The following is a 57,671-nucleotide window of genomic DNA, read 5'->3' on the forward strand; positions in this document are numbered from 1 at the left end:
ATCCTTCAAAATTCCAAAACCTCCTATTGTTCAGTCCTTCCCACGCTAACGCGTATTACGTGGTACTATGACCTCTGCTGACTTCTGATAGTTCAGCCATACATCACTGCATGGGTTGTTATTTCTAAATTCATATCCATAACTTATCTATCAGACCTCCCCGGGTAAGAACGTAATCTTTCACTCCATATATCTGCTACATTTACACCGCCTGTTTGGGATAGTCTTTGGGCTTTGTTTTGTAATGCAAACTCACCCACAAGCATATGCCTTATATGTAGTTTCTGTTCGTCAGACCAGAGCTTTGCCGCCGACTTCCTTCAGATTCCACCTCACGGTGGACACCCTTGTCTTAAGCTAACGGTTGGTACTATCAACCCCCGTATCGGACTTTCACCGACAAGATTACGCCCATGCCGGGCGCACATTAAAACCACAAGTTCTTAGAACTTGTGGTTTATTGTTTTTTGATGGTGTATATTAAGCTGCATCTTTTGGATTAACATTTTTTTTGTAGTTTTCATATTCAGAAAGAAGCTTGTCTAATTGTTGGCTGCAGTCTACTACTGATTTATCAGTAAGCTGTTTATTACTGTTTATTAAATTGTATAATAATATTCTTAATTTTTCTATTTTCTCAGTTAGTATCTGCAAATTTACTTCCATAAATATTACCTCATTTGATTAATATTCTTTGTATTTATATTTTATCAGATTTTAGATAGATTGGAATACAATTTATAAGCCAATATAATTCAAAAATTTACATAAAAAACTATCGTTGTGGTAATTATTAGAATATATACAAAGGTTTTACAATTGAAAATTAGGAAGAGTGTTGAAAATTAGGGGTTTGGTAATATATGTAAATGACGAAAAAAGTCTACTTTTTAGATATTATTTATTCACCTTTAAAAGTTTTATTAGTGCTTACGGATGAATAAAAAGGTAATTTCTTTACATAAAGCATTAGATATCTAGCTGTTATACCTATGAAAAAACCTGTTCCTATTCCAGCTGCAGAAAGAACAGGAAGATAAATAATTATATTTATGTTTTGTATTATTATTGCAGAAACAAAAATTTGACCTAAATTATGAAAAAAAGCTCCAGTTATACTTACACCAATTATACTTATATATTCTTTACCTAATCTTTTAATTAAGTACATTGCTATAAGGCTAAAAATGCCTCCAATAATACTGTATAGCAAGCTTGATACAGAACCCCCAAATATGGTAGAAAGTAAAATTCTTAAAATTAGAACTATAAAAGTATCTTTTAAATTAAAAAGGTACAAACAAATTAATGTAATAATGTTTGAAAGTCCAAGTTTTGCACCAGGAGCTATAAATGGTACTGGAAGCAAATTTTCAACTATGTAAAGTACAAGAGCCTGTGCAACAAGAAGAGCTATAAAGGTTAGTTTATGAGTCTTTTTCATGAGAACCTCCATTAAAACGATAAATCATCAGTTTCTATATTTTGTCCCTTAATCTGAACTACCACTTTATGAGGCAGACATACAAGTATCTGACCAGGTTTATCTATTGAACCATCTTTAATACATATCTTATCTGGACAGTCTGCATCCAGTATTTTCACTTTGCCATTTGATATATCTACTATATTTTTTCCAAGATCCGTTTGTATATTAATTCTCTCATTGTGGTTATTATCCAAGAGAAACTTTTTATAAAGCTTACCGTCAACTTCAATTTCAACATATTTGGCATTATAGGTTTTATAAGAGTTGATAAATGGAATGGCAGAGAAAACTAAAGCTATCACAATTAATACTATTATAACTACAATATCTAATGGTTTCAGTTTCATGAAAATTCCTCATTTCTCTATATTAATTAATTTCTATATTATCATGTTTAATATTAAGGTAAGTTTTTATTAATTTTAAGATATGGTATTACATAATAATGTAGTTTTAAAATCTTCACCTTCTATTTTATACAAAAAATACTATAAGTGTATAGCTGGATATGAACTATTTTTTTTAAAATAAATAATAGGGAAAAAATATCTTAAATACTACTAAATAAAATGTTTGTTTTTAAATAAATAGTAACACATTGATAATGTAAGAGAATGTTGTTAATTAATATGTTAACAAAATATATAGGAAATAGTATAAATGTGGTTATAACATTTTCATTGAGGTTTAACTTTTTTGTGATATAATAATAAATATTATTTATTATGGTTCTAATATCTTTTTATTATGGAGGAATTATAATGAAAATTATAAATAAAAAAAATATCTTTTTTTTATTATCTGTTATTATAACCTCATTTTCTGTTTTATTTGGATGTCAAAAAAATACTCAGCCTGTATCTAAGACACAGATTATTTTAGGTACTTCTTGTACTATAAAGTTATATGATAATATATCTGACGAAACCTTTGAAAAAGTATTTAACAGATTGAAAGAAATTGAAGACAAGATGAGTATTAATAAGGATAAAAGTGAAGTTATAGATATAAATAGTGCTGCTGGTAAAGATTATGTTAAGGTTTCAGATGATACCTTTGAAGTAATTAAAAAAGGTATTTATTATAGTTCCTTATATAATAAGTTTGATATTACAATAGGGCCTCTTGTAAAATTATGGAATATAAGTTTTGATAATGCGGTTAATGCAAGAATTCCAGAAGATAAGGAAATAAAAGATAGATTGCCATTAGTAGACTATAATAAGGTGCTGCTTAATGAAAGTGAAAGTAAAATCATGCTGAAGGAAAAGGGAATGATGATAGATTTAGGAGGTATTGCAAAAGGTTATGCTGCTGATGAAGCTGTTAGAATTTTAAAAGAGAGAGGAGTTCAGCATGCTATAGTAAATTTGGGCGGAAATGTAATGACACTAGGTGGAAGACCTGATGGCAGCTCGTGGACTATTGGAGTTCAGCATCCTTTCGATGATAGGGGAAATTACGTAGGAACTGTAAGAGTATCTGATAAAACCGTTGTAACATCTGGAATTTATGAAAGATATATTAAAGTAAATGATAAAATTTATCATCACATATTGGATAAAAATACAGGATACCCAGTAGATAATGAACTTTTAAGCGTTACTATTATAACCGATAAGTCTATTGATGGAGATGGACTTTCTAAGATATTTGCTTTAGGTGTTGAAAAAGGTATGGAGCTTATAAAAACTTTAAAAGGTGTAGATGCAATATTTATAACAAAAGATAATAAGATTTATATAAGCCCTTCGTTGAAAGGGAATTTTCAGTTGACAGATAATAGTTTTAAACTTATAGAATAAATAAAAATAGAGCTTAACAAATAGAGCTTGAAACAAAAGGCTCTATTTTTTGCAAGTTTTAATAATATTTACTTTTACTATTGAATTAATAGTTATATAATGTAAAATAAAAAGAAACTAAACTAATGAGGTGAAACTATGAATATTGATGAACTAATAAATAGAATAAATTATCTTTATAAAAAAAGTCAGGAAATAGGACTTACAGATGAAGAGAAAGAGGAACAGAAGATTTTAAGAAGGCAATACATTGATAATGTTAAAAGAAATTTCAGAGCGCAGCTGGAAACTATAGAAAGAAAAACTGACAGGAAGAGATTAAATTGAAAGGAGATAATTTAAATGGCTGTTACTATTGAAAATTTAATTGAAGATTTAAAACTTGAAATAATTGTTCAAGGAAAGGAGAATAGAGAAATAACTTTAAGTGATTTAAATAGACCTGGTCTTCAATTTTCAGGATTTTATAATTATTTTGCTAATGAAAGAGTGCAAATAGTCGGAATGGCAGAATGGAGTTTTTTGGATGCAATGCAGCCAGAGCTTAGAAAAAAAAGGTTAAAAAAATTCTTTCAATTTGAAACCCCTTGTATTGTAGTAAGCAGAGGATTAGAGCCGCATGATGAGTTTATTGAGGCTGCTAAGGAAAATAATAGGTGGGTGCTTAGAACAACTAGTATTACAACTCGTTTTATAAGTAAGCTTACCACTTACCTTGATGACAAGCTTGCGCCTGAAACTAGAATGCATGGTGTTCTGGTAGATGTATATGGAATAGGCATACTTATAACAGGAGAAAGTGGAATTGGTAAAAGTGAAACTGCTTTAGAGCTTATAAAAAGAGGTCATAGATTAGTAGCAGATGATGCTGTTGATATAAAAGAAATAGATGGTATTTTAAGAGGAAGAGCGCCTTATATAACTTCTGGAATGATGGAAGTTAGAGGTATGGGAATAATTGATGTGCCTGCCTTATATGGATTAAGTTCTGTGCTTACTGAAAAAACAATTCATATGGTGATTTATCTTGAACAATGGAAAGATGATGAGAATTATGATAGACTAGGTACGGATAATGTATATATTGAAATATTAAATGTACCTGTTAAGAAAATGACCTTGCCTATTAGACCAGGAAGAAATCTTGCCGTTATTATTGAGGCAGCTGCTGCTAATTATAGGTACAGTTTAAATTCTAAGATTACACCGGTAGATACAATAAATAGCAGAATTGGTTTAGGATAATAAGTATGATGGAAAAAAATCAATTAAGAAACCATATGAAAACTATAAGGGATTTTATTATAGCTGAAGAAAAAGATCAGTACGATAGAGTCATTTTTAATAAGGTTATTAACAGTGAATATTATAATAAATCTAGTATTATTTTTGTATATGTAAGCTTTAATTCTGAAGTAGATACGCACAGAATAATTAAACATGCTTTGGAAAATAATAAAATTATATGTGTACCTAAGATAATAAATAAAACTAAAGGCATGAAGGCTGTTAGAATAAATACCATTGAAGAGCTTAAGAGAAATTCTTTTGGTATATTAGAGCCTGAAAATTTTTCAAATATTATAAATCCCGAAGAAATTGAATTAATGATTATTCCAGGCCTTGCTTTTGATAAAAAGGGTGGTAGAGTTGGATATGGTGCAGGATATTATGACAAATATATAAAAGCTGCGAAAAAAAATATCAAAAAGGTTGGATTGGCTTACCGATTTCAGCTTGTATCAGAAGTACCTAAGGAAGAGCACGATGTAGTTATGGACGTTATTATTACAGACTAGCTGTCTTTAACTAAAAAATATAAATCAGGTGAATTTATGCTGATATTTGATATATTAAATAACTTTAAAATTATAGACGAAAAATTAGAGATAGGGAAGAGTCATTACTGGATTGTTTTAAAAGCAGATGAACTGTATAAGATTAAATCAGTTCTGGCACTGGATGAAGAAAGCCTCCAAGAATGTGTTAACTTAGACCAGTTCCCTAAGCTGAATTTTTTTGCAGGATATATGTTTATAGTTTTTAATATATTACAATATAATTTGTCTGAAGTAATTTCTAAAGAGTTAAATATTTTTTTAAGTAAAGATTATATCATAACAGTATATAAAGATGAACTTAGTATTATACAAGATTTAATAAATGATATAGAACAATGCAAAAATATATTCATACTAAAAGAAAAACCTAATGCTTCCATTGTTTTATACTACATACTTGACAGGATAATACTGAGAAACTATGATGTAATATCTTCCTTAGAAGCTCATGCTGATAAAATAGAAATAAATATACTAAGAAGTCCAAGAAGGGAACAAATAGATGAACTTATCCATTTAAGAAGACAAGTTTATAAAATCAGAAAGTATTTAAATCCTTTAAGATATATTGGGGATAGTTTGGTTAGCAATGAAAATTGCATTATAGAAGATGAAAATATAGTTTTTTTTAAAAATCTTAGTGATAAAATTGAAAAACTTATGTTGTCTCTTGAAAGTTTAGTTTCCGATTTAGCCTTGGTTAGAGAAGCTTTTGAATCTGAGATTTCAAATAAGACAAATGAACTCATGAAGGTCTTTACACTGATTGCGAGCATATTTTTACCGCTGAATTTAATAACAAGTATGTATGGAATGAATTTTAGAAATATTCCTTTTGTAGAATTAGAATATGGTTATTATATAGTTACTTTCATGATGATTTTAATTTCTGTAGGTTTATTATTTTTGTTTAAGAAAAAAAGGTGGCTTTAATTTGTGTTTTATATAATAACTTGTTAAATGTACATATAAATATAAAATGAGCTATAGAGAGGAAAATATTTATGGAAAATAATATGAATTTAAGTAAAAAATATGAATATGCCTGGGATAAGTATTCTAAGGAGGATATAGAGAAGGTTTTTGAATTAAGCGATAGATACAAAAGTTTTATGTCTAGATGTAAAACTGAAAGGGAATGTGTTAGTGAGTTTATTTCTATAGCTGAAAAATCTGGTTATAAAAATATAGAAACTCTCATTAAAGAAAATAAAAGACTAAAATCAGGAGATAAAGTGTATGCCAATAATATGAATAAAACTTTGGCTTTATTTGTTATTGGTTCTGAGCCTTTTGAAAAAGGAATGAAAATTCTTGGTGCACATGTTGATTCACCAAGGCTTGACTTAAAGCAAAATCCTCTTTATGAAGATACTGATTTGGCTATGTTTGAAACGCATTATTACGGTGGAATTAAGAAGTATCAATGGGTTACTATACCACTTGCTATTCATGGTGTTGTAGTTAAAAAGGATGGAAAAATAATTAATATAGTTATAGGTGAACATGAAAATGATCCTGTTATAGGTATTTCTGATCTTTTAGTACACTTGTCAGCAGATCAGCTTCAAAAAAAGCTAGATAAAGGAATTGAAGGAGAAGACCTTAATATATTAGTTGGAAGTATCCCAATAGAAGATAAAAATGTTAAAGAAAGAGTTAAAGCTAATATTCTTAAAATATTAAATGATAAATATGGCATGGTTGAAGAAGATTTTGTATCAGCTGAACTTGAAGTAGTTCCAGCAGGTACAGCAAGAGATTACGGCCTTGACAGAAGTATGGTGCTTGCTTATGGTCAAGATGACAGAGTATGTGCGTATACTTCTTTTGAGGCACTTATGAAAATTCAAAATACAGATAAAACTTGTGCAGCAATATTTGTAGATAAAGAAGAAATAGGAAGTGTTGGAGCTACAGGAATGCATTCTAAATTTTTTGAAAATGTTGTTGCCGAGCTTATGGAGCTGTCTGGTGAATACAGCAGCTTAAAGTTAAGGAGAACTCTCTCAAATTCTAAGATGCTTTCTTCTGATGTAAGTGCAGCCTATGATCCTAATTTTCCTTCTGTTATGGAAAGAAAGAATGCAGCTTACTTTGGAAAGGGTATAGTATTTAATAAATATACTGGAGCAAGAGGAAAATCAGGTTGTAATGATGCTAATCCTGAGTTTATAGCTGAACTTAGAGCTATAATGGAAAAGCATGGAGTAGTGTGGCAGACGGCAGAGCTTGGTAAAGTTGATCAAGGTGGTGGAGGTACTATAGCCTATATACTTGCTGAATATAATATGCAGGTTATAGACTGTGGTATTGCACTTCATAATATGCATGCTCCTTGGGAAATTGCAAGTAAAGCAGATATTTATGAAGCTGTAAAGGCATACTACGCATTTTTAAAAGAATCATAAAAATATAAAAATAATAAATAAAAATCTTGCAAATTTTTTTGTGCAAGATTTTTATTTATTTTTTAAAATATATTACTTGTATAAGTATTCACATAAATTAAATAGATTATATAGTGGCTGTATTCCAGTCATGTCTATATAATCCATAGAATAAGTTCCATCCCAGGGATAAACTGATATGTACCTTTCGTTATAAATATTTATTACATATTTATCTTTGTTAAAAGTAAAATATAGCTTATAAGAAGCCTTTTCTGGAAGTTCTTTAGGTTTTTCTATAAAATTAGTCTTTTTTAAAGCTTTTGTAAAATTTTTTATTGTATCAATGTCTTCTTTTGAAAGTTCTTTTTCCTTATAAAAGTTTGTATCTAAAGCATTTACTTTAAAGGTAGTTTCAAAAGTTAAGTTTTTTACAAGATTGTTAGTATAATATAAATTATTAGGCTTTTTTCTTGTTAAAGTAAAGTTATTTATTGTATAACTGCCTATTTTTACAGTACATCCTGTTAAAATAACAGGAATAATTAGAAATATAAAAATATTAAGTAATTTCTTTTTCAATTAATCACCCTATTATTCATACTCTCAAAATAAAAATATGTTTAATAGTTTATGAATATTACAAATATATGTTTTTATTGAAAATAAAATTATAAACAAAATCAATTAATTTCTTAATATAGATACTTTTTACTATGTTTTTTTAATTTTTATAAAGAATAAAACCTATAGGAGTGGAAAATCTAATATATGAAAGGGGAGTTGAATATGCAAAATAAAATGAGATATACTTTTAATAATAAAAAGGAAGATGGAAAATTCAAAAAGAAAAATATTAAACATGATCCTCAAGCAGAGAGCTCAAGAGCAGTATTTGATGACCCTGGTATAAAACATTAAAATGAAAGGGTGGTTGATTTAATGAGTCATATAGAAACTAAAAAGTCAACTAAAAAAGAAAACAAAAAACCATCAAAACCTGAGTTAATACATGAACATGAAATGCAAAAGCATAAGACTCAAGGATTAATAAGAGGAACAGAATAAGAAGGAGTGGCAATGCTATGACTAATAAAAAAAATAACAAGTTTAGTAATAAAGAAAATAAACAGAATGAAGTAAGAAGAGCAGAAGGAAAATTATCTAAAAAGCATAATCCACCTAAATTTGAAAATTACAATGGAGACCCCATAGAATAATTTACATTATAAAGGCGGTGACTCTATGATAAGAACTTCTATGAAAGGAAGAGAGTTAACTTCTGAAGAAATAAAAAGCTACAAGGAGCATAATAACGTAAGTAATATAGCTTATACAAAAGAGCCAACTGTAAATAGACCAACTACTCAGGTTGGATATAATGAAAATTGCAGTATAAAAGAAGTGAATATTAAACCTCATATTTATGAACTTAATAATGTTATAGATACTAAGTATAAGATAAATGTTAAAGGGGGTTTAGAAAATGACTAAAGAAAGCAACAAGCATAAAGCAAAAAATAAAGAGCCTAATAGAGTAGAGATAAAAGATGAAAAAGACAAAAAAGGACCTAGAAGAAGAAGTCTAAACGAAGAATATTAATGTACATTAAATAATTTATAGTGTAGGCAGATTAATATGGATAACTGCCTTTTTTCGCAATAAAAAACACACTTTATAAAAAGTGTGTTTTTTATGGTGCCGATGGTGGGATTTGAACCCACATGGTTTCCCGCTCGATTTTGAGTCGAGTGCGTCTGCCGTTCCGCCACATCGGCAAAAATTACATTTATAATAATAACATATATAAAAGGAAAATGCAATACATATTAACAATATTATTTATAAATGATATAATAGTTCAATATAAGAAAATTAGAATAGAAATAAATATAAGGATAAAATATGAGCTACTATTTGAGGAAGTATTTTTAAACTCTAAATACAGATTGTAAATAGTTGTATCGAGCTGTAGAATTGTAATATATGAGAATTGGAGAGAAATTTATGAGTAAAGAAAAACTGTTAATTTTAGATGGAAATAGTTTAATGAATAGAGCGTTTTATGCACTTCCGCTGTTAACAAATACTGAAGGATTGCATACAAATGCTCTTTACGGTTTTACAAACATGCTGTTTAAGATGAAAGAAGATATAAAACCAGATTATATAGTGTGTACATTTGACAGAAAAGCTCCTACTTTTAGGCATCAAGAATATAAAGAATATAAAGCAGGTCGAAAAAAAATGCCTCAGGAGCTTAATGAACAGTTTCCAGTATTAAAAGAACTTTTAAAGCTTTTGGCTATTGATATTTTTGAAATTGATGGTTTTGAGGCTGATGATTTAATAGGTACATTGGCAGTATTTGCAGAAGATAAGGGAATTGAAGTTTATATAGTAACTGGGGACAGAGATGCTTTGCAGCTTGCTTCAGATAATATAAAAGTAGTAATAACTAAAAAAGGTATTTCGGAAAAAGAAATTTATGATAAAAACAGGATGATAGAAGAGTTTGGAATAACACCAGTTCAATTTATAGATGTTAAGGGGCTTATGGGAGACAGTTCTGACAATATTCCGGGGGTACCTGGTATAGGAGAAAAGACTGCTTATAAGCTTATACAAAAATATGGAAGCATTGAAAATGTGCTGCAAAATGTAGATAATATTGCTGGAAACAAATTGAGACAAAATCTAATGGAATTCAGTGAACAAGCTATATTAAGCAAGAAACTTGCTACTATAATAACCTATGTGCCTATTGAAATAGATTTAAATTCAATAAAATCAAAACAAAATTATGATGTAGAAGGACTTAGACAGATGTTCTTCAGACTTCAATTTAAATCTTTGCTTGATAAGCTTCCAAAAGAAAATTCTAATGATAAGGTATTGGAAAAGAGAAGTGTTGAGGAATTTGAATTTGAGACTGTAGATAATTTAGAAAAACTTAAAGTTATGGTGGAAAATATAAAAAGCCGAATATATATAAGTATCAATGCATTGCATTTAAATGTTTACTCTAAAAGTAAAATAAATAATATATATATATCAACTGAAGATAAAAATTATATTGTTATGTTCCAAAATCTGCTTCAGGAAGATAAGGAAAATGCTTTAAATCTCTTAAAATGTAAGCTTGAAGATGTTTCTGTAGAAAAGATAGGGCATGACAATAAATTGTCTTATCTTTTGTTTAATAAATTAGGCATTAAATTAAAAGGTGTTATATTTGATACTAAACTGGCAGCTTATCTTATAGACTCTTCTAAAGGAAAATATGAACTTAAAACTCTTATTCAGGAATATTTAAAAATAGATATTGATGGAGATGGAGATGAACTTAATATAAAAATGACTTGTTGTCTGAAGGAGCTTTACAAATCTCTTTCACAGAAGATAGTAGAATTTCAAATGGAGCAGCTGTTGTATAAAGTTGAGCAGCCTTTAACTGAGACTCTTGCATTTATGGAAGGTCAAGGATTTAAGGTGAATAGTGAAAAGTTAAATATAATTGGTGAGAAATTTAAAGATGAAATACAGCTTGTTCAAAAAGAAATATTTGAGCTGGCTGGAGAAGAGTTTAATATAAGTTCACCTAAGCAGCTAGGTAAAATTTTATTTGAAAAATTGGATCTTCCTGTAATTAAGAAAACAAAGACAGGATATTCAACAAATGCTGAGGTTCTAGAAGAACTTTCAGACAGACACCCTATCATTGATAAAATTACATATTACAGACAATTGACAAAGCTTTACTCAACTTATGTGGAAGGTTTAAAAAATGTTATAGATGAGGATGGCAAAATTCATTCCAGTTTCAATCAAACTGTTACAACTACAGGAAGATTATCCAGTACTGAGCCTAATCTTCAAAATATACCTATAAAGTACGAAATGGGAAGGGAAATAAGAAAGGTTTTTGTTCCTGATAATGAAAATTGCGTAATATTATCAGCAGATTACTCTCAAATTGAACTTAGAGTACTTGCCCATATAGCTGATGATAAAAATTTGATTGATGCATTTATAAATCACAGTGATATACATACTAAGACTGCTTCAGAAGTTTTTAAAGTTCCCTTAAATGAAGTTACTTCACTTATGAGAAGCAGAGCTAAGGCTGTTAATTTTGGTATAGTTTATGGTATTGGAGATTTTAGTTTGGCTAAAGATTTAAAAATTACAAAAAAGGAAGCTAAAGATTATATTGATACATACTTTGATAGATATCCTAATGTTAAAAAATATATGGATGATATAGTTAGGTATGCAGAAGAACATTCCTATGTTACTACAATTTTAAATAGGAGAAGATACATAACAGAAATAAAGTCCACAAATAGAGTGGTAAAAGCTTTGGGGATAAGATTGGCTATGAATACTCCAATTCAAGGAAGTGCTGCAGATATAATTAAGCTTGCTATGGTTAATGTACATAAAGAACTTAATAAGAGAGGATTAAAAAGTACATTAATACTACAGGTGCATGATGAGCTTATTCTTAATGTTTACAAGGATGAATTAGAACAGGTAAAAGCTATTGTAAAGAAAGAGATGGAGGAAGTTTTAAGCCTAAAAGTTCCGTTAGAGGCAGATGTAAATATTGGGGAAACCTGGTACGAGGCTAAATAATTTTATTTGAATTGTGGTGAGGAGAATGATAAAAGTAGGTCTTACAGGGGGAATAGGTAGCGGAAAGAGTACTGTATCCAAAATTTTCTTGGAATATAATATTCCTGTTATTGATGCAGACAAAATATCTAGAGAAATACTTATAAATTACCCTCAGATACTTATAAATATAAAAAATGAATTTGGGCAGCAATTTTTTGATGCACAGGGCAACTTAAAAAGAAGAGAACTTGGAAACCTTGTTTTTAGAGATAAAACTAAGAAAGAGAAACTTGAAGCTATAACACTTCCATATATAACAAAAGAAATATTTAATAAAGCTCAGCAATATAATAAATCAGGACAGAAAATCTGTGTTGTAGATGCTCCTACTTTAATAGAAAACAATTTGCATAAAGCAATGGATTTTAATGTTTTGGTATGGGTAGATTTAAATTTGCAAATTAAAAGAGTTATAAACAGAGATTTGCTTAGTGAAGAAGATGTAATGTTTAGAATAAAATCACAAATGCCTTTGGATGAGAAGATAAAATATGTGGATTTTGTTATAGATAACAGAGGAAGCATAGAAGAAACAAAAGAACAAGTTAAAAAAGTATTGAGTCGAATTTATGAAGTTTATGAAGCCGAGGTTGAAAGATGAGATTTAAAAGCTTAACAAGTTCTTTTATTTTGGTAATAATTTTGCTTCTGATTATTAATGTTTTTTATATAGTAAAACTTTGTTTTCCATTAAGATATACAGAATGGATACTAAGATATTCTAAGGAATATGATTTGAGTCCATATCTAGTTGCAGCAGTAATTAAGACAGAGAGTAATTTTAAACCTAAGGCAAAATCCAATAAAGGTGCTTATGGACTAATGCAGATAACCTCTTTAACTGGTGAGTGGGCTGCCAAAGAAATGAAGATAGAAAATTATAAAGAAGACATGCTTTTAGAACCAGAGTTTAATATAAAAATGGGTTGTTGGTATATTGATAATTTAAAGAAAGAATTCAAAGGCAATATGGATTTAGTGCTTGCTGCATATAATGGAGGAAGGGGGAATGTACAAAAATGGTTAGCTGATTTAAATAATTCCAAGGACGGTAAGAATTTGCATTATATACCTTTTAAAGAAACGGATCAATATGTAAAAAGGGTTAAAGTAAACTATAATATTTATAAATTTCTATATGGAAAAAAATTAAAAGTTCATAATTAATAACATAGATTTTTTATTGACATTTATAACTTTTATAGTATAATATTATTTGTAATGCAGATGTGGTGGAACGGCAGACACGCTATCTTGAGGGGGTAGTGTCCACAGGGCGTATGGGTTCAAATCCCATCATCTGCACCAGATAGATATTTAAATCCCTTTAATAAGGGATTTTTTTATTTTTTTTGAATTGGTATTTTAAATTGTTAAACAATGTATTTGAATTAATTGCTATATTTGGTATATAATAGTTATAAAATTCATATAAGATGGGGGATACATATGAATAAAAAAGAGTTAAATAAAATGAAAAAAGAATTTAAATTAGATAGTGCTCTATTAAGTATTAAAGAGATATATAACGCTTATATAAAAAAAGATAATGGTAACGTAATATATACTGATTTGAATTATTTTCAAATGCTAGATGCTGAAGCACAAGAGCTTTATTTAAATAACTTTAAAAAGATTGTTGGAGGCACTTTAAATACAAAACTATTTGAGCTGCAGTTTAAAATTACAGATGGGTATAACGAATCGCAGCTGCTGTTAAATGATATGTTAAAAAGTGAGGACAAGGAATCTTATATAGAATATAATAACAAATTTGTAGGTAAAGTTTTAGAAAACTATACATATGATTCAGATGTTGTTGTTACCTTAATAAAAGGTGAATATTGGAGGGCAAGTAATAGCAAAAATAAAAGTGAAATACATGGAGAAGATGATGTTGTACAAGCACTTCCCTTTATAATGGGAACAATTAATAAGGTAGAACCATTTAAAAAGACATTAGTATTTAACTATAAAGAAAGAGAATTTAAGCCAAGCAGCATGTTGGATACTTATATTAATTTAAAATCCCCATTAGATGGATTTATGTTTCCTTCCTTTGAGAATGGGTGTTTAGATATTAATAAAGTACTATTTTATAATTCTAAGCTAAAGGATTTAAATTATAAGTTTATAGATAAGGTGTTAAATTGTAACATGAGACTTACTGCAGAAGAGGAAAAAAACTGCTTTACTAACATTATTAAAAATGTAGTAGGAGAAAGTGTTAAACCAGAAGTAATTGAAAGCATCTATTCAAAAATAAGCGAGATTCAGGATTTTGCTGAGGAAGACGAGGAAGCTACTATAAGTTTAAGTGATATGAAAAATATTTTAAAAGATATTGAAGTTAAGGATATCGAGTTTATAGATAATGTGTTTGAAGATAGTTGTGGAAAAGAATATAAGTTTACCGTTAGCAATATTTTGCCTGATTTTAATTCAAAATCTTTAAAAGTATGGAATGATGATATATCTATATGTATGAATCCTAAAAATTTAAGCGGAATAAGGCAGGTAAAAGGTTCTAATGGTGAAAGATGTTTAGTTATTGAGCTTAATGACGATGTAATAGTTGAAGGGTTTAAACTTACAACAGAAGAGTAGTATAAATGCCCTAGCTTATTTAGGGTGTTTATACTATTTTTTATTTTTTACAGTATTAACCTCTTTTTTATAATATTAAAGAAAATTACTTTTAAAAAAGGAATTTTAATATTGATGTAGAATTAAAGTAATTAAGGGGTGAATTTATGTTTGACATACATATTGATATAGATGATATAAATATTTCCAGTATAGAAAGAGAAGATATAGTTACTATACAAAAGTGGATAAACTATCAGCAGTGTAATTTTAAAGACACTAATAAACCAATGGAACTTAAGGAATTTTATGAGAGATTTCTAGAGTATTATGTTAGTGAAGGTGAGTTTTTTTTAAAAATAAATAAACATAATAATCTTATAGGTATACTTAAGGGAAGAATAGAATTTAAGAATCCAAATGAAGTTTGGTTATGGTATTTTCTTTTAGATAATCTCTACAGAGGCAATGGTATAGGAAGTCAAATAATTAAAAGTTTACAAAATTATTTTTCAAATGGGTTTGGAATTTATAATTTTTATACTGGAGTGTGCGAAAAAGATACAAGAGCACTTAAGTTTTGGAATAAAAATAATTTTAAACTTATAAGAGTTTCAAAGGATTTCTTTAATATAGATGGACGAAATATGGATATGTTTGTTTTAAAAACAGAAGTATAAAATTATAAATACGTAGTAAATTAACAAAAGTTTTCTTATTTTGTAATAAAAATTCCTTTTAGGTGAAATTTATTGACAGGCTTTCATATAATTAAATATAATAAAAATATGCTGAATCCTATTTATAGGTACGGAGGAACCAGTATGTTGGGGTTAATCTGATTATTTATGTCAGTAGGGCACCTTCACCCGCACCCGTCAGCTAACTCCGGAAGCAAGAGGGAGGTAACAAATGAACTGTTTAAAAACTAAATCATTCCTTTTTGTTGCTACTTTAATAGCTTTAGGTGTAATTGCTAAAATTAATTCATATGAGGTTAAAGCAGATGCGGCTATTAAAGGTCAGCTAAGTGTGGCTGTTCGTTCAGCTAGTTTGAGCTCAAATAAAACAATTAAAGTTCCAGCTAAACCTGCATCTAAAACAGTTGTCACAGCGAAAAAGACTGCTGTTAATAGAGGTGGAAGTGGCCTAAATCAAGCAGTGTCAAATGTTTCAGAGAGAAGCAGCAGTGTAGTTTCCTATGCATACAAATTTTTAGGCAAGCCATACATATGGGGGGCTTCAGGACCAAATGCTTTTGATTGCTCAGGGTTTACTTCATATGTTTACAGAGCTTTTGGAGTAAACTTACCACATAACGCTGCTAGTCAGTATGCTGTTGGCAAAGTGGTTGCAAAAGGAGATTTAAATTCAGGAGACTTGGTATTTTTCAATACTTATGGCGGAATATCACATGTAGGTATTTACATCGGTGGTGGAAGATTTATTCATGCATCAAGCTCTAAAACAGGAGTTATAGTAAGCAGCTTGTCAGAAGGTTATTATTCATCCCGATTAGTTGGAGCAAAAAGAATACTTAAATAATTAATGTATCTCGGCAAAGCTGCCGAGTTTTTTATTTTTTATCATAAAACTATTCTTCTATAAATATTATTTAATATGATATAACTTTTAAAGTGAAAATATGGAGGTATAAAATGAAATACACAAGATATGATATGAAAAGAAAAAAAAATAACAGTTTAGCTTTTGTAGTAGTTTTTCTTTCAACTTTGGTCTTTGCAGTTGTTATAGGAACGGTTATTTCGAAACTTTTCTTCAATAATAATTTAAAGGAAGTAATTCCTAAATCTGAAGATAAAATAACAGATGCAGCAAAAAAGGAAGATAAGAAAAAAGTAGTTAGATATATAGTGGTACAATGTGGAGTATTTGGAAAAAATGAAAATGCTGAATCAGTTAAAAAAAATCTAAGTGTTTATGGTAATGCCTTTACTGTATTGGATGAAAAAGGGACAAGAGTTCTTTTAGGAATATATAAAGAGGAACAGGGACTTAAGACTATGAAAATATTAAGCGAGAAGTCTATAGACAACTCTAAAATTACTTTTGAGATAAATATTTTAAATAACAATGCTTGCGATGAACAGGTTGCAGCAATAATAGATGCAGAGCTGGATGTTCTTACATCATTAGCTGATTCAAATACCAAGTCTATAGATACTAAGGAGTTAAAAAAATGGTGTTCTTTAGAAATTAAAGAAGTAGATAAGAAGAGTACAAATATAAATGTTCTTAATGAACTGAAAGCACATATCAGCACCTTACCAGATGAGCTTGGCAAAGATAAAGCTTCAGAGTGTTATATATTTTTATATAACATATTAAAAAAATTAACTGAAAAATAAAACACCTAAATTTCAGGTGTTTTTATTTTTTGGATTTTAATTATCAGTTAATTTATATAAACTGTAAATATAAGATAAAATTCTAAATAATTCTTAAATAATTTTATATATACTTGTGTATGTTTTTATTAAATGTTAAACTATAAACGATATGTAGAAATATAGTTGCAAAATTTTATATAGTTTTGTTTATATATGTCAAGGCAGGGATGGTAATTGAAAGGTTTAGATAAAAGCAAGGGGTTTTTTATATTTACTGTATTTTTAGGTGCTATTGGCGGAAGTTTGCTTGGAGATATGCTTGGTACTAATATAAAATTCCTGCATGCTCTAAAAAGTGTATATTCCATTGGAACTTCAAAGCCTATTACACTAGATTTAAAAGTGTTAAGTCTTTCTTTTGGTTTAAATTATAATGTAAATTTAATGTCTATTTTTGGTATTGTTTTGGCTATAATATTATATAGAAAGGCTTAGAAATTTTAGGAAGTGATAGTTTGGAAATTATTTTAGCTTCAGCTTCACAAAGAAGAGAGGAACTTTTAAGAAGAATTATTAAAGATTTCAGCATTATAGTTAGTGATTTTGATGAAGATTCTGTAATATTTAACGGGAATTGTGAAGATTATGTAAAAACATTAGCATTTGGCAAAGCAATGAATGTTGCAAAAACACTAAAGAATAAGAGTATAGTTATTGGTTGTGATACTGTTGTCTATCATAACAATAAAATTTTAGGGAAGCCCAATGATAAGGAAGAAGCTTATAGTATGATAAGAGCTTTAAGCGGAAATGTACATAAAGTATATTCGGGAATAGCTCTTATTAATACTGTTTCTAATATATCAATTATAGATTATGTATGTACTGATGTGTTTTTTGCAGAAATTTCTGATGATGAAATCAATAAATATATACATAAGAATGAGTGGGCAGATAAGGCAGGAGCCTACGGTATACAAGGAAATGCTGGTATTTTTGTTGAAAAAATTCATGGTTGCTATTATAATGTTGTAGGACTTCCTTTAAATCGTCTTTATAATATGCTTAAGGAGATGGGGGTAAATCTTTAAAAGGGGTTAATTTATGGAAAAAGAACTTAGAATTATGGATTTACCTGAAAGTGAAAGGCCGCGAGAGAAACTTTTAAAATACGGAGCAGAGTCACTTTCAAATGGAGAGTTAATAGCTATAATACTTAGAACTGGAAGTTGTAATGAAAATATTTTAAATTTAAGTAACAGAATTTTAAGAGAAACTGGAGGATTAAATGGACTTCTTACCTCTTGCAGTGAAGATTTCTTAAATTTAAAAGGTATTGGGGCTGCAAAAGCTTCTCAGCTTTTAGCACTTGCTGAAATATCTAAAAGATTTAAATCTTTTAGATCAGGAGAACAATATAAGATTACTCAGCCTAAAGATGCTGCTGAGCTTATTATGGAAAGTATGAGACATTTAAAGCAGGAACATTTAAAGGTAATTATGCTTAATACAAAAAATATAGTTATCAGCGTAAAAGATGTATCTGTTGGCAGCCTTAATTCTTCGATAGTTCATCCAAGGGAAGTATTTTGTGAAGCTATAAAAAAGAGCAGTGCATCTATTATTATAACTCACAACCATCCTTCTGGAGATCCATTGCCAAGCAGCGAAGATATAGCTTTGACAAATAGAATTAAAGAATGTGGTAAACTTTTAGGCATTGAACTTTTGGATCATATAATAATTGGTAATGGTGTATATGTAAGTTTAAAGGAAAAAGGTATATTGTAAATTTGAAAGGAGAAATTTTACATGGGATTTTTCGGTATATCTAAAGATATGGGTATAGATTTAGGAACTGCAAATACTCTTATTTATGTAAAGGGTAAAGGGATACTTCTAAGAGAGCCGTCGGTTGTAGCAATTAATTGTGATACTAAAAAAGTTTTAGCTGTTGGTCTTGAGGCAAAGCAGATGATAGGAAGAACTCCAGGAAACATAATGGCAATAAGACCATTAAAGGACGGAGTTATTGCAGATTTTGATGTAACACAAACAATGCTAAAAAAGTTTATTGAAAAAATAAGTCCTAAGAGTGCCTTTACTAGTCCTAGAATAGTAGTATGTTTTCCTTCAGGGGTAACAGAGGTTGAAAAAAGAGCAATTGATGAAGCTACTAAACAAGCAGGAGCAAGAGAAGTACTTCTTATGGAAGAACCTATGGCTGCAGCTATTGGTGCAAATCTTCCTGTAAATGAACCTACAGGAAGTATGATAGTTGATATTGGTGGTGGAACTACAGAAGTAGCTGTGATATCCTTAGGAGGAATAGTAACAAGCAAATCACTTAGGGTGGCTGGAGATGAGCTTGACCAGTCAATAATTAATTACATTAAAAAAGAATATAATTTGGCTATTGGTGAAAGAACTGCTGAAGCTGTTAAAATGGAGTTAGGTTCAGCTTTTCCAGATGAAAATGAAAGCACTATGCAGATTAAGGGAAGAGACTTAGTATCTGGGCTTCCTAAAATTATTGATATAACAGAGGGAGAAGTTAGAGAAGCATTAAGAGAGCCTGTAGCAGCTATTATAGATGCAATTAAAACTACATTGGAAAAGACTCCTCCAGAACTGGCAGCAGATATTATGGATAAAGGAATAATGTTAGCAGGGGGAGGAGCTTACCTTAAAGGGTTAGATAAGCTTATAAACCATGAAACTCATATGCCTGTACACGTAGCAGAATCACCTCTTGACTGTGTTGCTTTAGGTGCTGGTAAAGCACTAGATAATATTGATAAAGTAAGTAGAAAAAGATAATATTATGACATTCTTTAAGAACAAACTGGCAGTAACTATAATTGTACTGTCAGTTAGCTTTTTAATATTAATCGGTGTAAGTGTTAAGAGGGAAAAGGCGTCTGCAGTTGAAAATGGTGTGGGCAGTGTACTTAATTTGATTCAAGAGGTAGTTTATAAATCAGCAGATACTGTTAAAGAAAATTTAAGCTCCATATTCAGTTTCTCAAAAATTAAACAAGAAAATGACGAACTTAGAAGGAAGAACATTGAATTAGAAAATAAACTTATTGAGTATAATTCTGCTTTAAAGGAAAATGAATCATTAAGACAGATGTTAGATTTTAAAAATCAAAATTCTGAATACAGCTATGAAGGATGCAACATAATTGGTAAAAGTGGAGGCAATTTTTTAGATGGATTTATAATAGATAAGGGAAGTAAAGATAATATAAGAAAAGGAATGGTTGTGATTACTCCAAGAGGTTTAGTGGGACAAATAACTTCAACTGCTAGTAATTGGGCAGTTGTGCAGTCTATTTCCAATGAAAATATAGCTGTAAGCGGTATGGTAGAAAGCACTAATGAAACAGGAATCGTTAAGGGATACAAGGATGCAGATAATAAACTTCTGGCTAAATTATATTTTTTACCGCAAGATTCAGCGGTAAAAAAGGGAGATGTTATTTTAACTTCAGGTTATGGTAACTTTTATCCAAAGAATATAAGAATAGGACAGGTAGTTGATATTGAGGAAGATAAAGGTAAAATAATGAAAAATGCTATAATTGAACCTTATGTAGATTTCAATAAGCTGGAAGAGCTGCTTATAGTTATTCCTAAAGATATAAGAGATATAAAATATTAAGGTGAAATTATGAAGAAGATTTTGACAATAGTTTTTATATGTGTGTTGTTAATGATTATAGATAACACACTTGTTCCTTTTTTTGCAATAAGAGGCTTTTATCCAAGCCTGCTTTTCATATTCTGTTTATTCTATTCCATAATAAATGGCAGTTGGGAAGGTATATGGATAGGAATTTTATCAGGAGTGCTGCAGGATTTATATTTCATAAATGGTTTTGGAATAAATACATTTACAAATATGCTGTTATGTGCTTTGGCAGGTTTTATTGGAGTTTCTATATTTAAGGAAAAGAGTCTTATACCTATAGTTTCCTGTTTTTTTATGACTGTAATAAAAGGTATATTAGTTTTTTCTATTTTATATATAGTTAAAATGTACACTTCTTTTGAACATATTATATATAACAGCTTATATTCCGTAGTTGTTTCAATATTTATGTATAAAAGAGTTTACAGATTGTGTCAGAAGGAATATATGCAGAGGAAGTGGAGCTTTTATGATAGATAATTTTATGGGAAGGTGAGCCTATGAATAAGAAGAAAAAAAATTTTAATAGATTTACATCGTTAATTATAATTATGATTTTAGTTTTTGCGTCAATTATATCTAGGCTTACTGTTTTACAAATAGTCAAAGCAGATGAATATAAGGATAAGGCTAATAGTCAATCTATTACAGAAGTTCAGGAGTATGCGCCAAGAGGCCCAATATTAGCAAGTGATGGTAAAACGCAGTTAGCTACAAATGTTCAAAGTTATAATTTAACATTTACTGAGACAACAGACAGTAGCACGAGCTTCTTTGATACTATGGATATGATATTTAAAATTTTAGATGAAAATGGAGAGACGCAAAAAGATGATTTTGCATTAAAGATAAATCCTTATAGATTTGAATTTAATGTTCAAGATGATGAAGGAAGAAAGACTTTAGAAATAAGATTTAAACGTGATAGAGGGTTAAATGAAAAAATACAGAAAAAACTTTTCCCAGATAAGAAGGAAAAGCTCACAGAAGAGGAAGAAGAACAAATAAATGAAGAGCTTTTAAAAATTACTCCTGAAGAGACTTTTAATTATCTCGTAGATCAATATAAAGTATCTCCAGAAGGTATTTTTGAAAAAATTCTGAGTGGGTTTAAGTCTTCTCCAGAAGAAACAATAATGAGAATTCAAGAAAGATATAAGATAGCATCAGATGATGAATTAAAACAGCTATTACAGCAATATACAGAAGCATCAAAGCAGACTATTAAAGATGAACTTTTTCAAAAACTGCTTTTAAAATGTAATGTAGAGAAAACAAAGCTTTCACAAGATAAACAGATAGAATTAGAGAGAAGATATATTCTTGTTAAGGATGCTATAAAGATGCAAAGTTTTTCAGGCTATAAACCAGTAGTAATTGCAAGTAATATTAAAAAAGAGACAGCATTTATTTTCTCTCAAAAACTTAACGATCTTCCAGGAATAGACATATCAATGCAGCCTATGCGATATTATCCTTTTGGGCAATTGGCGTCAGCTGTTATAGGTTATATATCCAAGATAGGTAATAATCACAGCAAATATGAAGAGAAAGGTTATGATGTAAACACAGATTATATAGGTATTCAAGGAATTGAAGGTGCTTTTGAAGATAGACTGAAGGGTTCTAAAGGCGGAAGAATCGTAAAATTAAACAGGTATGGAAGAGTTATTGAAGAATTAGGAAGAAGAGTGACTTATTCAGGTCAGACTATTCAGCTTACTATAGATCAAAATGTACAGTATGCAGCAGAAACTGCTCTTGATAAGGTTATGGCTGATCTTCAAAAGCAGGGGCGTAGAAAGGACGTAAATACTGCAAATGCCACTAGAGGAGCTGCTGTAGCTATAGATGTAAATACAGGTGCAATTCTGGCACTTGCTTCTAGACCAGGATTTAATCCAAATGATTTTTCTGATCCTAAAGGTCTTTCTACGGAGACATATAATAAATATTTTAATCCAGATTATGTTGCGTATGGAAAGTCTAGAGGTTTGAATACTTCGTTAATTGATAAACTTTTTCCTATTAATTCAAAGTCAAACAAAAGATATGATGCGTTTGACTTCGTACCTAAACCATTATATAACTATGCAACCTACTCTTTAGTTCCTCCAGGTTCTACTTTTAAGCCCATGACAGCTATTGCAGGATTGGAATCAGGAGTTATAAAACCATCCGATACAGTAAACGATCGTTCTGTATTTGATGATGGAAAAAATTTCAGAACGACATTTTATGATAATGGAAGTGGAAATGGTTTGGTGAATTTGACAAAAGCATTAGCAGTTTCAAGTAACCCGTATTTTATGAAAGTAGGACAGCTTTTAAGAGAGACATATAATGATGATATTTTAGCTCAATATGCATGGAAGTTTGGTTTAGGTGTTAAGCCCCAATCTGGTATAAAGGCTTCTACTGGAATTGAGATAGGTGAAAATTTTGGTCAAGTATTTAATAGTTGGAGCAATAGTAACAGTTATGCCATAAATTATTATTATGTAGTTAGGGATGTTCTTAAGTCTGGTAAAGGAAGCTATAGGGTAGGGAATTTCACCCCAATAAATTTAGATAAATCTGATGGAGATACTCAAAAGTTAAGAGATTTAAAGGATGAATTTAAGCAGAAAATACAAGAAATTATTAGAACTGGAGGTATGATAAACGAGGAGTTAAAGAAAGATGTAAATAAGAGGGATAATTATGTAGTAAAAACTTATACTGAGTATTTAACTAAATTAATAGAGGCGGATTCAAGCTATAAAGGAAAATCAATATCAAATAGTGAAATTACTGCTATAGCAAACGAAATGCTTATGATAACTATTTATGATGGATATATGCAAAGTGTAATGCCGTTTAATATGTATAATGCTTCTATTGGTCAAGGTAATATGAATTTTACTCCTCTTCAGCTTGCTAATTATATAGCTACTTTAGTAAATGGTGGAACACGATATAAGCTTCATCTTGTAAGTAAGATAATAGATTCAGATGGAACTGTTATTAAAGAGGTGCAGCCAGAAGTCATAGAAAATACAGGTATTAAACCTTCTACAGTAGCAGCTGTAAAAGAAGGTATGCATGCTGTTACAGGAGAGGACGGTACTGCAAGAGGAGTTTTTGATGGTTTACCTATTGATACAGCAGGTAAAACAGGTTCTGCAACCTATAGCAATAAGCAGGATGAGTTAGGGAGAACCTCTTATGGTGTTTATGTAGGTTTTGCACCCTATGACAAACCTAAAATTGCTGTTGCAGTACTTGTATTTGACGGAGGTCATGGTGGATATATTGCTCCAGTAGCAAGAGCTATATATGAAGCTTATTTTAAGGAAGAGTTAGATGCTAAGGGATATACTCCACAATTTGATGTAGTTGCAAAACCAATCCAATAAATTATTATAAAAATAGATGGATTATCCGTCTATTTTTATTTTTTGAGTACTAATTATGAATTTTTAGGAGGATTTTAATAAAATTTGTTGAATTATAAGAATATGCTCTTGCTTGGAGGTTTGTTATGATTGACGACAAAATAATAATTAAAGGAAACAAAGATGGATTATTTGCAGTAATAAGTATGAACAAATTTAAGGATTTTGATGAAATGCTGGAAGCCTTAATAGAAAAGCTGTCAAGAGGTAGAAAATTTTATAAGGGGAGTACTCTTAAAATAGCTACTGAGCTTAAGTATATAAGTGAAAGAGAATTAAGCAGACTTAAAGATGTACTGTTCGAAGAGTTTATGATAAAAGATTGTATACTGGAGGATAGGGAAGAAAAGGTCAGCAGAGTGTTTTCTGGTATTTATGAGGGACGTACTAAATTTTTAAGAAAAACTATTCGAAGTGGGCAGAGTATAAATTATACAGGTAATATTGTAATTATTGGGGATGTAAATCCGGGTTCAGAGGTTTTTGCAGGAGGGAATATTGTTGTCCTTGGGTCATTGAAAGGTCATGTTCATGCAGGTTGCGGAGGTAATGATAAGGCCATTATTGCAGCTTTTCGTTTGCAGCCTGAAATTTTGCAAATAGCAGATATAATGACCAGATCTCCAGATGATGGAGAAAAACCATTATATCCTGAAGTGGCAAAAATAAAGGATAATAGTATAATTGTAGAACCATACTTATTTAACAAGTTTATTTAATAGGAGGATGTATTTTATGGGAGAAGCAATTGTAGTAACATCAGGTAAAGGCGGAGTAGGAAAAACGACAACAACTGCTAACATTGGAACAGCCCTTGCAGCAATGGGGAAAAAGGTTGTTGTTGTAGATGGAGATACTGGACTTAGAAACTTAGATGTATTAATGGGACTTGAAAATAGAATAGTAAATACTTTGGTAGACGTTATTGAAGAAAGATGTAGGCTAAAAGCTGCATTAATAAAGGATAAAAGATTTAATAATCTTTTCTTGCTTCCTACAGCACAAACTAGGGATAAAACTGATATTGAGCCGCAAAAAATGCTCAAGTTAGTAGAGCAGCTAAAAGAAGAGTTTGATTATGTAATCATTGATTGCCCTGCAGGAATTGAACAGGGATTTGAAAATGCAGTTGTGGGAGCAGACAGGGCTATAGTGGTAGTAAATCCAGAGCTTACATCTGTAAGAGATGCAGACAGAGTTATTGGTAAATTAGATGCAAAGGGACTGGATAGACATGAATTAGTTATAAACAGGATAAACTATGAAATGACTCAAAAGGGAGATATGCTTGATATAAACGATATATTAGAATGTTTAGCTGTTAAACTGATAGGAGTTGTTCCAGATGATAAAAATGTAACAGTATCTACAAATAAAGGAGAGCCTATTGTTTTAGATGAAAAAGCCTTGTCAGGACAAGCGTTTAAAAATATAGCAAGAAGAATTATAGGAGAAGAAGTTCCATTTATGTCTCTTGAAAATGATGAAGGCGGATTTTTATCTTCTCTTAAAAGATTTTTCTTTAAATCACGATAGGAGGGGATATGATGGATTTATTTAAAATTTTCTCATCGAAACCTTCACCGAAAGAAGTTGCTAAAGAAAGACTCCAGCTTATACTTATACATGATAGATCAGATTTTTCTCCGGAGTTTCTAGAGATAATAAAGTCAGAGATACTGAAGGTTTTATCAAACTATGCTGAATTTAACAGTTCTGATATAGAGGTTAAGCTCACAAGGACTGAAGATGGAGTAAATTCTTCTCCTGCATTGGTGGCAAGTATTCCTATTAAAAGTACTAGAAAACCTTAATTATATTTTGCTATGTATAATTCAAATATTATACATAGCTTTTTTTTATATGTACTGATATAATATAATTGTCATTGGAGGGATGCTGATGTTGGAGAAACTTAAGATAAATGGAAAGTTGTTAAAGGAGTTAGATTATAGTATAATAATCGTTTCAATAATAATAGTTCTATTTGGGAGTATTAATATATATAGTGCCACCCGTAAGTATGGTATTTACTACTTTAGATTGCAAATGATTTGGCTTATAATAGCTTTAGCGTTAGTTTATATTATTTTGATTTTTGATTATACTCTTTTGATGAATTATTCAAGCCTTATATATTGGAGCTCTATAGTTCTACTTATTATAAATGATACTGCGGGAAAAGTAACAAATGGAGCCAGGTCCTGGATTGCTTTAGGGAATAGAGGTATTCAGCCTTCAGAATTTGCAAAAATAGCTATGATTATAATGCTTGCAAAAAAACTTGAAGATATGGAAGGGGATATTAACAATATTAAAAACTTTTTTACACTTTGTTTTTATGCTGTTGTTCCAATGCTGTTAATAGTTATACAGCCTGATATGGGTATGACTATGGTTTGTTTTTTTATTGTATTAGGAATATTCTATATAGCAGGACTCAACTCAAAAGTGATTATTTGGGGGCTTATTGGTATTGTAGGATTTATTGCTGTTGTGTGGAATTCACCGCTTATGGCTTCCTATTGGAAAGTAAGACTAACATCTTTTTTAAACCCAGAAGCTGATGCTTTAGGAAGTAATCTGCAATTACTTTCTTCAATGATTGGCGTAGGTTCTGGTGGAATATTAGGGAAAGGTTTTTTGAAAGGAACACAAATATCAGGTGGATTTGTGCCAGAATCTCACACTGATTTTATATTCTCTGTTGTTGGTGAGGAATGGGGACTTGTTGGAGCCATTGTACTGTTATTTTTGTATAGTGTTTTATTGTTTAGATTTATAAAAGCTGCAAGTACGTCAAAGGATTTATTTGGTTCAATTATTTGTGTTGGAGTAATATCTACATTTTTATTTTCTATTCTTCAAAATATAGGAATGACTATAGGAATTATGCCTATAACAGGTATTACTCTGCCTCTTATGAGCTATGGGGGAAGCTCAATGCTTACCAATTTTATGGCTATAGGTCTGGTATTAAATGTTGGTATGAGAAGAAAGAAAATAAATTTTTAAAAATAAATAATAACTTTAAGGGGGAGTTATACATGAAAATTGCATTAATAGCACATGACAAGAAAAAAGATGATATGGTAGAATTTGTAGGAAGGTTTAAAGATATTTTTGAGCAGCATGAGCTTTTTGCTACAGGTACTACAGGAAAGTTAATTTATGAGATAGTAGGTCTTGATGTTCACAGGTTTTTATCAGGTCCTTTAGGTGGAGATCAGCAAATAGGAGCTAAAATAGCTGAAGGTGAAATAGATTTTGTAATATTTCTAAGAGATCCTTTAACAGCACAGCCACATGAGCCTGATGTAACCGCATTGCTTAGACTTTGCGATGTTCATCATATACCACTTGCTACTAATATTGGTTCTGCAGAAATTTTCTTAAAGGCTCTTAGATATCATAAATAGAATATAATGTGTTAGGACTGCTTGTTAAGCTGTCCTTTTATTTTTGGAATATAACAGCTTTATAAAAAATATATATTATTAGATAAAGATGTTTTTTATAATCAATAAATAATTCCAAGCATAATTTGGAATTAGTACTACGGGAGGGGTTAAAATGGGAAACTATAATTCGCAATATGAAAGCTACTATAGTTCATTACTAAACAAGAGAAAAAATTATGGAAATTATAACTATAATTCAGGCAGTAGCTATAAATTCAGCTTTTATAATAATTTTATTTTAAAGAGACTAACAAGGGATTTGATTGGAGTTTTTATTTTATTTACTTTTATTATTGGTTGTAAGCTTATTGTTACTCAGCAAACTAAAACAGCATATAACTACTTAAAAGAAATGCTGAATACTAATTTAGATTATAATAAGGCTATAGCATTTATTAAAAATTTAGACACAGAAAATATAGAGGAAAAGGTTACAAATTGGCTGGATGAGGCAAAGTCTAAAATATTGGGTGGTAAGACTATAAAGGAGCAAATAAATGAAAATTTTGTACTTCCTATCGAAGGAGATATAATCTCTTCTTATGGAGAAAAAATAGATTTAGGAGATAGTAAAAGCATGAAAAACGAAGGTATAAACATAAGTGCTAAAATTGGTACAGAAATTATTTGCTCATTTAAAGGTGAAGTAAAAGAAGTGGGTGAAGATATAAGCTTAGGAAAGTATATATTAGTAGACCATGGCAATGGTATTGAAACTAAATATGCAAACTTAAGTGAGATTTTTGTTAAGAAAGGTGATATATTAAATAAAGGCACAGTAATAGGTAAAAGCGGAAACAGTGGGAAAGTTACTGAGCCGTGGCTCCATTTTGAATTAATATATATGGGTGAGAATAAAAATCCAGAAGAGTATTTGACTTTTATAAAAAAACAGACTGTATTTTAATAAGTGTAAGTGGAGGAAGCTTTTGATAAAGGTAAATAGATTTTTTTTTCCTTATATAATATTTCTTTTGTTTCTTGGGTTTAAAGGTCAAATAATAATGGCCTTTTTGATTGTACTTTTTCATGAATCAGTTCATTATTTTACTGCTCTAATCTTAGGTTTTTCAGGCTTTGATCTGGAGATACTGCCTATTGGTGCAAGGCTTTCCCTTAAAGAATTAGATGAAGCTTCTCCAAAAGAAGATATTATTATTTCACTGTCAGCACCTATATTTAATATAGTTTTAGCTTTATTGTTTTATAATTTATATAAAAATTATTCTTTAGAATGTACATATACTTTATACATGGGGAATTTGGCAGTAGGACTCTTTAATTTACTTCCTGCTTTTCCTTTAGATGGAGGCAGAGTAATAAGAAGTATTTTATGTTTCAGAACTATATATAAAAAAGCAAATGAACTAACAATTAAATTTAGTATGATACTTGGTATAGCAATGCTTTTTTTATATATGCTTATGGCTTTTTTTTATGTAAGGAATATTAGTTTAGCAATAATAGCTTTATTTATTTTATACTCATCAAAAAAGGAAAAAGAAAGGATAGTTTATATTATAATGGGAGATATTATTAAAAAGCGATTGAAGTTTCTAAAATCTGGTTATATTGAAAATAAGAATCTTTCAATACATTTTAAATGTGACTTGATTACAGCCTTAAGTATAGTAGATAAAAATAGATATAATGTCTTTACTGTACTTGATGATGATATGAAGGTAATGGATATAATTTATGAAGAGGAATTAATTGAGGGTTTAAAAAACTATGGTAATTTAACTATTGAAGAATTTATTGCTATAAGAGAAGAGAACATTTAAAGAAAATATTCATTGTTAAAACTTATAGGTTTATGTTAGAATATATTGTTGAATTGATAAGTAAACTTAAAAAAGTTTTCGTTGTAAGATATCCTAAGGAGGAAAATAAATGAACAAAATTACAGATGATATTTTGTATAGAGTTGAAAAACCTGCAAGATATATTGGAGGAGAATTTAACTCTTACAATAAAGATAAAAATAAAGTAGATATTAGATTTGCCTTTTGCTTTCCAGATGTGTATGAGGTAGGAATGTCACATTTAGGAACTAAAATATTATATTATGTTTTAAATGAAAGAGAAGATACTTTTTGCGAAAGAGCTTTTGCGCCTTGGCCAGATATGGAAAAGTTAATGAGAGAGAATAACATTGATTTGTATGCACTTGAAAGCAAAGATTCTCTTAAAAACTTTGATTTTTTAGGATTCACTCTTCAATATGAAATGAGTTATACAAATATTTTAAACATGTTAGATATGAGTGGGATACCAATAAGAGCTTCTCAAAGAGGGGAAGAATATCCTATTGTTATGTGTGGAGGACCTTGTGCATATAATCCTGAACCTTTGTATGACATTGCAGATTTTTTTGTAATTGGAGAAGGGGAAGAAATAATTAATGAAATTTTAGATATTTATAAGGAATATAAAGGAAAAACTAAAAAAGAGTTTTTAAGAGCTGTTTCCAAGCTTCAAGGAATATATGTTCCAAGTTTTTATGAAGTAACTTATAATGAAGATAAAACTATCAAAGAAATTAAGCCTGTTTACCAGGATGTGGAAACAAAGGTTAAAAAGAGAATTATAACAAATCTTAACGAAAATATTTATCCAGATAAACTAATTGTTCCTTATACTGAAATAGTACATGACAGGATTATGCTTGAAACTTTTAGAGGATGTACGAGAGGCTGCAGGTTCTGTCAGGCAGGTATGATATATAGACCAGTAAGAGAAAAAAAACTTTCGAAATTAATGGAACAGGTAGATGACTTAATAAAGAAAACAGGTTATGAGGAAGTTTCGCTTACTTCTTTAAGTATTTGTGATTACTCCGATATAGAGAATTTAATTAGTTCAATGGTTATGAAATACAAGGATGAAAATGTAGGGATTTCTCTTCCTTCTTTAAGAATAGACTCTTTCTCAGTTGATTTGATTAAAGAAATTCAAAAAGTAAGAAAGACAGGATTAACTTTTGCACCAGAAGCTGGTTCTCAAAGGATGAGAGATGTTATAAATAAGGGAGTTACTGAAGAGGATTTAATAAAGTCTGTTAGAAGCGCTTTTGAGTCTGGATGGTCTACAATAAAACTTTACTTTATGATTGGGCTTCCTTACGAAGATATGGAAGATGTAAAAGGTATAGCATATTTGGCACAAAAGGTTGTGGATGAATATTTTAAGGTTCCTAAAGATGTTAGAAACAAGGGGCTTAAGGTTACTGTGAGTACTTCAACTTTTGTTCCAAAGCCTTTTACACCATTTCAATGGGCTCCCCAGGATAATATGAAAACTGTAAGAGAAAAGATTAACGCAATAAGAAGTAATATAAAAAGCAGAGCTATAACATATAATTGGCATGAATCTTTAGTAAGTTACATGGAAGCAATTTTTGCTAGAGGGGACAGAAAGCTTTGTGACGTTTTAGTTGCAGCTTTTCAGAAAGGAGCTAAATTTGATGGTTGGTCTGAATATTTTGATTACGGTATTTGGGAAGAGGCTATGAGAGAATGTGGAGTCGATGGAGAGTTTTATGCTTATAGAGAAAGAAGTTATAATGAAATACTGCCTTGGGATTTTATAGATATAGGAGTTGATAAAGATTTCTTAATTAAGGAAAACGAAAAAGCTAAGACTGCAAGTCTTACTCCAGACTGCAGACTAGGATGTACTAGATGCGGTGTAAATGTACACTTTAGGGAAGGAAGGTGTTTTGAAGGTGCGGTATTTAATAAAATTTAGTAAAGAGAGTCATATAAAATTTATTTCACATTTAGATTTACTTAGAACCCTTCAAAGAGTAGTAAGAAGAGCAGCGCTGCCTATAGAATATTCCAAGGGTTTTAATCCTCATATGACTGTTTCTATTGCTCAGCCTCTTTCAGTAGGAATGTATTCTGTTGGAGAGTATGTGGATATGGAGCTGACTGAATATGTAAAAGAAAATTATATTAAGGATGTACTTAATAATAATGCTCCTTCAGGCATCAAATTTTTACAAGTTACTTTAGTTAAAGAAAATAATGAAGGTAAAAAAATACCACAGGCAATGGCTTTAATAGACGCTGCTAAATATATCATTACGATTAAATATAAAAATACCGATGTGTTAAAAGAAGAGTTAGAAAATTTATTGAGTCACGAAAATTGGGAAATTTTAAAAAAGAGCAAGAGTGGAGAAAAACTTGTTGATATTAGAAAAAAGGTAAAGAGTTTTGATTTTATAATAGAGAATAATTGTTTAAGGATAGATTGTATATTATCCTGTGGAAGTAAAGAAAATCTTTCTGCGGAACTTTTAGCACAATTTATAAAAAATAATACTACAGCAGTAAATTCAGTTGCTTTTGTAGATGTTATGAGAGAGGAACTATATGTAGAAAAGGGAAACAAATTTATACCACTTTGCGACTTTGTTAAGTGATTTTATGGAGGAAAATTTATTCCTCCATTTATAATTTAAAGAGGTGTTTCTAATGAAGCAAATTTTTATAGAAAGAAGAGAAAAAATTTTAAGAGTAGCAGTAAAAAATAATAATAAATTAGAGGAATGTTTTATTGAAGAAGAAAATAATGAACCAAAGAGCGGTGAAATATATAAAGGTATTGTCAAAAATATAGTTCCTGCAATAAAATGTGCTTTTATAGATATTGGGTATAGTAAAAACTGCTATATGTACTTAGATAGAAAGTTTAATAACATACATATTAAAAAAAATGATGAAATATTAGTTGAAGTTTTAAAAGAAGCAATAGATGAAAAAGGGCCCAAAGTGACAAATGCTATTACTATACCTGGCAGATACGTAGTTTTAGAAACTTTAAATAACGGTTTAAGTTTTTCCAAAAAGATAGAAAATAATATTTTTAAGAAGTATATAAAAGAACATGTGATGAAACCGAAAGATATAGGGATTATGATTAGAACTAATGGTGAAAAAGTATCTGTAGATATAATTAATGAAGAAATTGAAAGATTATATCAGATTTATTGTAATATAGTCAATGATTGCAGGTATTCAATTAAGCCGAAATTCTTATACGATGGTAATGGAATAGTGAATAAAATTCTTAGGGATATAGTTGATAGTGACACTGAATTAATAGTAGTAGATAGAGAAAAAGATTATAATTATATTAAGGAATTTTTACAGTTTAGTCCGGATATAAACTGTAAGCTGAAAATACATACTGAAAACAAAACAATATTTAATTATTATGGCATAGAAAGAGAAATATTAGAACTAAGAAATAAAAGAATTAGTTTAAAAAGTGGGGGTAATATTGTTATTGATAAAACAGAAGGAATGTATGTCATAGATGTAAATTCTGCTAAAGATGTGAAAAGTGTATCTATAAAAGATACTGCTTTAAATACAAATATTGAAGCAGCCTATGAAATAGTAAGACAGATAAAACTAAGAAACTTAGGTGGGATTATTATTATAGATTTTATTGATATTGATAATAAAGTGGATAAAGATAATATTCTTAATATATTAAATCAATGCATGAAATTAGAGAAAAATAAAACTGTAATTTATCCATTTACAGAGCTGAATCTAGTACAAATAGCCAGGAAAAGAACCGGTAAATCAATAACAGAATATATAGAGGAAAAATGTAATATTTGTAATGGAAGAGGAAAGAGAATATCATACTTTTATTTAACGCATTTAATAAACAATGAAATTACAGGATTGTGCAAAGAGTTAAATGTAGAAAATATATATATTGAGATTTCAAATATTTATAAAGAAGATATTATGTGTGACGTAAATAGTTTTGCTAATAAAATTGGCAGCAATAATAGATCAATATATGTAAAATTTAGCGAAAACTTAGAACTTTTCAGAGTAGAAGCTCTAGTTTTTTCAAATCATATAGAAAAAATGCAAAAATACAAGATATATGGTTAATTATTCTTTACAAAGGTTGTTACTTGTGTTACAATGGCTTTTGTAGACCGCACACATAGGGTTTCAAATCACTATTGGTGTACCCGAGATGGCGAGACTGGATAGAGGAGGTGTATTTTTAATGTACGCAATAATAGCTACTGGAGGAAAACAATACCAAGTTAAAGAAGGAGACGTTATATACGTTGAAAAATTAGATGGTGAAGTTGATTCAACTATTGAACTAGGCAATGTACTAGCTGTTTCAAAGGAAGACGGCTTAGTAGTTGGAAAGCCTGTAGTAGAGGGAGCTAGTGTTGTTGCAAAAGTATTAGCTCAAGGAAAAGCTAAGAAAATTATAGTTTTCAAGTATAAGAGAAAGAAAGACTATAGAAGAAAGCAAGGACATAGACAACCATTCACTAAGCTTTCAATTGAAAAAATAAACGCATAATATTATGATTAATGCAGTATTTAAAAAAAATAATGGAAATATAGTGTCTGTAAATTTAAATGGCCATGCGGAATCAACAGACGAAGGATATGATTTGGTGTGCAGTGCAGTTTCAGCAGTATCATTAACTATAGCTAATGGTATTACGGAAGTTGTTAAAGTTAAACCTAACTTATCTCTTGAGGATGGATTTTTAAGTATGGATTTCAGGAGTTTGCCTGAAGAAGATGTTTTAAATTGTCAGATACTGCTTAAAACGTTGTTTATTGGACTTCAAAGCATTGAAGTCAGTTACGGTGATTATATAAGTATTAAAGTAGAGGAGGTGTAACATTATGCTAGTTATGAACCTTCAGTTATTTGCTCATAAAAAAGGAGTAGGTAGCTCAAGAAACGGTAGAGACAGTGAAGCAAAAAGACTTGGTGTAAAATGTGCTGATGGGCAATTTGTGCTTGCTGGAAATATATTGGTAAGACAAAGAGGTACAAAGCTTCACCCAGGAACAAATGTTGGTAGAGGTAGCGATGATACTCTATACGCTAAAGCAGACGGTATTGTAAGATATGAAAAGTTTGGTAAGGATAAGAAGAGAGCAAGCGTTTACCCAGTTGACGTAGAAGTTCAAATAGCTGAGTAATATTTAAAGCACCCAAAAGGGTGCTTTTTACAATTTTAAAAACTATTTAAAATATACACTATAATCTATGTATATAATAAACTACCTAAGAAAAAACATTATTGATGATTTCAATAAAAAAAATAATTTTGTTAATAATATGATTATATAACTGATAAAAATTAATTTATAAGTTTTTTATATAGATATCCAATTTAAATATGAACCTAATAGTCTAGTAAAATAATAATTCTTTCCTTAAAATTTAAAAACACATTAGCTGCTAAAATTATTATTTTACTAGATTAAATTTGATTTTGTAATTGGATAAATATACATATGTTCTCTATAAAATAAAGAGGTGATATATAGATGTTTATAGATAGAGCTAAAATATACGTAAAGTCAGGTGATGGAGGGGATGGTTCAATTTCTTTCAGAAGAGAGAAATATGTACCTCTTGGAGGTCCTGATGGTGGAGATGGTGGAAAAGGTGGAGATGTAATACTGGTTGCAGATTCTAATATGACAACTCTTTTAGATTTTACGTATAAAAGAAAATATATAGCTGAAAGAGGTGTTAATGGTTCTGGTTCTAATTGTTTTGGAAAAAATGGAGAAAATCTTTATATAAAGGTGCCAATGGGTACTATTGTAAGAGATGTTGAGAGCAATAAAATTATGGCAGATTTGTCCCATGCTGGTGATACTATAGTTGTAGCTAAAGGAGGAAGGGGAGGAAAAGGAAATGCTCGTTTTGCAACTTCTACAAGGCAAGCACCAAATTTTGCTGAGCCAGGAATGCCAGGTGAAGAAAGAAATATAGAATTAGAGCTTAAACTTTTAGCGGATGTAGGACTTATTGGATTTCCTAATGTAGGAAAATCAACTCTTCTTTCAGTGGTTTCAAAGGCAAAGCCTAAGATTGCCAATTATCATTTTACAACTTTAAAGCCAAATTTAGGTGTTGTTGATGTCCAAGGGGTTCAAAGCTTTGTTATAGCAGATATTCCAGGAATAATTGAAGGAGCTGCAGAAGGGGTAGGATTAGGATTAGATTTTCTAAGGCATATTGAAAGAACAAGACTTTTAATACATGTAGTAGATATTTCTGGGATTGAAGGAAGAGATCCTATAGAAGATTTTTTAAAAATTAATGAGGAACTTAGAAAATATAGTGTAAAATTATGGGATAGGACTCAAATTATTGCTGCAAATAAAAGCGATATGCTGTACGATGAAAATGTTTTTGAGAACTTTAAGAAAAAAGTTAACGAACTTGGATATGATAAGGTGTTCAAAATATCAGGTGCAACAAAGCAAGGTGTGGAAGAACTTTTAAAAGAAACAGCAAGAATATTATCAACTATTCCAATAAAGGATTTAGAAATAAGTGAAGAAGAAAGGTTTGTACCTGAAGATAAAAGATTTACTTATAAAATTAGGGTAGAAGATGGAGTATATATAGTAGAAGGAAGTTTTGTTGACAGACTGCTTGCTAGTGTGAATGTTAATGAACCAGATTCTTTGAAGTATTTTCATAAAGTATTGAGAAACAAGGGTGTACTTAATGAATTAATGGAAATGGGTATTCAAGATGGAGATATAGTACGATTGAATGACTTTGAATTTGAATTCTTATTATAGTTGAGTAAAGTTGGAGGAGTAAATAAAATGATGACAAGTAAGCAGAGAAGTTACTTAAGGTCTCTTGCAAATAATTTAGAGCCTATTTTTCAAATAGGCAAGAGCGGCTTAGAAGAAGGGTTTTTGAAACAAATTGATGAAGCTTTAGAGGCAAGAGAGCTAATAAAAATTAAGGTGTTAAATAATAGCGGATTAGAAGCTAGAGAAGCTTCGGATTATATTTGTGAAAAACTAAATTGTGAAGGCGTTCAAGCTATAGGAAGTAAATTAGTGATATATAGAAAGTCTGAGAAAAAGCCTAAAATTGAACTTCCAGAATAGAATAAATTAAAGCATAGCATGTATTAAATAATACATGCTATGTTTATAAAGTGAGGAGTAGTTATGGTGAAAAAAGGAATTTTTGGAGGAACTTTTGATCCAATACATAATGGGCATCTTTATATAGCTCATGAAGCAGTAGAGAGATTAAACCTGGATTTCTTAATTTTCATGCCTTCTGGAAACCCGCCTCATAAAACAGGCAGAAAGAAAACTGATGCATCTATAAGATATGAATTAGTAAATATGGCAATAAAAGAAGAAAAAAGATTTATTCTAAGCAATTTTGAAATTAGAAATAAAGGATTAAGCTATACATATAAAACATTGGAATACTTTAATACAATAGAACCAGATACGGAGTGGTACTTTGTAACAGGAGCAGACTGCTTAATAGAACTTGAGTCATGGAAAAGCGTTGATAGGATACTGAATTTATGTAAGCTAGCTGTTTTTAGTAGACCAGGGTATAATAAAGAAGAAATATTAATTCATAAGGAAATAGCACAAAAAAAGTATAATAAAGAAATTATTTTTTTAGATATTAATCCTTTAAATATTTCCTCAACGGATATTAAAAAGATGATTAGAGAAGGTAAAGATGTTAGTTTGTTTTTACCGAAAAATGTATATAATATTGTATTAGAGCTTGGATTATATAAGGAGTAGAGAAATTATGTGTAATGAAGAAGAAATAATAAAATATCTTCATAAAATTTTAAATAAGCAAAGATTTGAACACAGTTTAAGGGTAATGGATACGGCTGTATCCTTAGCAAAACATTATAAAATAGATGAAACAAAAGCCAGGTTAGCAGGATTAGTGCACGATTGTGCTAAGAATTTAAAAGATGATGAAATTTTACATATTATAAAAAAGAATAGTCAATCTATAGAGGAATGTTATAAGATGAATCCTTCTATAATGCATGGACTAGCAGGGGCTATTATGGCCAGAGATAACTTTAAAGTTACAGATGAGGATATATTAAATGCTGTAGCCTATCATACAACTGGAAGAGAGAATATGAGTATGCTTGAAAAAATAATATATATAGCAGATTATATTGAACCAATGAGAAATTTTCCTGGAGTACAGGAGCTAAGGGAAAATGCATATAATGATTTGGATAGAGCTCTTCTTTTATCGTTTAATAACACAATTAATTATGTAATTTCCAAGGGAGAAATTTTACACTTAGATACTATTAAGGCCAGAAATTATATACTAATGAAAGAATGCAGGTGAGCTAATGAACAATAAATTATTATATAAAGTAGCAGAAAAAGAACAGGATATGAAGCTTAGGGAGTACTTAAAGAAAGTAGCTAAGCTGTCTACTAGACTTATAAAGAGTGCGGCAATGCAAGGAAGAATTGAAGTAAATAATAAGAAGGCAAAACTTAACCATATATTAAAAGAAAATGATATTATAACATTTGATGTTATTAAAGAAGAAACACAAAATATAGAGCCGGAGAAAATGAATTTGGAGGTGATTTATGAAGACACAGATATAATAGTAGTTAATAAACCTCCTAAAATGGTAGTACATCCAACTAAAAGTTATCCTAAAGGCACCTTAGCTAATGGATTATTATATTATTTTAGAGAAAAAGGAGAAAACTGTATAGTTAGATTAGTAAGTCGTCTTGATATGGATACCTCAGGACTAATAATTATTGCTAAAAATCAATTTTCTCATATGGCGTTGGCTCGTGATATGCAGAGTCAGGTTTTTGAGAAAAGTTATTTAGCAGTAGTGCATGGTAAATTTAATGAAGCTGAGGGTACTATAGATCTTCCAATTTATAGGCCTACTGATGACAGTATAAAAAGAATAATAGATGAAAGAGGTCAAAAAAGTATTACGCATTACAAAATACTAGAAGAGTTCAAAGGTGGAAGTTTAGTAAAGTTAACTTTAGAAACTGGAAGAACTCATCAGATTAGAGTGCATCTAAGTTATATCGGTCATCCTATATATGGAGATATTCTATATGGAATAGAAGAAGATTTAATTAAGAGGCAAGCACTTCATGCATATAGACTTGTGTTTCCACATCCAAGAACTAGTAAGCTGATAACATTAGAAATTGGACTACCTGAGGATATAAAGAACTTAATAAAAGAAATAAGTAGGTAACAATATACCTACTTATTTATAAAATAATCTTCCATTTCTTTTTTTTCTTATCTTAATTATAACAGTTGCTGTTATTAGTGCAACAGCTATACTTATAGCAGATAAAATATAAGGATTGATTTTTAAGTTTTTTCCTGTTTCGGTAATAGCTGGGTTAAATAAAAAATTTGATTCATAATCTATTCCACTTGTCAGCTTTAAATTTGGCAACTGCTTGTCTTTTAAAGTTATAGAAGCCTCCATTATTTGTTCTTCTTTTTTAAAAGTTTTTGTTTTTAAGCTTGATTCTATTAGTTTATATTTAGGTATATCTTCCGATTCTTTTTCCTTGACATAGTAATAATCTTCAGCTGCATTTAAGGGTATTTGAATATCTCCTAGTGAGTAAGTGGCAACATTATCTCCTTGTTTGTATAAACGTATAAGCTCATAGTTATTGAATCCATAATTAAATAATTTTTTTGCATCCTCATAGAAGGTTTTGTTAGAATCGTGAACAAGAGCGACTATGAGTCTCTGACCATTTTTTATAGCACTTGCTACGTAAGAATGCTTAGATTGAACTGTATAACCTGTCTTCCCAGCCTCTGCCCCATCATAGTAATAGAGTGAATATTTATTAATTAATTTATTTTCATTTGCTAAATATATTCCTTCAGGATGTTTATTAGTTGGAGGAATTTTGTAAGAAAAAGTAGAAGCAATTTCTCTGAATTCTGGATGTTTTACAGCTTCTTTCATAATAAGAGCTAAATCTTTTGCAGAGATTTTATGATTTTCATCATAAAGTCCACTGGGATTTATAAAATTTGTATTTTCGCATCCTAATTCTTTAGCTCTTTCAGTCATAAGTTTAGCAAAGTTTTCAATAGAACCTCCTATATGCTCGGCTAAAGCTTCGGCACAATCATTTCCAGATAAAAGAAGTAGTCCATATAGTAAGTTTTTAACTGTAATTTCTTCATCTTGAAATAGACCGATTTTACTTCCATCAACAAAAGGAGTTTTCTGACTAACTTTAACAACATCATTTAAATTTGTATTTTCTATAGTTAATAGAGCTGTCATAATTTTGGTAGTTGATGCAGGAGGATATGCGGTATTCATGTTTTTAGAGTATAGAATAGTGCCAGTAGTTGCATCAATGAGTACTACACTATCAGCTGAAACTACTGGTGGAGCATCCTTTGCCATAGCTATATTTATATTAGAAAACAATAGTATAAAAATTAATAAAAAAATAGAGAAATTTTTCATAACTGCCTCCTAATGCGTAATTAATTAAATTATAGCAAAAAGTGTTTAAACAGGCGACAAAAATTTTAATAAAATGTCAATAATTTAATTGTAAGAAATTATGTTGTATATCTATTTGGAGGTATATTATGAAGGCAAAACAAAAAATCATAGGCTCAATAGTAATATTAATAATACTTGCAATATTTTTAGTAGTAGGTTATATAGTAAATAGACCTAAAAGTTATAAATTTAATGAAGATGATATATTTGTAGAAAGTACTTTTAGTGAGGAAAGGCAAAATAATGAAATTAAAACTATAACAGTATATATTAAAGGCGAAGTAAAAAAACCGGGTGTATATCGATTAAAAGCTGGGAGTATTGTAGATGATCTAGTAAGGTTAGCTGGTGGCTTAACAGAAAATGCTAATCCTGACAGTAAGCTTAATTTAGCAAAAAAGCTTAAGGATGAGGATTATATATATGTAGACAAAAAGATAGAATTAGAACCTAGTAAAGCTAATAGTACTATAATTGTACAAGAACAAGAGAAAAGCAGCAAGGTAAATATTAATAGTGCAACTTTAAAGGAATTAGATGAAATACCAGGTATTGGACCTGTTACAGCACAGAAAATAATAGATTATAGAGAAAAAAATGGATATTTTACATCTATTGAGGATTTGAAAAAAGTTGGAGGAATAGGGGAAAAGACACTTGATAAGTTTAGGGACATGGTAGACATTAGATAATTAATAATATACAATAATTCTGTAATAAATAATAAATTTTCCTAAGAGGGAGGTAATGATATGGTTAAGAGATTAACTGAAATGTCAAGAACCTCAGGATGAGCAGCAAAAATAGGGCCGGAGACCCTTTCAAAAATTTTATATAAATTACCTAAAATGAGTGATAAAAATCTAATAGTTGGAGTAGAAACTTCAGATGATGCGGCTGTATATAAGTTAAGCAATGATAGCGCTATAATACAAACCTTAGATTTTTTTACTCCTGTAGTAGATGATCCATACATATTTGGGCAGATTGCTGCAGCTAACTCTTTAAGCGATGTATATGCCATGGGGGGTAAGCCTATAGTAGCTATGAATATTGTTTGTTTCCCTATGTGTTTATCTTTAGAGGTCCTTGCAGAAATATTAAGAGGCGGGGCTGATAAAGTATTAGAAGCAGGTGCTGTTGTAGTTGGGGGACATACAGTGGATGATAATGAACCTAAATATGGATTGTCTGTAACAGGGATTGTTCATCCGAATAAAGTTCTTAAAAATTTTGGTTCTAAACCTGATGAGGTTGTTATACTAACTAAACCATTAGGAACAGGAATTATTAACACAGCTATTAAAGGGGGAGTATCATCGACAAGAGCTTACGAAAAAGCTGTAAAAGTAATGGTAACTTTAAATAAATATGCTGCAGAGATAATAGCAGATTATGATATAAGTGCTTGTACAGATATAACTGGTTTTGGATTTTTAGGACACAGCTATGAGATGGCAAGTGCTTCAAATGTAACTTTAAAGTTTTACAAGGATAAGATACCATATATAAATGAAGCAAAAGAATATGCACTAATGGGACTTATTCCTGCTGGAACATACAATAATAAAGCATATTTAGAAGGAAAGTACCATTTTCAAAATGTACCTCAGTGGCTTGAGGACTTACTTTTTGATCCTCAAACTTCTGGAGGACTATTATTTACTTGCAGCAGAGAAGATAGTGAAGATATAATGAAGAAACTCAATAATTTAGAAATAAAATCGGAAATAGTTGGTGAGGTACTGCCTCTGCAGGATAAATATGTAATAGTAAAGTAGCATTAACCTTAACTTTATGGAAAGGGGAAAATATATAATTAATGAATAATAAGGAGTTACTTAGGAAACTGCCGAAAATAGATGAGCTTTTGAAGGAAGAAATAGTACTTGCAGAACTTAATCACACTTTAAGACCAATTGTAGTTGAAGCATTGAGAGAGTCTATAAATAAGTTTAGAAATGATATAATAAGTGAGGTTATTTCTGATTTCAGCAATAAGGATATATTAAGACATTTTCTATACTTAATACAAAAGAAAAACTCTTCGAAATTTAAAAAGGTAATAAATGCTACAGGAGTGATTATACATACTAATTTAGGCAGATCCTTGCTTTCACAAAAAGCGGTAGAAAGTGTTAAAGTTTCAGCAGAAAACTATAATAATCTGGAATACAATCTTGAAACTGGCGAAAGAGGTTCCAGGTATAGTCATATAGAAGAATTAGTAAGAAAGGTAACAGGAGCTGAGGCTGCCATGGTAGTTAATAATAATGCAGCTGCGGTTATGCTTGTATTAAATACTCTATGCAGAAATAAGGAAGCTATTGTATCTAGAGGTCAGCTTGTAGAAATTGGGGGTTCTTTTAGAATACCGGATGTTATGAATTTTAGTGGTGCAAAGCTTGTTGAAGTTGGGACAACTAATAGAACACATTTATATGACTATGAAAACAATATAAATGAAAATACAGGGGCATTATTAAAAGTGCATACTTCTAATTTTAAAATTATAGGATTTACTGAAGAAGTAAATCTGGAGGAGCTTGTACAACTAGGTAAAAAATATAATATACCCGTAATTGAAGATATAGGAAGCGGTGTATTAGTAGATTTTTCTAAATATGGGCTTTCTTATGAGCCAACTGTTCAAGATAGTATTAAAAAAGGAGTAGACATAGTTACCTTTAGTGGTGATAAGATGCTAGGAGGACCGCAGGCTGGAGTTATAGCAGGAAAAAAAGTCTACATAGATAAAATAAAAAAGAATCAGCTTACTAGGGCTTTAAGAATAGATAAGATGACATTAGCTGCCTTGGAAGCAACTTTCAAGTATTATTTGGATGAAGAAGAGGCTGTAAAAAATATACCAACTTTATATATGATGCTAAGTTCCAAGGAAGAGCATAAGAAAAGAGCCCAGAATCTAAGAGATAAGCTGCAAAAGGTAGCAAAAGATTTAGAAATAAAAATCAGTTTAGATTATTCTATGGTAGGCGGAGGCTCTATGCCTGCAGAGAAAATAGAGACTTACGTATTAAAGCTTAAGAGCAGCAGAATAAGTACAAAAGATTTAGAAGAAAAGCTTAGGAAAAATTTTATTCCTATTATAACAAGAATATATAATGATGAAGTTTATTTAGATTTAAGAACTATATTGGATAAAGATTTTCACATTATTGTAGAAGCTTTTAATAATATTTTTTTACTGGAGATGTAATAAATGAAGCATATAATAATTGGCACTGCAGGACATATAGATCATGGAAAGACTACTTTAATTAAAGCTCTAACTGGACGAGAAACTGATACATTGAAAGAAGAAAAAGAGAGAGGAATATCTATTAATTTGGGCTTTACATTTTTTGATTTACCTTCTGGGAAAAGAGCTGGAATAATTGATGTACCTGGACACGAAAAATTTATAAAAAATGCATTAGCGGGAGTAAGTAGCATAGATTTAGTTTTGTTAGTTATTGCAGCTGATGAGGGAATAATGCCGCAAACAAAGGAACATTTTGAAATACTGCAGCTTTTGAATGTAAAGAAAGGTATTATAGTTCTTACTAAAGCTGATTTAGTGGAGAATGAATGGTTATCTATGGTTAAAGAAGAAATAAAGGATTATTTTAAGGGAACTTTTCTTGAAAATGCCTCTATACATTCAGTTTCCTCTAAGACTGGAAGTGGGCTAAAAGGGTTAATTGAAGATATTGATAAACTTACAGAGGAAGTAGAGGTAAAAGATACGGAAGGACACTTTAGGCTAACCGTAGATAGAGTGTTTTCTGTTAGTGGTTTTGGTACAGTAGTTACTGGTACAATAATAAGCGGAAGAATATATGAAGGCGAAACTGTGCAGATTTATCCATCTAATATTATTTCGAAGGTTAGAGGGATACAGGTTCATGAAGATTCTGTTAAATTTGCAGAAGCTGGACAAAGATGTGCAATAAATCTATCTAATATTAAGGTAGAAGAAATAAAAAGAGGGGATGTTATTGCAAAACAAAACACAATGGTGTCTTCTCTTATGGTAGATTGTTCACTACATTATTTAAAGTCATGTAAAAAGCCATTAAAAAACAGACAGAGAGTTAAACTGTATCATGGAACAAGTGAAATTTTGTGCAGAGTTATTCTGCTTGATAGAGATGAGCTGGTACCAGGTAATACTGCTTATGTACAGCTAAGGCTTGAAGAATTTATTACAGCTCAAAGGAATGATAGATTTGTTATCAGAAATTATTCTCCTATGTACACTATGGGTGGAGGAACAATAATTGAGCCTTCACCTAGAAAGGCAAAGAGTTTTGATTATGTTTACTTAGAAGAGTTGAAAATTAAGGAAAGCGGCAGTGCTGAAAGTATACTAGAAAGAACTGTTGAGAAGTTAAGCAGTGAATTTCCAGATGAAAGCTTTATATTAAAAGCTTTAGGGAAAAATGAAGAAAATTTAAAAGAAAAATTAGATTCTCTTGCAGCAGATAAAAGAATTATACGATTTAAAGCTTTAGATAAAGAAGTATATATTCATAAAAATTTTTTAAAAAATAAGATTCAAGACATTGAGAAATTTCTAGAAAAATTTCATAGAGAAAATCCTCTTAAGATAGGAGTTTCTAAAGAAGAATTTAAAAATAAAATTTTTGGTAAAAATATAAAACAAAAAGTTTATGATGAATTTTTAGAACTTCTAATTTATAGAAACATAGTAGATTTGCATGGGAATTATGTTTCTCGATATGGCTTTGAAATTAAATATACAAAAGATCAAATAAGAATAAAAAACAAAATAATAGATGAATATATAAAAAGAAAATATTTACCTCCTAAATATGAAGAACTATGTGAAAGTGAAAGAGATAAAAAAATCTTTAAGATGGTATACGATTCTTTATTTGATAGTGGAGAGTTATTCAAAGTATCAGAGGATGTTGTAGTGCTTAATATTTATTATGAAGAAGCAAAGAAAAAAGTTATAAATTATATTAATAAATATGGAAGAATTTCTGCAGCAGAGGCAAGAGATATGCTAAACACAAGCAGAAAATACGCTGTTGCGTTGCTGGTACATTTCGATAATATAAAACTTACAAAAAGAGTAGAAGATTCTAGAGTATTATATAAGAAATAATATAATTAACTATTGACATTGTTTGTATTTTTGTATAAAATTGTTTAACATAGAACTAAGGGGGTAGATAGGTGCTGGTGTGCCTGCCGATCTTCAAAATCGAGTTGTGGCGCTAATAACGTCATGGGTGGGTTCGATTCCCACATGCTCCCGCCAATATGTTAAATCATCTATAGTTTAAAATAGAGCACTAGTTTAGTTATTAAGCTTTAAAATTTCTTTTTAATTTACCTCTTGTCTTATATTATTTCATTTATTGTTTCCCAAAACGTCTATAAATTTTTTCGATTTTTATTGTTTTCATAACATTTACTTTTTTGAAGTCACCTGCGTGCATTTTAATATTTATATGCAAAAAATATTTTTCAAAAGCTTATAAATTTTATAAATATACTCTGAAGTATGAGTATCTGATATTATCATATTTTTTATTTAAATTTATATCACCTCTATGTATAAATTTAATTTTAATATATTCATATTTATATATAAAAAATCCTTTTGATTAAACTGCACTCTTCTGGATAAAATAAATATGGAGGTGGTTATTTTATGATAGAAAATATTGTAGAAACGGATATAATTGGAAGTAATACTGTATTTTTAAATATACCTGAAGAGGATTATTTTCTAAGCTATCAATATGTAACAAAAGATGCTGCAGAAGAAATAACAAAAAACTATTTTCTTATGAGAGGGAGAGAAGGAATACCAGAGGTAAAAGATATTGAGTTTAATGAACCTTTACACAGTGTTAGAATTACGTTGGAGGTAAAAGAGCAGGAGGGAAGCTATAAACAAGGGTATGCTGTTCCTACCTACTTAGATATAACAAGAAATAATGAAGCTGACTAAACCACTTGTTTTTTATGCAGTTGCAATATTTATTGGAACTATGTCTTATATAGTAAGTAAAGATTATAAGATTTTAGGTGCAGCTTTAGCTGCATCTTTTTTAATTATAGTTTTCTTTACTATAGAAAAGAAATTTTTTATAGTAATAATATGCTTTTTTGCAATGGGAATAATTAGCTGCTTTATGTATTTTAATTATTATTCTTTTGGGAAATTTGAAACTATAAGATTGATAAATAATAAAGAATTTTATTCCATTGGCACAATTGATGGTAAGCTTATTAAGCTTAAAGGAAACTTGGAAAATCTTAAGGAAGGAGATAGAATTTTTGCATACGGAAATTTCTATAACAAAAAAGACTATTATAAAGGAATTATTGGGGAATTTTACATACAAGAATTTAAATTATATAAAAGTGATGTAATATCAAAGCTTTATGAATTAAAGAGAAAGGCTTATGAAGAATTTTACAAATATTTAGGAGAAGAGAAAGCTGCTATTATTATGTCTCTTTGTTTTGGAGAAACAGATTACCTTTCTATAGAACAAAAATATGATTTTCAAAAACTTGGAGTTGTGCATGCTATAAGCGTATCAGGCTTTCATATGGCTATAATATATAAAATTCTAGAAGGGGTTTTAGGAATAATTCCTTCAATAATTATATCATTTTTATATATGGTTTTTACAGGAGCTCAACCAGCTACCATGAGGGCTTTTATTATGATTTTAGTACTTAAACTATCTAAAAAGCTGTTTAAAAGCTATGATGCAGTTTCAGCTTTGAGCTTATCGGCCATTTTAATTTTAACTTTAAAACCATATTATGTATTTGACTTAGGCTTTATGCTTTCTTATTTATCAACTTTAGGAATAATTCTATTTTATAAAAAAATAAGAAAGGGATTATATAAGCTGCCTAAAAGTATTAATGAAAGCTTAAGTTTAACTTTAAGTGCCCAAGTGTATTCTATGCCATTTGCAGCATTAACTATGGAGAATTTAAGCTTTGGATTTATCCCAGGAAATCTGGTGCTGATTCCTATTTATACTGTTATGGTAGTAGCAGGAAATTTAGCGCTGATTTTTATAAAACTAAAGTTTCTTTTTGAACTTATATGCAAGCTACTTTATTTAGTTTTAATAATTCTTGATGGAGCTGATTATTTGCTTCTTAAAATCACTCCTCCTATAAGTTATATGTCTTATTTAGACAGTATGGTATTGTTAGGTATAATAATTTCATTTATACTTGTAAAAAAAGGATTTGATAAATTTAAATTTGTTCCGCTTTATATGATTTTTTTTATAGTAATTCAGTATTATAGCTTTTTTCCAAAAATAGAGTTTATAAGTGCGGGAAATGCATCTGGAGTTATTGTAAATTATAAATGGCATAAAATTTTCATATATGATGGAAGTAGTGATACATCAAAAGCTTTAGAAACTATTAAGAAAAGATTTCATATTACTAGAGTAGTTTGCAGTACAGAAGATAAAGCTGTGATGAGATTAAATAGATACTGCAGTATAAGGTTTAGTAAATTTCTAGTTAATAAAGCTAATTCTATTAACATAGAAGTTGATTCTTATAATGCAAAAACAATTATAACATCAAACAGTGCACAATTTAAGGATGTAGATTTAACAAACTATGATATAATAGTATTGCCTGAAAGAAAGTATTATTATGCTACAGGGAACAATATGCAAAAATTTTATGTAAAAGGTTTTAAAATTATTTATAGAAAAGTGTATCCTATATACAGCATAAATAACTGAAAGGGGTAAAGGATTTGCTGGACTATTTAGAATTAGAAGATAAGATTAAAAAAAATAAATTTGATAATTGCTATATTTTCTGTGGAATTGATGAAGCTCTTATGAAAGGAAGTATAAAATCAATAGTAGATAAAAATCTTGAAAAAACATTCAAAGATTTAAACTATATACAATTTGACGGTTTAAATGTAGACATGGAAAATGTAATAAATACTTGTGAAACCATACCATTTATGAGTGATAAGAAAGTAGTGGTTGTATATAGGTCAACTTTTTTAGGTGAAGGTGAGGACAAGGAGTTTAATAAAAGATTTGAAAAGCTTACTAGATATTTAGATAATCCTGCAAGTCACTGTATTCTAATATTGTATCATGTTTTTGAAAATGATAGAGAAAAGCCTAGCGATAAAATAAAAAAGTTAGAAAAAAAATCAGTTGTAGTTAAATTTGAAAAGCTTAAAGGAGCAGCACTTGAGAGAAAGGTAAAAATTTTGTTTGAAGCAAAAGGGAAAAATATTGGCAAGATTGAGCTAAGATTTTTTTGTGATGGACTTGAGAATAACATGAACATAATACAAAATGAAATAGAGAAATTATGTTCATATACTTGTGAAAGAGAAATAACAAAGGAAGATATATTAAGGCTTCTTCCGCCTAAAGCTGATAATGATATTTTTAATTTGGTTGATAATGTTTCGCAAAAAAAAGTTGAAAAGGCTTTAGAAATATTAAATGAACTTATTTTTAAAGGGGAAAAAATACCATATATACTATATATGATTGAGAGGCAGTTTAATATTTTGCTTCAAATCAAATTTGGTTTGGAAGAAGGAAAGGATAAGAATGCTTTATCTAAGGAACTGCATCTGAACCCTTTTATATGTGATAAAATGATAGTGCAAAGCAGAAAATTTTCTACGAAAGGTTTGAAAAATGCCATTGATTTATGTTTAAAGGCAGAAGAGGTACTGAAAAGCTCCTCTATAAATGGAAAAACAGAAATGGAGCTTTTAATTTTAAACACAATAACTGCATAAAAATAAATAACCGGTATAAAACCGGTTTATTTATTATGCAGTTAGTGCATTTAATTTTGCAGCAAGTCTTGATTTTTTTCTTGAAGCCATATTTTTGTGTATTACACCTTTAGAAGCAGCCATATCTAGCGCTTTAGAAGCATTTACTAATGCAACTTTAGCTTCTTCAACATTTCCACCTGCTACAGCAGCTTCAAATTTCTTTATTACAGTTTTAAGTGATGACTTCACCATTTTGTTTCTAAGTGTTTTAACCTGTGTAACTCTTATTCTTTTTACAGCTGACTTTATGTTTGCCATTGTTATTCACCCCCTTATATTTTAATAGGGTCTCGGCAGTTTGGGGAAATCTGCGTACGAGTATCTCTTGTTTAACAAAGGTTATTATAGCATTTATTTTATTGTACTTCAAGTAGAAATTACAAAAATAGTATTTATTAGTCCATTATTTTGTTAAATATATATTGGGGTTCTTTTGTATAGTATATGCATTAATGGAAAAAATAAATTTAAAATATGTGTAAAGGGGTGAAAAGTACTCTAATATTAAGTTTAGAGTATAGATTTGATGAAAAATATTAGAACTGATTTAGCTATAGAAGCAAAAGAAATATATCAAAAAGAGAATAATGGTCAATATCCTGGAGTTGAAGTAGAAGAACAGGAAGAGGGAGATATAAAAGTTACTACAGTTAGAATAGTAGATGAAATAGGAGAAAGAGCAATGGGAAAACCCATTGGCAATTATGTAACCATTGATATACCTCAGGTTACTCATTACGATAGTGATATTATGGATGAAGTAAGTGAAGTATTAGCTAAGGCGCTTATTCCAATGATAAAATTAGATAAGAGCATGACAGCTTTAGTAGTTGGACTTGGTAATTCAAACATTACTCCAGATGCATTAGGTCCAAAGGTAATCTCTCGACTTATGGTAACGAGGCACTTAAAAGAACTTGTCCCCGATAGTATAGATGAGGACATAAGGCCAGTATGTGCTCTAACTCCTGGAGTACTTGGTACAACAGGGATAGAGACTGGTGAAATAATAAGGGCTGTAGTTGATAAAATTAAACCAAATATAATTATATGCATAGATGCTCTTGCTTCTCGAAAGATGGAGAGAGTAAATAGAACAGTACAAATAGGGGATACAGGAATATCTCCAGGATCTGGAGTAGGGAATAAAAGGATGGAGATAAGTAAGCGTACTTTAGGTATTCCTGTTATAGCTATTGGAGTTCCTACAGTTGTTGATGCAGCAACAATGGCAAATGATACTATTGATTTAGCAATTGATGAAATGATAAAGCAGGCAAAGTCTGGAGGAGAATTCTATAATATGCTTAAATCCATAGATAAAAATGAAAAACAGAGAATGATTGAAGAGATTTTAAATCCTTATGTAGGTAGCTTAATGGTAACACCAAAAGAGGTAGATTTAGTAATTGATTCTCTTTCCAAAGTCATAGCTAATGGCATTAATATTGCTCTTCAACCAGCTTTAGGTTTAGAAGATATAAATAGATATATAAATTAAAATTATTTAAACATATAATGATGAATATGGAAAAAATTGAATAAAAACATATAAAAAAGTGCATCCTTATATTTAGGGGAGGTGCTTTTTATGTTAAAAAAAATAAAATATATTATGATTTTTGTTCTTATATTTGGAATATTAGTGTATGGCTTCATAAAGGTAAGTAGCGAATTGCCTATGTTTATTAAAGATAGATCATCTCTTAAAGTTACTTATGAAAAAAATCCATTTAATTTAGAATTTGATATAGGAGATTACATTATTTATATAAATGATAAGTCTATATGTAATATTAAAGATACGGCAGTTCATTTATTTAATAATTTAAAAGAAAATATTTCTATTGATAAAGCAGAATAATACGAAATTATAATAAACTTCAATTGTAGTTATAGTATTAGTTGACAGGTTCTTGGAGTATTGTGGTATAATTTATTTTGATTTATTACGTAATGGGGGTAAAAGTGATGGCTACAGATAGACAAAAATATATAAGAAATTTTTCAATAATTGCACATATAGATCATGGAAAATCTACACTTGCAGATAGATTAATAGAAAGAACAGGAACTTTAACCCAAAGAGAAATGGAAGAACAAGTGCTTGATAATATGGAACTTGAGAGAGAAAGAGGCATAACAATAAAAGCACAGGCAGCAAGGCTTGTTTATAAAAGAGAAAATGGAGAAGAGTATATACTGAATTTAATAGATACTCCTGGCCATGTGGATTTTAATTATGAAGTATCAAGAAGCTTAGCAGCCTGTGAGGGTGCCATATTAGTAGTAGATGCTACTCAAGGTATACAGGCTCAAACTTTAGCCAATTGTTATTTAGCTCTAGATCATAATTTAGAAATTGTGCCTGTAATAAATAAAATTGACCTTGCAAGTGCAAGACCTGATGAAGTAAAACAGGAAATAGAAGAAGTTATAGGTATAGAAGCAGAAGATGCTCCTCTTGTTTCTGCGAAATCTGGGTTAAATATTGAGCAGGTTTTGGAAGCTGTAGTTGAAAAGATACCTTGTCCTAAAGGAGATGAAGATGCTCCATTAAAAGCTCTTATTTTTGATTCTTATTATGACAGCTATAAAGGAGTGGTTTGTTATTTAAGAATTAAAGAGGGTAAGGTAAAAGCTGGTACAAAAATTAAGCTTATGGCCACAGATAAGGTTTATGAGGTTACTGAAGTGGGAATATTTGCACCGCAGATGGTACCAATTGAAGAGCTTCGTGCAGGAGATGTAGGGTATTTGACTGCATCAATAAAGAATGTAAGGGATGCCAGAGTAGGAGATACAATTACTGAAGCAGATAGACCAGCAAAGGAACAATTAGAAGGATACAGGCCTGCTGTACCTATGGTTTTCAGCGGTATTTATCCTGTGGATGGTGCTGACTATGAAGAGCTTAAAGAAGCATTAGAAAAGCTTCAATTAAATGATGCAGCTCTTAATTTTGAACCAGAAACGTCTATAGCATTAGGTTTCGGATTTAGGTGTGGATTCCTAGGGCTTTTACACATGGAAGTTATACAGGAAAGAATTGAGAGAGAATTTAATATTGATATTATAACTACAGCTCCTTCTGTTATATATAGGGTAATAAATACAGATGGAAGTACAATGGAACTTACTAATCCTACTAATATGCCAGAACCATCAAAGATAGCTTCAATGCAGGAACCTATAGTTAAAGCTTCTATAATAACACCAACAGAGTATGTTGGGGCTGTTATGGAATTATGTCAAAATAGAAGAGGAACATTTAAAGATATGCAGTATCTTGAAGCTACAAGAGCAGTATTAAATTACGATATTCCATTAAATGAAATAATATATGACTTTTTTGATGCTTTAAAATCTCGAACTAGAGGGTATGCTTCACTTGATTATGAACTTAAAGGATATGCACAAAGTAAGCTTGTAAAATTGGATATACTTTTAAATGGCGATATTGTAGATGCTCTCTCAATGATAGTTCCTGATGAAAGAGCATACTCAAGAGGGAGAGCAATGACTGAAAAGCTTAAGGAGATTATACCAAGACAGCAGTTTGAAATACCAATTCAGGCTGCAGTAGGGGGCAAGGTAATTGCTAGAGAAACTGTTAAAGCATTAAGAAAAGATGTTTTGGCTAAGTGTTATGGAGGAGATATAACAAGAAAGAAAAAGCTCCTTGAAAAGCAAAAGGAAGGTAAAAAGAGAATGAGGCAAATCGGTACAGTTGAAGTTCCGCAAGAAGCTTTTATGTCAGTATTAAAAGTAGATTAATAGGAGTAAATTTATATGAATAAGGGATTAGCACTATATATACATGTTCCTTTCTGTAAGCAAAAGTGTCTATACTGTGATTTTCCATCCTTTTCAGGAAAAGAAAGTCTTATGCTTGATTATGTAAAAGCTTTATGTAAAGAAATCGATAATTCAAATTATGATAAAATAAATACAATCTTTATAGGTGGGGGTACTCCCACCTATTTATGTTTAGAATGCCTAGAGTATTTAAAAAATTCTATTGATAAGTTATGCAAGGCTGATGATTTGGAATTTACTATAGAAGGTAATCCAGACAGCCTTAATAAGGAGAAGTTAAAGTTTTTTAAAAGCATGGGTGTAAACAGATTAAGCATAGGGCTCCAGGCTTGGCAGGATAGATTACTGAAAAATTTAGGAAGAGTGCATACTTTAGAGCAGTTCAGAGAAAGTTATTTAAGCGCAAGAGATATAGGTTTCAACAATATAAATATAGATCTTATGTTTGGACTTCCAGGACAAAGTATAGAAGATTGGAAGGAATCACTTATTAATGTATCAAATTTAAAGCCAGAGCATATTTCTTGCTACAGTCTTATTGTGGAGGATGGAACACCTTTTTGTAATCTAGATAAATTAGGCAAATTAAATCTTCCAGAGGAAGAGGATGAAAGAAAGATGTACCAATTTGCAGTAGATTTTTTGAAAAGTATTGGTTACGAACAATATGAAATATCAAACTTTTCAAAGCCAGAATTCCAGTGCAGGCATAATTTAACTTATTGGAATTTAAATTATTATATAGGATGCGGTATGGGAGCACATTCTTATGTTAATGGTATTAGGTATAGAAATTATGAAGATATAGAAAAATATATATGTATGATAAATGATAATAAAAGTCCGGTAGCAGAAGAACATATTAACTCTTTAAAAGATGATATGGAAGAATTTATGTTTATGGGACTTAGAAAGATAGAAGGAATATCTATAGAGGAATTCAATAAAAGATTTAATAAAGATATTAATAAGGTATATGGAATTGTTATAGAAAAATTTTTAAAAAATAAACTATTGAAAAGTGATGGAAAGTATATATATTTATCTCCAAGAGGAATAGAGCTATCAAATAGAGTTATGTGTGAATTTATATTGTAATTAGGAGAAAAGAGAAGAAAATAAGAGAAACTTAAGGTAAAAAAAACTTTTGGCCTAATATTACTTGATTATGCGGATAATAATAAATTGACAAAATAATAGGAGAGTGATATTTTTTAATCATAGTGATTAGCACTCACTAGCGAAGAGTGCTAATAAAAATAATAAAAGCAGAATTAACAATGTTGGGAGGATAATATGGAAATGGATGAAAGAAAAATTAAAATACTTCAGGCAATAATTAATGATTATATTAACACCGCAGAGCCTGTAGGGTCCAGAACCATAGCAAAAAAGTACAATTTAGGAGTTAGTTCTGCAACTATTAGAAATGAAATGGCTGATTTAGAAGAGATGGGATATCTTGAACATCTGCATACATCATCAGGCAGGAAACCTTCAGATAAAGGGTATAGATTATATGTAGATAAGCTTATGCAAGTGCCGACATTATCTTTAGAGGAAGAACTTTTGATTAAAAGCCAAATATTAAATGCAGCTCTTTATGAAATTGATAAAGTTATTAAGCAAGCTACACAACTGTTATCTGAGCTTACAAAGTTAACTTGCATAGTGAAGGCTCCTTCTGCAAAAAAGAGTTTTATAAAGTCAATACAGCTTATAAACGTAGATAGTACTAGCATTCTTGCTGTAATTATTACTGATACTAATCTAATAAAAAATACTATAATTAGAGTTAGAAAGCCAGTGAGTACTGATATACTGCTTAAGCTTAATAATCTTTTAAATGCTAAACTTAAAAATTTAACTATAGAACAAATAAATCTTTCAGTAATTAACAGTATAAAGAATGATTTGATAAATCATGAAGAAATATTTGATGCTATTATTCCAGCTCTTTATGATAGTTTAAATTCAGCAGAAACTTCCGAAGTGTATTTAGAGGGTACAACAAATATATTTAATTATCCAGAATATAACGATATAGAAAAAGCTAGAGAGTTTCTATATTTATTAAATAATAAAGAAAATTTACAAAGGTTATTAAATACCAATAATAGTATTTCTATAAGCATAGGTGAAGAAAATTATTTAGAAGGTGCAAAAGATTGTAGTGTAGTTTCAGGAGTATATAGTTTGGGTGGCAGACCCTTAGGAGCTATAGGAGTTATAGGACCTACAAGAATACCTTATTCCAAAATAGTTTCCCTTCTAACAAAGATTATGAAGGAAATAAATGATACTTTAAATCAGACTTATCTAGAAAATAAATAAGTTATAATTTATTTTACAAGAATTGTTATTTTAAATTTTGAAACTTAAGGAAGGAAGAAGTGAATAATGGAAAAGAAGAAAAATGATGAAACAAATTATGAGGAAGTGGAAGTTAAAGAAGAAACTCTTGAAGAGTCAGAGATTTTAGAGGATCAAGAGTTTGAAGGTATTGATGAGGAACATATAGTTTCTCTGGAAGCGGTAGTTGAGGAACTTCAGACTTCCAATAAAAAGTTAGTAGATGAAAATACTAAGCTGCAAAATGAACTTAACGCTGTAAAAGACAGGCTTTTGAGACTTACAGCAGAGTATGAAAATTATAGAAAAAGGACTGCTAAGGAAAAAGAAGGAATTTATACAGATGCTTGTGAGGATGTGCTTAAAAATATGTTTCCAGTGCTGGATAATTTAGAAAGGGCAGCAGCAGTTAATGGAAGTGTAGAGGATATAAAAAAAGGAATTGATATGACTATAAGACAATTTAAAGACAGTTTAGAAAAATTGCAGGTTGAAGAAATTCCAGTAGATAATGGCTTTGATCCTAATTTACACAATGCAGTAATGCATATAGAAGACAGCAACTTGGGAACTAATGTTATAGCTGAAGTTTTCCAAAAGGGGTATAAAAGAGGAGACAAAGTATTAAGACACAGCATGGTAAAGGTTGCAAATTAATCTTTATAGTAATTATAACCTTAATATATAATGTTTAAGAAATTCAAAGGAGGATTTTTAAATGGGAAAAGTAATTGGAATTGATTTAGGAACAACTAATTCATGTGTTGCAGTAATGGAAGGTGGGGAACCAGTTGTAATACCTAATGCGGAAGGAGGAAGAACTACACCATCTGTAGTGTCCTTTCAAGCAAGTGGAGAAAGATTAGTAGGACAGGTTGCAAAAAGACAGGCTATAACTAATCCTGATAAGACTATTATATCTATTAAGAGACATATGGGAACTAACCATAAGGTAAATATTGATGGAAAAGAATATACTCCACAAGAAATTTCAGCTATGATACTTATGAAGATAAAGGCAGATGCAGAAGCTTATCTTGGCGAAAAAGTTACTCAAGCTGTTATAACTGTACCAGCATATTTTAATGATAGCCAGAGACAAGCAACTAAGGATGCTGGTAAAATTGCAGGCCTTGAAGTTTTAAGAATAATAAACGAACCAACAGCAGCTTCTCTTGCATATGGACTTGATAAACAGGATGAAAGCCATAAAATATTTGTATATGACTTAGGTGGTGGTACATTTGATGTATCCATACTTGAACTTGGTGATGGAGTATTTGAAGTAAAGGCTACCAATGGTAATACTAGACTTGGTGGAGACGACTTTGACCAAAGGATAATGGATTATATAGCTGATACTTTCAAAAGAGAAAATGGAATAGATTTAAGAAATGATAAGATGGCTCTTCAAAGATTAAAAGAAGCAGCTGAAAAAGCTAAAATAGAATTATCTTCTTCATTACAGACAAATATAAATCTTCCATTTATAACTGCTGATGCAACTGGTCCAAAGCATATAGATATGAATTTAACAAGAGCTAAATTTAATGAACTTACTCATGATTTAGTAGAGGCTACTATTGAGCCTATGAGAAAAGCGCTTAACGATGCAGGACTTTCAATAAATGAAATAGATAAAGTTATATTAGTTGGTGGTTCTACAAGAATACCAGCTGTTCAAGAAGCAGTTAAGAACTTTACTGGTAAAGAACCATCTAAAGGAGTTAATCCAGATGAATGTGTGGCAGTAGGTGCTGCAATTCAGGCAGGTGTTTTAACTGGAGATGTTAAAGACGTATTGCTTCTTGATGTAACACCATTAACACTAGGAATTGAAACTTTAGGTGGAGTAGCTACACCTTTGATTCCAAGAAATACAACAATACCAACTAGAAAGAGTCAAATATTCTCAACTGCAGCTGATGGGCAAACGTCTGTTGAGATAAATATTGTTCAAGGTGAAAGACAGATGGCTGCAGATAATAAGTCACTTGGAAGATTTACACTTTCAGGAATTGCACCAGCTCCAAGAGGAGTTCCACAAATAGAAGTTACTTTTGATATAGATGCAAATGGTATAGTTAATGTTTCTGCAAAAGATAAAGGAACTGGTAAAGAAGCAAACATAACAATTACTGCTTCAACAAATCTAAGTGATGAAGAAATTGATAAAGCAGTAAAAGAGGCAGAAAGATACGCAGAAGAAGATAGAAAGAGAAAAGAATCTGTAGAAGTTAAAAATAATGCTGATCAAATGGTGTATCAATCAGAAAAAACTTTAAAGGATTTAGGAGATAAGGTGTCTGCAGAAGACAAAGCTAAAATAGAAGAAAAAATAAAAGCTGTAAATGCTGTTAAAGACGGAAATGATTTGGAAGCTATAAAGAAAGCTACTGAAGAATTAACTCAAGAGTTTTATGCTGTATCTGCTAAGATATATCAAGCAAATGGTGGAGCAGCAGGAGCAGGCTTTGATCCGAATAATATGGGAGGAGCAAATACTGGAACTCAAGG

The 57,671-nt window shown here is 30.1% G+C and carries 62 protein-coding genes, 3 tRNA genes and 1 riboswitch (1 of these 66 running past the window's edge); of the genes, 58 read left to right on the forward strand and 7 right to left on the reverse strand.

Translation table 11 applies throughout. From position 1 onward, the window contains the following. Window positions 1–480: 480 nt before the first annotated feature. From M2651_RS04800 to M2651_RS04810, 3 genes are all read right to left on the reverse strand, one after another. Window positions 481–666 carry an aspartyl-phosphate phosphatase Spo0E family protein gene (locus M2651_RS04800; protein ID WP_252131209.1) on the reverse strand — a complete coding sequence of 62 codons (186 nt, stop codon included), beginning with the start codon at window positions 664–666 and terminating at the stop codon, window positions 481–483. A gap of 235 nt (window positions 667–901) precedes the next feature. After that, on the reverse strand, window positions 902–1,444 hold the full coding sequence (locus tag M2651_RS04805; protein WP_252131210.1) for a Gx transporter family protein: 543 nt from the start codon (window positions 1,442–1,444) through the stop codon (window positions 902–904). Window positions 1,445–1,455: 11 nt separating this feature from the next. Beyond that, complete coding sequence (locus M2651_RS04810; protein WP_252131211.1) at window positions 1,456–1,836, reverse strand: NusG domain II-containing protein; 381 nt, start codon at window positions 1,834–1,836, stop codon at window positions 1,456–1,458. A 414-nt stretch (window positions 1,837–2,250) separates the two neighbouring features. On the opposite strand from M2651_RS04810, the gene M2651_RS04815 reads away from it, so the two are divergent. The 6 genes from M2651_RS04815 (at window position 2,251) to M2651_RS04840 (ending at window position 7,546) form a co-directional block, all read left to right on the forward strand. After that, window positions 2,251–3,294 carry an FAD:protein FMN transferase gene (locus tag M2651_RS04815; RefSeq protein WP_252131212.1) on the forward strand — a complete coding sequence of 348 codons (1,044 nt, stop codon included), beginning with the start codon at window positions 2,251–2,253 and terminating at the stop codon, window positions 3,292–3,294. A gap of 138 nt (window positions 3,295–3,432) precedes the next feature. Continuing rightward, window positions 3,433–3,621 carry a DUF896 domain-containing protein gene (locus tag M2651_RS04820; protein WP_252131213.1) on the forward strand — a complete coding sequence of 63 codons (189 nt, stop codon included), beginning with the start codon at window positions 3,433–3,435 and terminating at the stop codon, window positions 3,619–3,621. 15 nt (window positions 3,622–3,636) lie between these two features. After that, on the forward strand, window positions 3,637–4,539 hold the full coding sequence (gene hprK / locus M2651_RS04825; protein WP_252131214.1) for an HPr(Ser) kinase/phosphatase: 903 nt from the start codon (window positions 3,637–3,639) through the stop codon (window positions 4,537–4,539). A gap of 5 nt (window positions 4,540–4,544) precedes the next feature. Then, a complete protein-coding gene (locus M2651_RS04830) occupies window positions 4,545–5,093 on the forward strand; it encodes a 5-formyltetrahydrofolate cyclo-ligase (RefSeq protein WP_252131215.1) in 549 nt (182 codons plus the stop codon). A 36-nt stretch (window positions 5,094–5,129) separates the two neighbouring features. Further along, window positions 5,130–6,068, forward strand: a complete 939-nt coding sequence (locus tag M2651_RS04835; RefSeq protein ID WP_252131216.1) for a magnesium transporter CorA family protein — start codon at window positions 5,130–5,132, stop codon at window positions 6,066–6,068. Window positions 6,069–6,139: 71 nt separating this feature from the next. Then, window positions 6,140–7,546: an aminopeptidase gene (locus tag M2651_RS04840; RefSeq protein ID WP_252131217.1), complete on the forward strand. Its 1,407-nt coding sequence runs from the start codon at window positions 6,140–6,142 to the stop codon at window positions 7,544–7,546. Between the two features lie 72 nt (window positions 7,547–7,618). Here M2651_RS04840 and M2651_RS04845 read toward each other — a convergent pair whose 3' ends face one another. After that, the gene (locus tag M2651_RS04845) at window positions 7,619–8,107 is read right to left on the reverse strand and encodes a DUF4883 family protein (protein ID WP_252131218.1); all 489 of its coding nucleotides are present in this window, start codon (window positions 8,105–8,107) and stop codon (window positions 7,619–7,621) included. Window positions 8,108–8,314: 207 nt separating this feature from the next. Here M2651_RS04845 and M2651_RS04850 point away from each other — a divergent pair, with 207 nt between their 5' ends. Genes M2651_RS04850 through M2651_RS04855 form a run of 4 tightly spaced genes read left to right on the forward strand, consistent with a single transcriptional unit; the run spans window position 8,315 to window position 9,019 of the window. Then, the gene (locus M2651_RS04850) at window positions 8,315–8,446 is read left to right on the forward strand and encodes a CPC_1213 family protein (RefSeq protein ID WP_252131219.1); all 132 of its coding nucleotides are present in this window, start codon (window positions 8,315–8,317) and stop codon (window positions 8,444–8,446) included. Window positions 8,447–8,467: 21 nt separating this feature from the next. Further along, window positions 8,468–8,593: a hypothetical protein gene (locus M2651_RS14310; protein ID WP_286207936.1), complete on the forward strand. Its 126-nt coding sequence runs from the start codon at window positions 8,468–8,470 to the stop codon at window positions 8,591–8,593. A gap of 17 nt (window positions 8,594–8,610) precedes the next feature. Further along, window positions 8,611–8,745, forward strand: a complete 135-nt coding sequence (locus M2651_RS14315; RefSeq protein WP_286207937.1) for a hypothetical protein — start codon at window positions 8,611–8,613, stop codon at window positions 8,743–8,745. Window positions 8,746–8,770: 25 nt separating this feature from the next. Further along, a complete protein-coding gene (locus M2651_RS04855; RefSeq protein ID WP_252131220.1) occupies window positions 8,771–9,019 on the forward strand; it encodes a hypothetical protein in 249 nt (82 codons plus the stop codon). Between the two features lie 203 nt (window positions 9,020–9,222). Here the strand turns inward: M2651_RS04855 and M2651_RS04860 are convergent. Beyond that, window positions 9,223–9,304: transfer RNA gene (locus tag M2651_RS04860), tRNA-Leu, on the reverse strand. A gap of 229 nt (window positions 9,305–9,533) precedes the next feature. On the opposite strand from M2651_RS04860, the gene polA reads away from it, so the two are divergent. The 33 genes from polA (at window position 9,534) to M2651_RS05025 (ending at window position 38,830) form a co-directional block, all read left to right on the forward strand. Then, window positions 9,534–12,164, forward strand: coding sequence for a DNA polymerase I (gene polA, locus M2651_RS04865; RefSeq protein ID WP_252131221.1), 2,631 nt, complete (start codon window positions 9,534–9,536; stop codon window positions 12,162–12,164). A gap of 25 nt (window positions 12,165–12,189) precedes the next feature. Then, window positions 12,190–12,807 carry a dephospho-CoA kinase gene (gene coaE, locus M2651_RS04870; protein WP_252131222.1) on the forward strand — a complete coding sequence of 206 codons (618 nt, stop codon included), beginning with the start codon at window positions 12,190–12,192 and terminating at the stop codon, window positions 12,805–12,807. After that, complete coding sequence (locus M2651_RS04875) at window positions 12,804–13,373, forward strand: lytic transglycosylase domain-containing protein (protein ID WP_252131223.1); 570 nt, start codon at window positions 12,804–12,806, stop codon at window positions 13,371–13,373. Before coaE ends, M2651_RS04875 begins: the two co-directional genes overlap by 4 nt. Before the next feature lie 56 nt (window positions 13,374–13,429). Continuing rightward, window positions 13,430–13,514: transfer RNA gene (locus M2651_RS04880), tRNA-Leu, on the forward strand. 141 nt (window positions 13,515–13,655) lie between these two features. Beyond that, the gene (locus tag M2651_RS04885) at window positions 13,656–14,813 is read left to right on the forward strand and encodes a DUF4317 family protein (RefSeq protein ID WP_252131224.1); all 1,158 of its coding nucleotides are present in this window, start codon (window positions 13,656–13,658) and stop codon (window positions 14,811–14,813) included. A gap of 146 nt (window positions 14,814–14,959) precedes the next feature. After that, a complete protein-coding gene (locus M2651_RS04890; RefSeq protein WP_252131225.1) occupies window positions 14,960–15,472 on the forward strand; it encodes a GNAT family N-acetyltransferase in 513 nt (170 codons plus the stop codon). Between the two features lie 99 nt (window positions 15,473–15,571). Next, a riboswitch (cyclic di-AMP (ydaO/yuaA leader) is annotated at window positions 15,572–15,704 on the forward strand. Then, a complete protein-coding gene (locus tag M2651_RS04895; RefSeq protein WP_252131226.1) occupies window positions 15,705–16,337 on the forward strand; it encodes a C40 family peptidase in 633 nt (210 codons plus the stop codon). A 113-nt stretch (window positions 16,338–16,450) separates the two neighbouring features. Further along, window positions 16,451–17,161 carry a hypothetical protein gene (locus tag M2651_RS04900; protein WP_252131227.1) on the forward strand — a complete coding sequence of 237 codons (711 nt, stop codon included), beginning with the start codon at window positions 16,451–16,453 and terminating at the stop codon, window positions 17,159–17,161. A 216-nt stretch (window positions 17,162–17,377) separates the two neighbouring features. Continuing rightward, window positions 17,378–17,638, forward strand: coding sequence for a DUF4321 domain-containing protein (locus tag M2651_RS04905; RefSeq protein ID WP_252131228.1), 261 nt, complete (start codon window positions 17,378–17,380; stop codon window positions 17,636–17,638). A 20-nt stretch (window positions 17,639–17,658) separates the two neighbouring features. After that, entirely contained in the window at window positions 17,659–18,234 is a 576-nt protein-coding gene (locus M2651_RS04910) for a Maf-like protein (protein ID WP_252131229.1), read from the forward strand. Window positions 18,235–18,247: 13 nt separating this feature from the next. Then, window positions 18,248–18,934 (forward strand): RadC family protein, encoded by a 687-nt coding sequence (gene radC / locus M2651_RS04915; protein ID WP_252131230.1) that lies wholly within the window; start codon window positions 18,248–18,250, stop codon window positions 18,932–18,934. Window positions 18,935–18,955: 21 nt separating this feature from the next. Next, a complete protein-coding gene (locus M2651_RS04920; RefSeq protein WP_252131231.1) occupies window positions 18,956–19,963 on the forward strand; it encodes a rod shape-determining protein in 1,008 nt (335 codons plus the stop codon). A gap of 4 nt (window positions 19,964–19,967) precedes the next feature. After that, the gene (gene mreC / locus M2651_RS04925) at window positions 19,968–20,810 is read left to right on the forward strand and encodes a rod shape-determining protein MreC (protein WP_252131232.1); all 843 of its coding nucleotides are present in this window, start codon (window positions 19,968–19,970) and stop codon (window positions 20,808–20,810) included. A 9-nt stretch (window positions 20,811–20,819) separates the two neighbouring features. Beyond that, the gene (mreD, locus tag M2651_RS04930) at window positions 20,820–21,320 is read left to right on the forward strand and encodes a rod shape-determining protein MreD (RefSeq protein WP_252131233.1); all 501 of its coding nucleotides are present in this window, start codon (window positions 20,820–20,822) and stop codon (window positions 21,318–21,320) included. A gap of 20 nt (window positions 21,321–21,340) precedes the next feature. Next, window positions 21,341–24,238 (forward strand): penicillin-binding transpeptidase domain-containing protein, encoded by a 2,898-nt coding sequence (locus M2651_RS04935; protein ID WP_252131234.1) that lies wholly within the window; start codon window positions 21,341–21,343, stop codon window positions 24,236–24,238. Window positions 24,239–24,363: 125 nt separating this feature from the next. Next, window positions 24,364–24,996, forward strand: coding sequence for a septum site-determining protein MinC (minC, locus tag M2651_RS04940; RefSeq protein ID WP_252131235.1), 633 nt, complete (start codon window positions 24,364–24,366; stop codon window positions 24,994–24,996). 16 nt (window positions 24,997–25,012) lie between these two features. After that, window positions 25,013–25,813 (forward strand): septum site-determining protein MinD, encoded by an 801-nt coding sequence (gene minD, locus M2651_RS04945; RefSeq protein WP_252131236.1) that lies wholly within the window; start codon window positions 25,013–25,015, stop codon window positions 25,811–25,813. 11 nt (window positions 25,814–25,824) lie between these two features. Next, window positions 25,825–26,091, forward strand: coding sequence for a cell division topological specificity factor MinE (gene minE / locus M2651_RS04950; protein ID WP_252131237.1), 267 nt, complete (start codon window positions 25,825–25,827; stop codon window positions 26,089–26,091). Window positions 26,092–26,179: 88 nt separating this feature from the next. Next, the gene (gene rodA / locus M2651_RS04955) at window positions 26,180–27,292 is read left to right on the forward strand and encodes a rod shape-determining protein RodA (protein WP_252131238.1); all 1,113 of its coding nucleotides are present in this window, start codon (window positions 26,180–26,182) and stop codon (window positions 27,290–27,292) included. Window positions 27,293–27,324: 32 nt separating this feature from the next. Then, window positions 27,325–27,696, forward strand: coding sequence for a methylglyoxal synthase (mgsA, locus tag M2651_RS04960; RefSeq protein ID WP_252131239.1), 372 nt, complete (start codon window positions 27,325–27,327; stop codon window positions 27,694–27,696). Window positions 27,697–27,850: 154 nt separating this feature from the next. Continuing rightward, complete coding sequence (locus M2651_RS04965; RefSeq protein ID WP_252131240.1) at window positions 27,851–28,645, forward strand: M23 family metallopeptidase; 795 nt, start codon at window positions 27,851–27,853, stop codon at window positions 28,643–28,645. Between the two features lie 22 nt (window positions 28,646–28,667). Then, window positions 28,668–29,522, forward strand: a complete 855-nt coding sequence (locus tag M2651_RS04970; RefSeq protein WP_252131241.1) for a M50 family metallopeptidase — start codon at window positions 28,668–28,670, stop codon at window positions 29,520–29,522. Between the two features lie 109 nt (window positions 29,523–29,631). After that, window positions 29,632–31,488 carry a TIGR03960 family B12-binding radical SAM protein gene (locus tag M2651_RS04975; protein WP_252131242.1) on the forward strand — a complete coding sequence of 619 codons (1,857 nt, stop codon included), beginning with the start codon at window positions 29,632–29,634 and terminating at the stop codon, window positions 31,486–31,488. Next, window positions 31,460–32,170 carry a TIGR03936 family radical SAM-associated protein gene (locus M2651_RS04980; protein ID WP_252131243.1) on the forward strand — a complete coding sequence of 237 codons (711 nt, stop codon included), beginning with the start codon at window positions 31,460–31,462 and terminating at the stop codon, window positions 32,168–32,170. Before M2651_RS04975 ends, M2651_RS04980 begins: the two co-directional genes overlap by 29 nt. Window positions 32,171–32,222: 52 nt before the next feature. Beyond that, window positions 32,223–33,665 carry an Rne/Rng family ribonuclease gene (locus tag M2651_RS04985; protein ID WP_252131244.1) on the forward strand — a complete coding sequence of 481 codons (1,443 nt, stop codon included), beginning with the start codon at window positions 32,223–32,225 and terminating at the stop codon, window positions 33,663–33,665. 121 nt (window positions 33,666–33,786) lie between these two features. After that, window positions 33,787–34,098, forward strand: a complete 312-nt coding sequence (rplU, locus tag M2651_RS04990; protein WP_252131245.1) for a 50S ribosomal protein L21 — start codon at window positions 33,787–33,789, stop codon at window positions 34,096–34,098. A 4-nt stretch (window positions 34,099–34,102) separates the two neighbouring features. Next, the gene (locus M2651_RS04995) at window positions 34,103–34,429 is read left to right on the forward strand and encodes a ribosomal-processing cysteine protease Prp (RefSeq protein WP_252131246.1); all 327 of its coding nucleotides are present in this window, start codon (window positions 34,103–34,105) and stop codon (window positions 34,427–34,429) included. A 4-nt stretch (window positions 34,430–34,433) separates the two neighbouring features. Continuing rightward, complete coding sequence (rpmA, locus tag M2651_RS05000; RefSeq protein ID WP_252131247.1) at window positions 34,434–34,736, forward strand: 50S ribosomal protein L27; 303 nt, start codon at window positions 34,434–34,436, stop codon at window positions 34,734–34,736. A 351-nt stretch (window positions 34,737–35,087) separates the two neighbouring features. Further along, window positions 35,088–36,362 (forward strand): GTPase ObgE, encoded by a 1,275-nt coding sequence (gene obgE / locus M2651_RS05005; RefSeq protein WP_252131248.1) that lies wholly within the window; start codon window positions 35,088–35,090, stop codon window positions 36,360–36,362. Window positions 36,363–36,389: 27 nt separating this feature from the next. Next, the gene (gene yhbY, locus M2651_RS05010) at window positions 36,390–36,683 is read left to right on the forward strand and encodes a ribosome assembly RNA-binding protein YhbY (RefSeq protein WP_252131249.1); all 294 of its coding nucleotides are present in this window, start codon (window positions 36,390–36,392) and stop codon (window positions 36,681–36,683) included. A 63-nt stretch (window positions 36,684–36,746) separates the two neighbouring features. Next, a complete protein-coding gene (gene nadD / locus M2651_RS05015; protein WP_252131250.1) occupies window positions 36,747–37,352 on the forward strand; it encodes a nicotinate-nucleotide adenylyltransferase in 606 nt (201 codons plus the stop codon). A gap of 7 nt (window positions 37,353–37,359) precedes the next feature. Then, the gene (gene yqeK / locus M2651_RS05020; RefSeq protein WP_252131251.1) at window positions 37,360–37,932 is read left to right on the forward strand and encodes a bis(5'-nucleosyl)-tetraphosphatase (symmetrical) YqeK; all 573 of its coding nucleotides are present in this window, start codon (window positions 37,360–37,362) and stop codon (window positions 37,930–37,932) included. A gap of 4 nt (window positions 37,933–37,936) precedes the next feature. Next, window positions 37,937–38,830 carry an RluA family pseudouridine synthase gene (locus M2651_RS05025; RefSeq protein ID WP_252131252.1) on the forward strand — a complete coding sequence of 298 codons (894 nt, stop codon included), beginning with the start codon at window positions 37,937–37,939 and terminating at the stop codon, window positions 38,828–38,830. A gap of 12 nt (window positions 38,831–38,842) precedes the next feature. Here M2651_RS05025 and M2651_RS05030 read toward each other — a convergent pair whose 3' ends face one another. Beyond that, window positions 38,843–40,087, reverse strand: a complete 1,245-nt coding sequence (locus M2651_RS05030; protein ID WP_252131253.1) for a D-alanyl-D-alanine carboxypeptidase family protein — start codon at window positions 40,085–40,087, stop codon at window positions 38,843–38,845. A 128-nt stretch (window positions 40,088–40,215) separates the two neighbouring features. Between M2651_RS05030 and M2651_RS05035 the strand changes: the two genes are divergently transcribed. From M2651_RS05035 to holA, 8 genes are all read left to right on the forward strand, one after another. Beyond that, a complete protein-coding gene (locus M2651_RS05035) occupies window positions 40,216–40,821 on the forward strand; it encodes a helix-hairpin-helix domain-containing protein (RefSeq protein WP_252131254.1) in 606 nt (201 codons plus the stop codon). Window positions 40,822–40,881: 60 nt separating this feature from the next. Continuing rightward, on the forward strand, window positions 40,882–41,910 hold the full coding sequence (gene selD, locus M2651_RS05040) for a selenide, water dikinase SelD (RefSeq protein WP_252131255.1): 1,029 nt from the start codon (window positions 40,882–40,884) through the stop codon (window positions 41,908–41,910). A 41-nt stretch (window positions 41,911–41,951) separates the two neighbouring features. Continuing rightward, complete coding sequence (selA, locus tag M2651_RS05045) at window positions 41,952–43,349, forward strand: L-seryl-tRNA(Sec) selenium transferase (protein ID WP_252131256.1); 1,398 nt, start codon at window positions 41,952–41,954, stop codon at window positions 43,347–43,349. A 3-nt stretch (window positions 43,350–43,352) separates the two neighbouring features. Continuing rightward, window positions 43,353–45,266 (forward strand): selenocysteine-specific translation elongation factor, encoded by a 1,914-nt coding sequence (gene selB, locus M2651_RS05050; protein ID WP_252131257.1) that lies wholly within the window; start codon window positions 43,353–43,355, stop codon window positions 45,264–45,266. Window positions 45,267–45,325: 59 nt separating this feature from the next. Next, window positions 45,326–45,422 (forward strand) — tRNA-Sec (locus M2651_RS05055). Window positions 45,423–45,818: 396 nt separating this feature from the next. Then, a complete protein-coding gene (locus M2651_RS05060; RefSeq protein WP_252131258.1) occupies window positions 45,819–46,121 on the forward strand; it encodes a hypothetical protein in 303 nt (100 codons plus the stop codon). Beyond that, window positions 46,108–47,904, forward strand: coding sequence for a ComEC/Rec2 family competence protein (locus M2651_RS05065; RefSeq protein WP_252131259.1), 1,797 nt, complete (start codon window positions 46,108–46,110; stop codon window positions 47,902–47,904). The genes M2651_RS05060 and M2651_RS05065 overlap by 14 nt, the downstream gene beginning before the upstream one ends. Before the next feature lie 14 nt (window positions 47,905–47,918). Then, on the forward strand, window positions 47,919–48,941 hold the full coding sequence (gene holA / locus M2651_RS05070) for a DNA polymerase III subunit delta (protein WP_252131260.1): 1,023 nt from the start codon (window positions 47,919–47,921) through the stop codon (window positions 48,939–48,941). Window positions 48,942–48,974: 33 nt separating this feature from the next. Here holA and rpsT read toward each other — a convergent pair whose 3' ends face one another. Further along, the gene (gene rpsT / locus M2651_RS05075; RefSeq protein ID WP_252131261.1) at window positions 48,975–49,241 is read right to left on the reverse strand and encodes a 30S ribosomal protein S20; all 267 of its coding nucleotides are present in this window, start codon (window positions 49,239–49,241) and stop codon (window positions 48,975–48,977) included. A gap of 268 nt (window positions 49,242–49,509) precedes the next feature. On the opposite strand from rpsT, the gene gpr reads away from it, so the two are divergent. From gpr to dnaK, 7 genes are all read left to right on the forward strand, one after another. Next, window positions 49,510–50,484 (forward strand): GPR endopeptidase, encoded by a 975-nt coding sequence (gpr, locus tag M2651_RS05080; protein ID WP_252131262.1) that lies wholly within the window; start codon window positions 49,510–49,512, stop codon window positions 50,482–50,484. Window positions 50,485–50,574: 90 nt separating this feature from the next. Further along, the gene (locus tag M2651_RS05085; protein WP_252131263.1) at window positions 50,575–50,847 is read left to right on the forward strand and encodes a hypothetical protein; all 273 of its coding nucleotides are present in this window, start codon (window positions 50,575–50,577) and stop codon (window positions 50,845–50,847) included. Window positions 50,848–50,954: 107 nt separating this feature from the next. Next, complete coding sequence (lepA, locus tag M2651_RS05090; RefSeq protein ID WP_252131264.1) at window positions 50,955–52,760, forward strand: translation elongation factor 4; 1,806 nt, start codon at window positions 50,955–50,957, stop codon at window positions 52,758–52,760. 15 nt (window positions 52,761–52,775) lie between these two features. Beyond that, window positions 52,776–53,900 (forward strand): radical SAM family heme chaperone HemW, encoded by a 1,125-nt coding sequence (gene hemW / locus M2651_RS05095; RefSeq protein WP_252131265.1) that lies wholly within the window; start codon window positions 52,776–52,778, stop codon window positions 53,898–53,900. Window positions 53,901–54,098: 198 nt separating this feature from the next. After that, window positions 54,099–55,136 (forward strand): heat-inducible transcriptional repressor HrcA, encoded by a 1,038-nt coding sequence (gene hrcA, locus M2651_RS05100; RefSeq protein ID WP_252131266.1) that lies wholly within the window; start codon window positions 54,099–54,101, stop codon window positions 55,134–55,136. A 66-nt stretch (window positions 55,137–55,202) separates the two neighbouring features. After that, window positions 55,203–55,811 (forward strand): nucleotide exchange factor GrpE, encoded by a 609-nt coding sequence (gene grpE / locus M2651_RS05105; protein WP_252131267.1) that lies wholly within the window; start codon window positions 55,203–55,205, stop codon window positions 55,809–55,811. Between the two features lie 61 nt (window positions 55,812–55,872). Beyond that, window positions 55,873–57,671 carry the 5' portion of a molecular chaperone DnaK gene (dnaK, locus tag M2651_RS05110; RefSeq protein WP_252131268.1) on the forward strand. The gene runs 55 nt beyond the window's last position, so 1,799 of the gene's 1,854 nt are visible here — the first part of the coding sequence; the start codon lies at window positions 55,873–55,875; its stop codon lies off the right edge, out of view.

Origin of the sequence: Clostridium caldaquaticum (assembly GCF_023806125.1) — a bacterium.
Classification (GTDB): domain Bacteria; phylum Bacillota; class Clostridia; order Clostridiales; family Clostridiaceae; genus Clostridium_AT; species Clostridium_AT caldaquaticum.

Bases quoted from the DNA above. Each gene is read 5' to 3' on its own strand.
- M2651_RS04800 (WP_252131209.1), bottom strand. From the start codon at position 666: ATGGAAGTAAATTTGCAGATACTAACTGAGAAAATAGAAAAATTAAGA.
- M2651_RS04805 (WP_252131210.1), bottom strand. From the start codon at position 1,444: ATGAAAAAGACTCATAAACTAACCTTTATAGCTCTTCTTGTTGCACAG.
- M2651_RS04810 (WP_252131211.1), bottom strand. From the start codon at position 1,836: ATGAAACTGAAACCATTAGATATTGTAGTTATAATAGTATTAATTGTG.
- M2651_RS04815 (WP_252131212.1), top strand. From the start codon at position 2,251: ATGAAAATTATAAATAAAAAAAATATCTTTTTTTTATTATCTGTTATT.
- M2651_RS04820 (WP_252131213.1), top strand. From the start codon at position 3,433: ATGAATATTGATGAACTAATAAATAGAATAAATTATCTTTATAAAAAA.
- hprK (WP_252131214.1), top strand. From the start codon at position 3,637: ATGGCTGTTACTATTGAAAATTTAATTGAAGATTTAAAACTTGAAATA.
- M2651_RS04830 (WP_252131215.1), top strand. From the start codon at position 4,545: ATGATGGAAAAAAATCAATTAAGAAACCATATGAAAACTATAAGGGAT.
- M2651_RS04835 (WP_252131216.1), top strand. From the start codon at position 5,130: ATGCTGATATTTGATATATTAAATAACTTTAAAATTATAGACGAAAAA.
- M2651_RS04840 (WP_252131217.1), top strand. From the start codon at position 6,140: ATGGAAAATAATATGAATTTAAGTAAAAAATATGAATATGCCTGGGAT.
- M2651_RS04850 (WP_252131219.1), top strand. From the start codon at position 8,315: ATGCAAAATAAAATGAGATATACTTTTAATAATAAAAAGGAAGATGGA.
- M2651_RS14310 (WP_286207936.1), top strand. From the start codon at position 8,468: ATGAGTCATATAGAAACTAAAAAGTCAACTAAAAAAGAAAACAAAAAA.
- M2651_RS14315 (WP_286207937.1), top strand. From the start codon at position 8,611: ATGACTAATAAAAAAAATAACAAGTTTAGTAATAAAGAAAATAAACAG.
- M2651_RS04855 (WP_252131220.1), top strand. From the start codon at position 8,771: ATGATAAGAACTTCTATGAAAGGAAGAGAGTTAACTTCTGAAGAAATA.
- polA (WP_252131221.1), top strand. From the start codon at position 9,534: ATGAGTAAAGAAAAACTGTTAATTTTAGATGGAAATAGTTTAATGAAT.
- coaE (WP_252131222.1), top strand. From the start codon at position 12,190: ATGATAAAAGTAGGTCTTACAGGGGGAATAGGTAGCGGAAAGAGTACT.
- M2651_RS04875 (WP_252131223.1), top strand. From the start codon at position 12,804: ATGAGATTTAAAAGCTTAACAAGTTCTTTTATTTTGGTAATAATTTTG.
- M2651_RS04885 (WP_252131224.1), top strand. From the start codon at position 13,656: ATGAATAAAAAAGAGTTAAATAAAATGAAAAAAGAATTTAAATTAGAT.
- M2651_RS04890 (WP_252131225.1), top strand. From the start codon at position 14,960: ATGTTTGACATACATATTGATATAGATGATATAAATATTTCCAGTATA.
- M2651_RS04895 (WP_252131226.1), top strand. From the start codon at position 15,705: ATGAACTGTTTAAAAACTAAATCATTCCTTTTTGTTGCTACTTTAATA.
- M2651_RS04900 (WP_252131227.1), top strand. From the start codon at position 16,451: ATGAAATACACAAGATATGATATGAAAAGAAAAAAAAATAACAGTTTA.
- radC (WP_252131230.1), top strand. From the start codon at position 18,248: ATGGAAAAAGAACTTAGAATTATGGATTTACCTGAAAGTGAAAGGCCG.
- M2651_RS04920 (WP_252131231.1), top strand. From the start codon at position 18,956: ATGGGATTTTTCGGTATATCTAAAGATATGGGTATAGATTTAGGAACT.
- mreC (WP_252131232.1), top strand. From the start codon at position 19,968: ATGACATTCTTTAAGAACAAACTGGCAGTAACTATAATTGTACTGTCA.
- mreD (WP_252131233.1), top strand. From the start codon at position 20,820: ATGAAGAAGATTTTGACAATAGTTTTTATATGTGTGTTGTTAATGATT.
- M2651_RS04935 (WP_252131234.1), top strand. From the start codon at position 21,341: ATGAATAAGAAGAAAAAAAATTTTAATAGATTTACATCGTTAATTATA.
- minC (WP_252131235.1), top strand. From the start codon at position 24,364: ATGATTGACGACAAAATAATAATTAAAGGAAACAAAGATGGATTATTT.
- minD (WP_252131236.1), top strand. From the start codon at position 25,013: ATGGGAGAAGCAATTGTAGTAACATCAGGTAAAGGCGGAGTAGGAAAA.
- minE (WP_252131237.1), top strand. From the start codon at position 25,825: ATGGATTTATTTAAAATTTTCTCATCGAAACCTTCACCGAAAGAAGTT.
- rodA (WP_252131238.1), top strand. From the start codon at position 26,180: ATGTTGGAGAAACTTAAGATAAATGGAAAGTTGTTAAAGGAGTTAGAT.
- mgsA (WP_252131239.1), top strand. From the start codon at position 27,325: ATGAAAATTGCATTAATAGCACATGACAAGAAAAAAGATGATATGGTA.
- M2651_RS04965 (WP_252131240.1), top strand. From the start codon at position 27,851: ATGGGAAACTATAATTCGCAATATGAAAGCTACTATAGTTCATTACTA.
- M2651_RS04975 (WP_252131242.1), top strand. From the start codon at position 29,632: ATGAACAAAATTACAGATGATATTTTGTATAGAGTTGAAAAACCTGCA.
- M2651_RS04985 (WP_252131244.1), top strand. From the start codon at position 32,223: ATGAAGCAAATTTTTATAGAAAGAAGAGAAAAAATTTTAAGAGTAGCA.
- rplU (WP_252131245.1), top strand. From the start codon at position 33,787: ATGTACGCAATAATAGCTACTGGAGGAAAACAATACCAAGTTAAAGAA.
- M2651_RS04995 (WP_252131246.1), top strand. From the start codon at position 34,103: ATGATTAATGCAGTATTTAAAAAAAATAATGGAAATATAGTGTCTGTA.
- rpmA (WP_252131247.1), top strand. From the start codon at position 34,434: ATGCTAGTTATGAACCTTCAGTTATTTGCTCATAAAAAAGGAGTAGGT.
- obgE (WP_252131248.1), top strand. From the start codon at position 35,088: ATGTTTATAGATAGAGCTAAAATATACGTAAAGTCAGGTGATGGAGGG.
- yhbY (WP_252131249.1), top strand. From the start codon at position 36,390: ATGATGACAAGTAAGCAGAGAAGTTACTTAAGGTCTCTTGCAAATAAT.
- nadD (WP_252131250.1), top strand. From the start codon at position 36,747: ATGGTGAAAAAAGGAATTTTTGGAGGAACTTTTGATCCAATACATAAT.
- yqeK (WP_252131251.1), top strand. From the start codon at position 37,360: ATGTGTAATGAAGAAGAAATAATAAAATATCTTCATAAAATTTTAAAT.
- M2651_RS05025 (WP_252131252.1), top strand. From the start codon at position 37,937: ATGAACAATAAATTATTATATAAAGTAGCAGAAAAAGAACAGGATATG.
- M2651_RS05030 (WP_252131253.1), bottom strand. From the start codon at position 40,087: ATGAAAAATTTCTCTATTTTTTTATTAATTTTTATACTATTGTTTTCT.
- M2651_RS05035 (WP_252131254.1), top strand. From the start codon at position 40,216: ATGAAGGCAAAACAAAAAATCATAGGCTCAATAGTAATATTAATAATA.
- selA (WP_252131256.1), top strand. From the start codon at position 41,952: ATGAATAATAAGGAGTTACTTAGGAAACTGCCGAAAATAGATGAGCTT.
- selB (WP_252131257.1), top strand. From the start codon at position 43,353: ATGAAGCATATAATAATTGGCACTGCAGGACATATAGATCATGGAAAG.
- M2651_RS05060 (WP_252131258.1), top strand. From the start codon at position 45,819: ATGATAGAAAATATTGTAGAAACGGATATAATTGGAAGTAATACTGTA.
- M2651_RS05065 (WP_252131259.1), top strand. From the start codon at position 46,108: ATGAAGCTGACTAAACCACTTGTTTTTTATGCAGTTGCAATATTTATT.
- rpsT (WP_252131261.1), bottom strand. From the start codon at position 49,241: ATGGCAAACATAAAGTCAGCTGTAAAAAGAATAAGAGTTACACAGGTT.
- gpr (WP_252131262.1), top strand. From the start codon at position 49,510: ATGAAAAATATTAGAACTGATTTAGCTATAGAAGCAAAAGAAATATAT.
- M2651_RS05085 (WP_252131263.1), top strand. From the start codon at position 50,575: ATGTTAAAAAAAATAAAATATATTATGATTTTTGTTCTTATATTTGGA.
- lepA (WP_252131264.1), top strand. From the start codon at position 50,955: ATGGCTACAGATAGACAAAAATATATAAGAAATTTTTCAATAATTGCA.
- hemW (WP_252131265.1), top strand. From the start codon at position 52,776: ATGAATAAGGGATTAGCACTATATATACATGTTCCTTTCTGTAAGCAA.
- hrcA (WP_252131266.1), top strand. From the start codon at position 54,099: ATGGAAATGGATGAAAGAAAAATTAAAATACTTCAGGCAATAATTAAT.
- grpE (WP_252131267.1), top strand. From the start codon at position 55,203: ATGGAAAAGAAGAAAAATGATGAAACAAATTATGAGGAAGTGGAAGTT.